Source organism: Roseovarius sp. SK2 (assembly GCF_028807495.1).
In the GTDB taxonomy this organism is placed as follows: Bacteria; Pseudomonadota; Alphaproteobacteria; order Rhodobacterales; family Rhodobacteraceae; genus Roseovarius; species Roseovarius confluentis.
In genome coordinates this window covers 1-55,788 of record NZ_JARAMK010000016.1, presented here as the reverse complement: position 1 = coordinate 55,788, position 55,788 = coordinate 1, and the positions used below count along the sequence as shown (strand labels likewise).

General features: G+C 65.1%; 58 protein-coding genes (1 of these 58 only partly in view). 25 read left to right on the top strand and 33 right to left on the bottom strand.

Annotated features, from left to right (window positions below):
- Positions 1-407: the 3' portion of an acylating sulfoacetaldehyde dehydrogenase gene (gene sauS, locus PVV74_RS21685; RefSeq protein WP_274594626.1), read on the top strand. It extends 997 nt beyond the left edge of the window; only the last 407 of its 1,404 coding nucleotides appear in the window; its start codon lies beyond the left edge, outside the window; it ends in the stop codon at positions 405-407.
- Positions 404-1,903: an AMP-binding protein gene (locus tag PVV74_RS21680; RefSeq protein WP_274594625.1), complete on the top strand. Its 1,500-nt coding sequence runs from the start codon at positions 404-406 to the stop codon at positions 1,901-1,903. The genes sauS and PVV74_RS21680 overlap by 4 nt, the downstream gene beginning before the upstream one ends.
- 505 nt (positions 1,904-2,408) lie before the next feature.
- Here the strand turns inward: PVV74_RS21680 and PVV74_RS21675 are convergent.
- The 6 genes from PVV74_RS21675 to comD form a co-directional block, all read right to left on the bottom strand.
- The gene (locus PVV74_RS21675) at positions 2,409-3,572 is read right to left on the bottom strand and encodes a mandelate racemase/muconate lactonizing enzyme family protein (protein ID WP_274594624.1); all 1,164 of its coding nucleotides are present in this window, start codon (positions 3,570-3,572) and stop codon (positions 2,409-2,411) included.
- Positions 3,573-3,645: 73 nt separating this feature from the next.
- Positions 3,646-4,101, bottom strand: coding sequence for a tripartite tricarboxylate transporter TctB family protein (locus PVV74_RS21670; RefSeq protein WP_274594623.1), 456 nt, complete (start codon positions 4,099-4,101; stop codon positions 3,646-3,648).
- Positions 4,101-5,603: a tripartite tricarboxylate transporter permease gene (locus PVV74_RS21665; protein WP_103764981.1), complete on the bottom strand. Its 1,503-nt coding sequence runs from the start codon at positions 5,601-5,603 to the stop codon at positions 4,101-4,103. The genes PVV74_RS21670 and PVV74_RS21665 overlap by 1 nt, the downstream gene beginning before the upstream one ends.
- Positions 5,604-5,629: 26 nt before the next feature.
- Positions 5,630-6,586 carry a tripartite tricarboxylate transporter substrate binding protein gene (locus PVV74_RS21660; RefSeq protein WP_274594622.1) on the bottom strand — a complete coding sequence of 319 codons (957 nt, stop codon included), beginning with the start codon at positions 6,584-6,586 and terminating at the stop codon, positions 5,630-5,632.
- 46 nt (positions 6,587-6,632) lie between these two features.
- The gene (gene comE, locus PVV74_RS21655; protein WP_274594621.1) at positions 6,633-7,196 is read right to left on the bottom strand and encodes a sulfopyruvate decarboxylase subunit beta; all 564 of its coding nucleotides are present in this window, start codon (positions 7,194-7,196) and stop codon (positions 6,633-6,635) included.
- Between the two features lies 1 nt (position 7,197).
- Positions 7,198-7,695, bottom strand: coding sequence for a sulfopyruvate decarboxylase subunit alpha (comD, locus tag PVV74_RS21650; protein WP_103764984.1), 498 nt, complete (start codon positions 7,693-7,695; stop codon positions 7,198-7,200).
- Between the two features lie 142 nt (positions 7,696-7,837).
- Here comD and PVV74_RS21645 point away from each other — a divergent pair, with 142 nt between their 5' ends.
- Both PVV74_RS21645 and PVV74_RS21640 read left to right on the top strand, forming a co-directional pair.
- Positions 7,838-8,743 (top strand): LysR family transcriptional regulator, encoded by a 906-nt coding sequence (locus tag PVV74_RS21645; protein WP_274594620.1) that lies wholly within the window; start codon positions 7,838-7,840, stop codon positions 8,741-8,743.
- Between the two features lie 91 nt (positions 8,744-8,834).
- Complete coding sequence (locus tag PVV74_RS21640) at positions 8,835-10,280, top strand: FAD-binding oxidoreductase (RefSeq protein ID WP_274594619.1); 1,446 nt, start codon at positions 8,835-8,837, stop codon at positions 10,278-10,280.
- Between the two features lie 191 nt (positions 10,281-10,471).
- Here the strand turns inward: PVV74_RS21640 and PVV74_RS21635 are convergent, their stop codons facing one another.
- Positions 10,472-12,517 (bottom strand): TonB-dependent receptor domain-containing protein, encoded by a 2,046-nt coding sequence (locus PVV74_RS21635; protein ID WP_274594618.1) that lies wholly within the window; start codon positions 12,515-12,517, stop codon positions 10,472-10,474.
- Between the two features lie 202 nt (positions 12,518-12,719).
- Here PVV74_RS21635 and PVV74_RS21630 point away from each other — a divergent pair, with 202 nt between their 5' ends.
- The 11 genes from PVV74_RS21630 to PVV74_RS21580 all read left to right on the top strand — a co-directional run bounded on the left by PVV74_RS21630 (position 12,720) and on the right by PVV74_RS21580 (position 19,704).
- Positions 12,720-13,772 (top strand): hemin-degrading factor, encoded by a 1,053-nt coding sequence (locus PVV74_RS21630; protein ID WP_274594617.1) that lies wholly within the window; start codon positions 12,720-12,722, stop codon positions 13,770-13,772.
- Positions 13,772-14,665: a heme/hemin ABC transporter substrate-binding protein gene (locus PVV74_RS21625; protein ID WP_425061947.1), complete on the top strand. Its 894-nt coding sequence runs from the start codon at positions 13,772-13,774 to the stop codon at positions 14,663-14,665. The genes PVV74_RS21630 and PVV74_RS21625 overlap by 1 nt, the downstream gene beginning before the upstream one ends.
- Before the next feature lie 3 nt (positions 14,666-14,668).
- Positions 14,669-15,736 carry a FecCD family ABC transporter permease gene (locus PVV74_RS21620; protein WP_274594615.1) on the top strand — a complete coding sequence of 356 codons (1,068 nt, stop codon included), beginning with the start codon at positions 14,669-14,671 and terminating at the stop codon, positions 15,734-15,736.
- Positions 15,733-16,515: a heme ABC transporter ATP-binding protein gene (locus PVV74_RS21615; RefSeq protein ID WP_274594614.1), complete on the top strand. Its 783-nt coding sequence runs from the start codon at positions 15,733-15,735 to the stop codon at positions 16,513-16,515. Before PVV74_RS21620 ends, PVV74_RS21615 begins: the two co-directional genes overlap by 4 nt.
- An 11-nt stretch (positions 16,516-16,526) precedes the next feature.
- Positions 16,527-17,276 carry a ChaN family lipoprotein gene (locus PVV74_RS21610; protein WP_274594613.1) on the top strand — a complete coding sequence of 250 codons (750 nt, stop codon included), beginning with the start codon at positions 16,527-16,529 and terminating at the stop codon, positions 17,274-17,276.
- Positions 17,277-17,286: 10 nt separating this feature from the next.
- Positions 17,287-17,613, top strand: a complete 327-nt coding sequence (locus tag PVV74_RS21605; protein WP_103764990.1) for an antibiotic biosynthesis monooxygenase family protein — start codon at positions 17,287-17,289, stop codon at positions 17,611-17,613.
- Entirely contained in the window at positions 17,610-17,978 is a 369-nt protein-coding gene (locus PVV74_RS21600) for a glyoxalase superfamily protein (RefSeq protein WP_274594612.1), read from the top strand. Before PVV74_RS21605 ends, PVV74_RS21600 begins: the two co-directional genes overlap by 4 nt.
- 168 nt (positions 17,979-18,146) lie before the next feature.
- Positions 18,147-18,314, top strand: coding sequence for a hemin uptake protein HemP (hemP, locus tag PVV74_RS21595; protein WP_103764992.1), 168 nt, complete (start codon positions 18,147-18,149; stop codon positions 18,312-18,314).
- 49 nt (positions 18,315-18,363) lie between these two features.
- Positions 18,364-18,624 (top strand): DUF1289 domain-containing protein, encoded by a 261-nt coding sequence (locus PVV74_RS21590; protein WP_274594611.1) that lies wholly within the window; start codon positions 18,364-18,366, stop codon positions 18,622-18,624.
- A 67-nt stretch (positions 18,625-18,691) separates the two neighbouring features.
- Positions 18,692-19,114 carry a hypothetical protein gene (locus PVV74_RS21585; RefSeq protein WP_274594610.1) on the top strand — a complete coding sequence of 141 codons (423 nt, stop codon included), beginning with the start codon at positions 18,692-18,694 and terminating at the stop codon, positions 19,112-19,114.
- A gap of 119 nt (positions 19,115-19,233) precedes the next feature.
- Complete coding sequence (locus PVV74_RS21580) at positions 19,234-19,704, top strand: Dps family protein (protein WP_103764995.1); 471 nt, start codon at positions 19,234-19,236, stop codon at positions 19,702-19,704.
- Between the two features lie 219 nt (positions 19,705-19,923).
- Here PVV74_RS21580 and PVV74_RS21575 read toward each other — a convergent pair whose 3' ends face one another.
- From PVV74_RS21575 to hutI, 7 genes are all read right to left on the bottom strand, one after another.
- Entirely contained in the window at positions 19,924-21,474 is a 1,551-nt protein-coding gene (locus tag PVV74_RS21575; protein WP_274594609.1) for a TRAP transporter large permease, read from the bottom strand.
- A complete protein-coding gene (locus PVV74_RS21570; protein ID WP_103764996.1) occupies positions 21,471-21,968 on the bottom strand; it encodes a TRAP transporter small permease subunit in 498 nt (165 codons plus the stop codon). The genes PVV74_RS21575 and PVV74_RS21570 overlap by 4 nt, the downstream gene beginning before the upstream one ends.
- 62 nt (positions 21,969-22,030) lie before the next feature.
- Positions 22,031-23,116 (bottom strand): TRAP transporter substrate-binding protein, encoded by a 1,086-nt coding sequence (locus PVV74_RS21565; protein ID WP_103765028.1) that lies wholly within the window; start codon positions 23,114-23,116, stop codon positions 22,031-22,033.
- Positions 23,117-23,349: 233 nt separating this feature from the next.
- The gene (gene hutU, locus PVV74_RS21560) at positions 23,350-25,023 is read right to left on the bottom strand and encodes a urocanate hydratase (RefSeq protein ID WP_274594608.1); all 1,674 of its coding nucleotides are present in this window, start codon (positions 25,021-25,023) and stop codon (positions 23,350-23,352) included.
- A complete protein-coding gene (gene hutG / locus PVV74_RS21555; RefSeq protein WP_274594607.1) occupies positions 25,020-25,808 on the bottom strand; it encodes an N-formylglutamate deformylase in 789 nt (262 codons plus the stop codon). Before hutG ends, hutU begins: the two co-directional genes overlap by 4 nt.
- Positions 25,805-27,325 (bottom strand): histidine ammonia-lyase, encoded by a 1,521-nt coding sequence (hutH, locus tag PVV74_RS21550; RefSeq protein WP_274594606.1) that lies wholly within the window; start codon positions 27,323-27,325, stop codon positions 25,805-25,807. Before hutH ends, hutG begins: the two co-directional genes overlap by 4 nt.
- A complete protein-coding gene (gene hutI, locus PVV74_RS21545; protein ID WP_425061827.1) occupies positions 27,322-28,524 on the bottom strand; it encodes an imidazolonepropionase in 1,203 nt (400 codons plus the stop codon). Before hutI ends, hutH begins: the two co-directional genes overlap by 4 nt.
- Before the next feature lie 72 nt (positions 28,525-28,596).
- Between hutI and PVV74_RS21540 the strand changes: the two genes are divergently transcribed.
- Both PVV74_RS21540 and PVV74_RS21535 read left to right on the top strand, forming a co-directional pair.
- Positions 28,597-29,961, top strand: a complete 1,365-nt coding sequence (locus PVV74_RS21540; protein WP_274594605.1) for a formimidoylglutamate deiminase — start codon at positions 28,597-28,599, stop codon at positions 29,959-29,961.
- Complete coding sequence (locus tag PVV74_RS21535) at positions 29,958-30,659, top strand: GntR family transcriptional regulator (protein ID WP_274594604.1); 702 nt, start codon at positions 29,958-29,960, stop codon at positions 30,657-30,659. The genes PVV74_RS21540 and PVV74_RS21535 overlap by 4 nt, the downstream gene beginning before the upstream one ends.
- A 6-nt stretch (positions 30,660-30,665) precedes the next feature.
- Here the strand turns inward: PVV74_RS21535 and PVV74_RS21530 are convergent, their stop codons facing one another.
- Positions 30,666-31,745 (bottom strand): zinc ABC transporter substrate-binding protein, encoded by a 1,080-nt coding sequence (locus tag PVV74_RS21530; RefSeq protein WP_274594603.1) that lies wholly within the window; start codon positions 31,743-31,745, stop codon positions 30,666-30,668.
- Positions 31,746-31,801: 56 nt separating this feature from the next.
- On the opposite strand from PVV74_RS21530, the gene PVV74_RS21525 reads away from it, so the two are divergent.
- From PVV74_RS21525 to PVV74_RS21515, 3 genes are read left to right on the top strand one after another with little or no spacing between them, the layout of a single operon-like run.
- Entirely contained in the window at positions 31,802-32,320 is a 519-nt protein-coding gene (locus tag PVV74_RS21525) for a transcriptional repressor (protein WP_274594602.1), read from the top strand.
- Positions 32,317-33,093 (top strand): ATP-binding cassette domain-containing protein, encoded by a 777-nt coding sequence (locus tag PVV74_RS21520; RefSeq protein WP_103765005.1) that lies wholly within the window; start codon positions 32,317-32,319, stop codon positions 33,091-33,093. The genes PVV74_RS21525 and PVV74_RS21520 overlap by 4 nt, the downstream gene beginning before the upstream one ends.
- On the top strand, positions 33,093-33,881 hold the full coding sequence (locus tag PVV74_RS21515) for a metal ABC transporter permease (RefSeq protein WP_103765029.1): 789 nt from the start codon (positions 33,093-33,095) through the stop codon (positions 33,879-33,881). The genes PVV74_RS21520 and PVV74_RS21515 overlap by 1 nt, the downstream gene beginning before the upstream one ends.
- 9 nt (positions 33,882-33,890) lie before the next feature.
- On the opposite strand, the gene PVV74_RS21510 is transcribed toward PVV74_RS21515, so the two are convergent.
- The 10 genes from PVV74_RS21510 to PVV74_RS21465 form a co-directional block, all read right to left on the bottom strand.
- A complete protein-coding gene (locus tag PVV74_RS21510; RefSeq protein WP_274594601.1) occupies positions 33,891-34,856 on the bottom strand; it encodes a zinc-dependent alcohol dehydrogenase in 966 nt (321 codons plus the stop codon).
- A gap of 8 nt (positions 34,857-34,864) precedes the next feature.
- The gene (locus PVV74_RS21505; RefSeq protein WP_274594600.1) at positions 34,865-35,980 is read right to left on the bottom strand and encodes a GTP cyclohydrolase II; all 1,116 of its coding nucleotides are present in this window, start codon (positions 35,978-35,980) and stop codon (positions 34,865-34,867) included.
- Between the two features lie 53 nt (positions 35,981-36,033).
- Entirely contained in the window at positions 36,034-36,858 is an 825-nt protein-coding gene (locus tag PVV74_RS21500) for a RibD family protein (protein WP_103765008.1), read from the bottom strand.
- Positions 36,859-36,870: 12 nt separating this feature from the next.
- The gene (locus tag PVV74_RS21495) at positions 36,871-37,671 is read right to left on the bottom strand and encodes a methyltransferase domain-containing protein (RefSeq protein WP_103765009.1); all 801 of its coding nucleotides are present in this window, start codon (positions 37,669-37,671) and stop codon (positions 36,871-36,873) included.
- Positions 37,655-38,020 carry a 6-pyruvoyl trahydropterin synthase family protein gene (locus PVV74_RS21490; protein WP_338020439.1) on the bottom strand — a complete coding sequence of 122 codons (366 nt, stop codon included), beginning with the start codon at positions 38,018-38,020 and terminating at the stop codon, positions 37,655-37,657. The genes PVV74_RS21495 and PVV74_RS21490 overlap by 17 nt, the downstream gene beginning before the upstream one ends.
- 93 nt (positions 38,021-38,113) lie before the next feature.
- A complete protein-coding gene (locus PVV74_RS21485) occupies positions 38,114-39,166 on the bottom strand; it encodes a glycosyltransferase family 4 protein (RefSeq protein WP_274594598.1) in 1,053 nt (350 codons plus the stop codon).
- On the bottom strand, positions 39,163-40,062 hold the full coding sequence (locus PVV74_RS21480) for a lysylphosphatidylglycerol synthase transmembrane domain-containing protein (protein WP_274594597.1): 900 nt from the start codon (positions 40,060-40,062) through the stop codon (positions 39,163-39,165). Before PVV74_RS21480 ends, PVV74_RS21485 begins: the two co-directional genes overlap by 4 nt.
- Entirely contained in the window at positions 40,059-41,660 is a 1,602-nt protein-coding gene (locus tag PVV74_RS21475; RefSeq protein WP_274594596.1) for a sulfatase-like hydrolase/transferase, read from the bottom strand. The genes PVV74_RS21480 and PVV74_RS21475 overlap by 4 nt, the downstream gene beginning before the upstream one ends.
- Before the next feature lie 8 nt (positions 41,661-41,668).
- On the bottom strand, positions 41,669-42,394 hold the full coding sequence (locus PVV74_RS21470) for a CDP-alcohol phosphatidyltransferase family protein (RefSeq protein WP_245890586.1): 726 nt from the start codon (positions 42,392-42,394) through the stop codon (positions 41,669-41,671).
- Between the two features lie 79 nt (positions 42,395-42,473).
- Positions 42,474-43,217 (bottom strand): endonuclease/exonuclease/phosphatase family protein, encoded by a 744-nt coding sequence (locus PVV74_RS21465; protein ID WP_274594595.1) that lies wholly within the window; start codon positions 43,215-43,217, stop codon positions 42,474-42,476.
- An 83-nt stretch (positions 43,218-43,300) separates the two neighbouring features.
- Between PVV74_RS21465 and PVV74_RS21460 the strand changes: the two genes are divergently transcribed.
- Entirely contained in the window at positions 43,301-43,897 is a 597-nt protein-coding gene (locus tag PVV74_RS21460) for a YceI family protein (RefSeq protein WP_274594594.1), read from the top strand.
- Between the two features lie 82 nt (positions 43,898-43,979).
- Here PVV74_RS21460 and PVV74_RS21455 read toward each other — a convergent pair whose 3' ends face one another.
- From PVV74_RS21455 to PVV74_RS21430, 6 genes are all read right to left on the bottom strand, one after another.
- The gene (locus tag PVV74_RS21455; protein ID WP_274594593.1) at positions 43,980-44,846 is read right to left on the bottom strand and encodes a sulfotransferase domain-containing protein; all 867 of its coding nucleotides are present in this window, start codon (positions 44,844-44,846) and stop codon (positions 43,980-43,982) included.
- Positions 44,839-45,672: a sulfotransferase domain-containing protein gene (locus PVV74_RS21450; protein ID WP_103765033.1), complete on the bottom strand. Its 834-nt coding sequence runs from the start codon at positions 45,670-45,672 to the stop codon at positions 44,839-44,841. The genes PVV74_RS21455 and PVV74_RS21450 overlap by 8 nt, the downstream gene beginning before the upstream one ends.
- Before the next feature lie 104 nt (positions 45,673-45,776).
- A complete protein-coding gene (locus PVV74_RS21445; protein ID WP_274594592.1) occupies positions 45,777-46,877 on the bottom strand; it encodes a porin in 1,101 nt (366 codons plus the stop codon).
- Between the two features lie 471 nt (positions 46,878-47,348).
- Complete coding sequence (locus PVV74_RS21440; protein ID WP_274594591.1) at positions 47,349-47,735, bottom strand: carboxymuconolactone decarboxylase family protein; 387 nt, start codon at positions 47,733-47,735, stop codon at positions 47,349-47,351.
- 15 nt (positions 47,736-47,750) lie between these two features.
- Positions 47,751-48,596: an ADP-ribosylglycohydrolase family protein gene (locus tag PVV74_RS21435; protein ID WP_274594590.1), complete on the bottom strand. Its 846-nt coding sequence runs from the start codon at positions 48,594-48,596 to the stop codon at positions 47,751-47,753.
- Positions 48,593-49,813 carry a Coenzyme F420 hydrogenase/dehydrogenase, beta subunit C-terminal domain gene (locus PVV74_RS21430; protein WP_274594589.1) on the bottom strand — a complete coding sequence of 407 codons (1,221 nt, stop codon included), beginning with the start codon at positions 49,811-49,813 and terminating at the stop codon, positions 48,593-48,595. Before PVV74_RS21430 ends, PVV74_RS21435 begins: the two co-directional genes overlap by 4 nt.
- A 96-nt stretch (positions 49,814-49,909) precedes the next feature.
- Here PVV74_RS21430 and PVV74_RS21425 point away from each other — a divergent pair, with 96 nt between their 5' ends.
- From PVV74_RS21425 to PVV74_RS21410, 4 genes are all read left to right on the top strand, one after another.
- Complete coding sequence (locus PVV74_RS21425; RefSeq protein ID WP_274594588.1) at positions 49,910-50,194, top strand: cupin domain-containing protein; 285 nt, start codon at positions 49,910-49,912, stop codon at positions 50,192-50,194.
- 358 nt (positions 50,195-50,552) lie between these two features.
- A complete protein-coding gene (locus PVV74_RS21420) occupies positions 50,553-51,989 on the top strand; it encodes an ammonium transporter (RefSeq protein ID WP_274594587.1) in 1,437 nt (478 codons plus the stop codon).
- A 13-nt stretch (positions 51,990-52,002) separates the two neighbouring features.
- Positions 52,003-52,233 carry a hypothetical protein gene (locus PVV74_RS21415; RefSeq protein WP_274594586.1) on the top strand — a complete coding sequence of 77 codons (231 nt, stop codon included), beginning with the start codon at positions 52,003-52,005 and terminating at the stop codon, positions 52,231-52,233.
- A gap of 125 nt (positions 52,234-52,358) precedes the next feature.
- Positions 52,359-53,261, top strand: a complete 903-nt coding sequence (locus PVV74_RS21410; protein ID WP_274594585.1) for a DMT family transporter — start codon at positions 52,359-52,361, stop codon at positions 53,259-53,261.
- Positions 53,262-53,285: 24 nt separating this feature from the next.
- Here the strand turns inward: PVV74_RS21410 and PVV74_RS21405 are convergent, their stop codons facing one another.
- Together PVV74_RS21405 and PVV74_RS21400 are read right to left on the bottom strand one after the other, a co-directional pair.
- Positions 53,286-53,621: a hypothetical protein gene (locus tag PVV74_RS21405; protein WP_274594584.1), complete on the bottom strand. Its 336-nt coding sequence runs from the start codon at positions 53,619-53,621 to the stop codon at positions 53,286-53,288.
- Between the two features lie 131 nt (positions 53,622-53,752).
- On the bottom strand, positions 53,753-55,069 hold the full coding sequence (locus PVV74_RS21400) for an NAD(P)/FAD-dependent oxidoreductase (protein WP_274594583.1): 1,317 nt from the start codon (positions 55,067-55,069) through the stop codon (positions 53,753-53,755).
- Between the last annotated feature and the right edge of the window lie 719 nt (positions 55,070-55,788).

Here is a 55,788-nt window from a genome sequence, read left to right as displayed (position 1 = left end):
ACCCGCTCTCGGGTGAGAAACTCAGCCGCGTGCTTGCGCTCTATTCAGCGAAGGATTTCGGCGACGCCCTCCGCATCACGCGCGACATCCAGCTGTTTCAGGGCGCGGGCCACTCCGTCGGCCTGCACAGCACGGACGACACGCGCCCTATGACGCTGGCCCGCGCCATCCCCACCAGCCGCATCATCGTCAACCAGGCTCATACCTTCGCCACCGGAGGCGCCTTCACCAACGGTATGCCCTTCTCGCTCTCCATGGGCTGTGGCAGCTGGGGCGGCAACTCCATAGACGAGAACGTCCATTGGAAGCATTTCCTGCAATCGACCAAGATCGTGCGCGAAATTCCAGCCAACGAGCCCACGCTCGAGGATATCTTCTCCGACTACTGGAAAGCCACCGGCCAATGAAGCTGCGCTGCGACACACCGCCCGAAGGCACCGTTCGTGACTGGCTTGCCGCCCGCGCGGATCGGGGCGGCACCGCAATCGTCTTCCCCGAGGACGGAACCCGCCTCGACTGGCCTGCCCTGCGGGACGCCGCCCTCGCCTTCGCCCGGGCACTGACAGCCCGTGGCGCGGCCCGCGGCGAAAGCGTCGCCATCGTCGCCCCCAACAGCCGCGACGGGCTCACCGCCCTTTACGGCGCGCTTGCGGGGGGCTTCCGCGCCACCATGATCAACCTCGCGGCAGGCCGCGATGCCATAGCCTACGCGCTCGAGCATTCCGAGGCCCGCTTCGGCTTCGTTCACGACGCCTGTGCCGATCAATTCGGCGCCGCCAACGCCACCAGCGTCATTCCCGTCGCCCTTTCCGAACGGGCCGACGCCGACCTGCACGATGTCGCTCCCCACGACCACGGTCTCCTGATGTACACCTCGGGCACCACGGGCCGCCCCAAGGGTGTGCTGCACACCCATGCCAGCCTTCTGGCCGGGGGCTGGACCACCGCCATCGCCCACGACCTCTCCCAGGCGGACCGCGGATTCTGCATTCTGCCTATCTACCACATCAACGGCCTCTGCGTGACCGTCATGGGCAGCCTTGTCTCAGGCGGCTCCCTCGCCGTCACGTCGAAGTTCTCCGCCTCCCGCTTCTGGCATCAGGCGGCACAAGCCGAGGTCACGTGGTTCTCCGCCGTACCAACCATCATCTCGCACCTGCTGCACGGCACTGACGAGCCCAGCCCGGAGGTCCGCAACCGCCTCCGCTTCGGTCGCTCCGCCTCCTCGGCGCTGGCGGTCGAGACGCAATCCGCCTTCGAGAGCCGCTTTTCCGTGCCTCTCATTGAAACCATGGGCCTCACCGAAACCGCCGCCCAGATCCTCTCCAACCCACTGCCCCCCGCCACACGCAAGATCGGCTCCTCGGGCATCGCCTATGGCTGCGACATCCAGATCCAGGACACGTCCGGCGCCCCCGTACCCGCGGATACGGAGGGCGAAATCACCGTGCGCGGCGCCAACGTGATGCAGGGCTATCTCAAGAACGCGCAAGCCACCCGCGACACGTTCCGCAACGGCTGGCTGCGCACCGGCGACCTCGGCCGCATGGACGCCGAAGGCTACGTCTTCGTCACCGGCCGCCTCAAGGAACTAATCATCAAGGGCGGCGAAAACATCGCCCCCCGCGAAGTGGACGAGGCGCTTTACACCCATCCCGATGTGATCGAGGCCGCCGCCTTCGCCAGGCCCTGCACCACCTACGGCGAAACCGTCGAGGCGGCGGTGCGCGTTCGCGACGGCTCCACCCTCAAGAGCGCCGACCTGATCGATATCTGCCGCAACCGTCTCGGCGCGTTCAAATCCCCCGACGAGATCCACTTCCTCGACGAACTGCCCAAAGGCCCCTCGGGAAAGATCCAGCGACTGAAACTCGCGGAAATCCTCGAACCCGCCGACCGCTGACGGCACATCCCCGTCTCGCCCCGCTCTGGCAGCACCGCGCGATCGGCCGCCTGCGCCAGTTCCCGCACGGTCTTTTCGATCACCAAGAGCGCCATCTCGGTTGCGTCCCGCAACTGCCCCAGCGCCGCCCAGATCTCCGCCCAGGTTAGCGGCGCCGACCCCCTTAGCCTCTTTGAGGATCATCAGCTTGACGTTGCTCACAAGCGCCCGCCGATCGCCGGCATCTGCGGCTCAGCCCCGGACGGGGACGCCGCTACCTTTCACGCACGCTCTTCCAGCCGGCAGAGCATTTCCGCCGCGTGCGCCCGGTTGTGAACAGACGTGCCATTTTGACCCCGTAGCGGGGTGAGCGGCGTCCAAGAATCCCCCTTACACTGATGTGGATGATGGCCCCGAGGTCATCGGGGAGCACAGTGTGAGTTGTTGGCGTGGAGGCGATAGCGAAGATCCGGCGGGCGTATTTTCAGGACAAGAAGTCGAGAAACCGATACCGGAATGAATGAAGTCATTCTGCCAGCGCGCGCATCACTTCGATCAGGTCGGATTTGCCTTCAAAGCCGATACCGGGCAGTTCGGGCATGAGGATGTGCCCCTTTTCGACCTGCACCCCGTCTGGGAAGCCGCCGTAGGGCTGGAAGAGATCCGGGTAGCTTTCGTTGCCGCCCAGACCGAGTCCTGCCGCGATGTTCAGTGACATCTGGTGGCCGCCGTGCGGGATGCAGCGCGACGGCGACCATCCGAGTTCGTTTAGAACATCGAGTGTACGCAGGTATTCGACAAGCCCGTAGGACAGCGCACAGTCGAATTGCAGCCAGTCCCGGTCGGGCCGCATCCCGCCATGGCGTAACAGGTTGCGCGCATCCTGATGCGAGAACAGGTTCTCACCGGTCGCCATGGGACCGGGATAGAATTCAGCCATCGCGGCCTGAAGCTGATAGTCCAGCGGATCACCGATTTCCTCGAACCAGAAGAGCGGGTATTGCCGCAGCATTTTGGAATAGGCGATCGCGGTCTCGAGATCGAAGCGTCCGTTGGCATCCACGGCCAGTTGCGCCTCGGTTCCGATTTCTGTCAGCACCGCTTCGATCCGGCGCTGGTCTTCCTCGATGGACGCGCCCCCGATTTTCATCTTCACGACGTTGTAGCCGCGGTTGACGTAGCCGCGCATCTCATTGCAAAGCGCGGTGTCGTCCTTGCCCGGATAGTAGTAACCACCGGCGGCATAGACGAAGACGCGCGGGTCCGCCTCGCGCCCCTTGCGGTCGGCCAGCAGCCGGAACAGGGGCTTTTCCTCGATCTTGGCAATTGCGTCCCAGACGGCCATGTCGATGGTGCCGACCGCGACCGAGCGTTCACCGTGGCCGCCCGGCTTTTCGTTCTGCATCATGGCCGCCCAGACCTTGTGCGCGTCCAGATTGCTGCCCTCGTCGTTCAGGAGCGATGCGGGTTCTGTCTCGAGGATGCGGTCGCGAAAGCGCTCGCGGATGAGACCGCCCTGGCCGTAACGGCCATTGGAGTTGAAGCCATAGCCGACCACCCGGCGTCCGTCCCTGACCACGTCCGTCACGACGGCCACCAGGCTTGCCGTCATCTTGCTGAAGTCGATATAGGCATTGCGGATGGGTGACGAGATCGGCTTGGTCACCTCACGGATATCAACGATTTTCATGGGCGTGTTCCTTGTTCGGGCTTGCTGTCGACTTGGTTTCTGGCACGTACGCTTGGTAAGCGGAGGCCTAATCTCACGGCAGCGGAACGTGCAGAACGTAGCGGAAAAGAGCGAAAAACGCGATCATGACCGCCGCGCCACTGCCAGCGTAGAGCATTGCAGTCATCGGCGTCCATTTGTCATGCATCGCCGCGACGAGGCCGCCCGCGAAGGCGATGGCGCCACTGGCCAGAAAGCCGACATGAGGGATGGCGAGGCATCCCGCGAACATGGCCACCATCAACAAGACCCTGCGCCACCAGGTGCCGGTTCCGAAGCCGCCGCTATCGCTCGGATGCAGGAAGCGCGTGACCAGCGACAGCCCGGCCGTCAGGATCATCAGGATCGCGACGGTGCGGGGAAACACCTGGCTGTCACGGTCGGAATACCCCGTGGTGTCGTAGAGCGCGACGATCCCCATGATCACGAAAAGCGCGGAAATCACCAGCGATCCGATATGGCCTTCCCGGTGGCGTTGCTGGTCTGGCATCAGGTCTGCTCCCGTGCTTTCTTGCGGCGCCGCCTGGCCGTGTAGAGCGGCAGAAACAGGGTGATCAGCGTGAATGCGATAATCCCCTGCGAGATGGGACGCCCGAAAAACATGCCGAAGAGGTTGCCCGTGGCCGAACCGATGGTCCAGCCCTGTACGAAACCCTGTTCTGCAATGGGGCCCAGGATCAAGCCCAGCACGATGGGCGAGGCGGCGAAGCCGAAGCGTCCCACGACCCAGCCAAAGACGCCGAGGCCCAGCATCAGGATCACGTCAGTGACGCTGTTGCGGATCGAGAAGGTGCCGATGATGGTCATGAAACCCACCGTCGGCACGAGCACGGCCTTGGGGATATTCACGATCGACTTGTAAGCGTAGCGCCCGATCAGAAGCCCCGCGGGCAGCATCAGGACGGTGGCGATCAGCAGGCCGTAGATGAAGGTAAAGACGATAGAGCCGCTCTGGGTGAACATCGTGGGGCCGGTACGTACACCCTGCACCAGCAGGGCACCAAGCACGATGGCATCGGGCGGCGTGCCGGGAATGCCCAGAACCAGCGTCGGGATAAAGCCGCCGCCCACGGTGGCGTTGTTGGCGGATTCGGTCGCGAGGATGCCGTCGGGCTCGCCCTCGCCGAATTTCTGGTCGGGCTTGCCGGTGCGCTTGGCCTCGGAATAGGCGACGAGCCCAGCGACCGAGCCGCCCGCGCCGGGCAGGATGCCGATCAGGGTCCCGATGACCGACGACCGGATCAGGTTGAACTTGGAGCGCGTCGCGATGCGGAACGCCTCGCCGATGCGGACCGAGCGCACGTCCTCTTCCATCTTGAGGTGGCGGTCGGGCGTCGCAACAAGGTCGATCAGCACCGGGATACAGTAAAGCCCGATCAGCGCGCCGATAACGCCGAAGCCGCCGACCAGCATCTGGCTGCCGAAGGTAAGCCGGATATCGGCCGAAACCTCGGCCACGCCGACGGTGGAAAGCAGCATGCCGAAGGCGCCACCCGCCAGCCCCTTCATCAGGTTCCCGGTGGACAGCGACGCGATCAGTGAGAGGCCGAAGATCGACAGCCAGAAATACTCGATCGGCCCGAAGGCCAGCGCCACCTTCGACAGGGGCGGCGCCAGCAGCAGGAGCGAGAACGCCCCAACAAGCCCACCGACAACCGAGGCGAAGCAGGCGAGTGCCACCGCGAGGTCGCCGTCCCCGCGCTTCGCCATGGGGTAGCCGTCAAACGTGGTGGCGATTGCCGAGGGCGTGCCGGGCGTGTTCAGCAGGATCGCCGCATAGGCCCCGCCATAGATTGCCCCGGTATAAATCGCCCCCAGCAGGATCAGCGCCGAGGCGGGATCCATGCTGAACGTGATCGGCACCAGCACGGCCAGCGCCATCGTTGCGGTAAGGCCCGGAATCGAGCCGACGATCGTGCCCGCCACGACACCGAACAACGCCAGAACCAGGTTGAAGGGTGTCAGGGCGGACAGGAAGTGACCGAATTCCATGTGTCGGGCCTTTGTGCGCGGTCAGCTTATTCGATCAGTCCCGCCTCACGCGCATCGCTGAGATATTCCTCGCTGCGCGCGGCCATGAAATCGTCCATGCCGTCCGCCTCGACATCCAGCATCGCAAAGCCGTTATACAGCATCTGCTGACGGAACTCGGGGTCGTTGTTGATTTCGGCGATCATGTCAGACCACATTTTGGTGACCTCGTCGCTGGCGGAATTGGGCAAGGCGATCCCGCGATAGGCGCCGCCCACCATGTCATAGCCCAGCTCCTTGAAAGTCGGAACATCCGGGAAAAGCGGATGACGTTCTTCCATCGCGACGGCCAGCATGCGAACTTCTTCGCCCTGCGTCGCGGCGACGGTGGAATAGCCCCACTCCGCCTTGACCTGGTTGCCAAGCAGAGCCGTCACGGCCGCGCCGGTGCCCTTGAAGGGAACGTAGGTGGTCTGGATTTCGGCCATCTTGTCGAACTTGATATGCGCAAGGTGGTTCGCCGTGGCCTTGCCCGAGCCCGACATGGTGACCTGCGCCGGATTCGCCTTGGCGTCCTCGACCAGGTCTTCAAGCGTCTGGTAGGGGCTGTCGGCCCGCACGATGATCGCATCCGGCGTGAAGTGGAACATGTGGAAGACGTTCAGGTCTTCGGTCTTGAACCCCACATCCTTCTGCGCCGGCTTGATGATGATATGGGGCAGGTTGACGCCCATGATTGTCTGACCGTCATCGCTGAGGCCGTTAAGCGTGGCCCAGGCGACCGCGCCACCGCCGCCGGGCTGGTACGAGATCACCATGTCCTGGCCGAACGTGTCCTTGAAGAACGGTTGCTGAAAGCGTGCGGAAATGTCGGACTCTCCCCCGGGTCCGAACGGGATGATATAGTTGACCGGCCCGTTGAGTTCGGCGGCAGCGGCACCAGTTGCCAGCGATGCGGTCACGGCCAGCGCCGCGCTCATCTTCAGAAATGTTCTCTTCAGCATGTATTCCTCCCAGAGTTGCCTATTATCGGCGTTTTCGCCGTCTTGATTATGCGTTGGCCTCCTTCAACGCGTTCATGAACCGGTCGCGGATCACCACCGGATCGGTCGTGATGACCGAAACCGGGATGTTCCCGCTTTCGCATTTGCACACGATTATGGTCATCCTGTCACCGTCCAGCGCGTCTTTCATGACGGCTGCGCAGTCTTCGGCCTGGCACTCGATGACGTTTTCGCACCCGCAGGCCTCCGCCACCCTGGCCAGCGACGTCTTCATGCCGGCATAAGTCGGCTGGTCGCCGGTGGAGCCATAACTGCCATTGTCGATGATCAGCAGGATGAAATTGTCGGCCACGTTGTTGGCGATGGTGGGCAGCGTGCCGAAATTGGTCAGGACCGAGCCGTCACCGTCGATCGAGATCACCTTTTTCGACTGGGCCAGGGCCACGCCCAGCCCGATGGACGAGGCGAGACCCATGGTGCCCAACATGTAGAAATTCGTCGGCTGGTCATCCAGCATGTGCAATTCCTGGCTGGGCAGGCCGATATTGCAGACCACGAAATGATCCGAGATCAGCGGGACCAGCGTGCGCAGGACGTCAGATCGGATCATGTCAGTACCCTTTCCAAAAGGTGGCATCCGTCAGGATCGCGACCGGTTTGTTGCACATGAAGGTGTATTCCAGGATCCGGTCCAGTTCTTCGGCGTCGGATTCATGATGGAAGTGATAGGTCGGGATGTGAAGCTGATTCAGCAGCGCCTTGGTGTGCACCGCCATTTCCACCTGGCAGGCCACCGGCTCGCCCAACTCTCCGCGATAGGAGATCAGCATGGGCAGCGGCATGCGGTAGAACTGTGTCAGCGTCACCAGCGTGTTGATCGTCACCCCCAGGGCGGTGTTCTGCATGATGATCGCGGACCGCTTGCCGCCCATGAAGGCGCCGGCGCAGATGCCGATGCCTTCGTCTTCCTTGTTCGCGGGGATGTGATGGATGTCCTCGCATTGGTCGATTTCGGCAATCACACCGGCAAGCTGTTTGCACGGGACCGTCGTGACCAGTTTGACGTCGTTCTTGACCAGATCCGCGACGATCTTTGCGTCGATGCTCACGCGCAGGCCTCCCCCTCGATGCGTTCATGTTCCACGATCTTGCGCGATAAGAGAAGCTTTAACAAACCAACATTCTTTTCTCATTTGTAAATCTCTGCTTTAGTAAAGCGCGCCTTTGGTCCTGCTATGAAAGCGTTCTGCCATGTCGATCACGCTATTCAAGACCCTTATCGCCGTCGCCGAGGAAGGCAGCTTCAATGCCGCGGCAGACCGCGTCTGCGTCACCCATGCGGCGGTGGGCCAGCAGATGAAGCGACTGGAAGAGACGCTGGGCGTGGCGCTCTTCGACCGCTCGCAGAAGTCCCCGCGCCTGAACCAGCTGGGGCGCGCCATGGTGCCCAAGGCCAAGGAGGTCGTCGCCTCCTACGAGACGATCCTCGACGACCTGACCGGCGATCCGCGCCTGATCGGGGATATCGTGCTGGGGGCGGTGCCGTCGACACTGCGCGGGCTTGTGCCCAAGGCGATGAAGGGGCTGATTGGACAGTATCCGGACCTGCGCATCCGGTTGGTGCCGGGGCTGAGCCCGACCTTGCAGGAGATGGTCGAGACCGGCACCGTCGACGCCGCGCTGGTCAGCGAGCCAAGCCGGACGCCGGCCACGATGACCTGGATGCCGTTCGCGGTGGAAAAGCTTGTGCTGCTTACCTCGGTGGAAGTAACCGAAACCGACCCCGAGCGCATCCTGTCCGCCAAACCCTTCATCCGGCACAGCGCGCTGTCGGCCATCGGGGTGATGGCCGAGGATTGGCTGGCGCGACGCAGGCTGAAGGTGCGCGACATGATGGAGATGAGCTCTCTCGACACGATCGCGAGCATGGTGGCGCATGATCTGGGCGTGTCGATCGGCCCGGATTTCTGCGTGCCGGACCCGATCTTCGGCAGCCTTCGCAAGCTGTCGCTGGGGCCCACGGCGCCGTCTCGGACATTAGGCATTCTGAGCCGGGCGGATTGCTCGAAATACCGGCTGGTCGAGCGGTTCCTCGACGAACTCACCGAGACTGTCGAGGCCCATGGCGGGCGGACGATTTCTAAAGAGATGGCTTAGATAATCGCAAATTATCTTGCCTTGCTAAAGGCCGCTTTTGCCACAGAATGAGCCCGAACGAGGATCAGACGACAGGAGCACCGGGCAGTTGGTGGCGTTCAAGACCGTGGAAGACAGAACACTGAATGATATCAGGGCGATCGTCGGGGAGACCGCCTGCAAGTCCGGTCAGGATGCCGCGCGCTATTACGAAGACCCACGCGGCAGCTTCACCGGCAAGGATTGTGTTGTCGTCCTGCCCGAAACCACCGACCAGGTGTCACAGATCGTCCGGCTGTGCAACGCCGCCGGCATCGCGATCATTCCCTATGGCGGAGGCACAGGCGTGGTCGCAGGACAGCTTTCGCTGGACAGCGACGCGGCCATCATCCTGTCGCTGGAGCGGATGAACCGGGTGCGCAGCGTGTCGCCGGATGATTTCGTGATGGTCGCCGAGGCCGGCTGCGTGCTGGAAAACATCCACGCCGAGGCCGCACGACACGACCTGATGTTCCCGCTCAGTATGGCGTCGAAGGGCAGTTGCACCATCGGCGGAAACCTGGCCACCAACGCGGGCGGCATCCAGGTGCTGCGCCATGGCAATGCCCGCGACCTTTGCCTGGGGATCGAGGCGGTAATGCCGTCGGGCGACGTGTTGGAGGAGTTGAGCCCCCTGCGCAAGAACAACACAGGCTATGACCTGCGGCACCTTTTGATCGGCAGCGAAGGCACCCTTGGCATCATCACCGCCGCCAGCCTGACCTTGAAACCGCTCGACCCGGAGGCCGTGACCGCCTTTTGCGCCATCTCGTCACCGGCGGATGCGTTGCGGACCCTGCGCACCCTGCGCAGGGCCATCGGCAATCGCATGAACGGGATGGAGTTGATGAGCGGTTTCGGCGTGGACCTCGTTTGCGCGCATTTCCCGACGCTGAGGAAACCCTTTGCCGAGGATCATCATTGGTACCTGCTGATCGATGCCGCGGGGAACCCGGGCGTGCGGGATGAGACCGAGGCGGCGCTGGCGGACTGTATCGAGAAGGGGTTCATGCTCGACGTCGTGATGGCCGAATCCGAAGCTCAGCGCAGCGCACTCTGGTCGCTGCGCGAGCATACGCCCGACGCCAACCGCAAGACCGGCGCGTTTTGCAGCAGCGATACCGCGGTGCCGATCGGCCAGATCGAGGCGTTCGTGTCGGGGACGCATGCGGCGATCACCGGCGTTCACGAAGGGCTGCGGACGAACAGCTATGGTCACATCGGCGACGGGAACATTCACCACAACGTCTTTCCGCCGGAGGGCATCGCCAAGGCCGACTTTTTGCAAGCTCACCCCGCCATCGCCAACCGCGTACGGGAGGCGATCAACGAAGCGACTTTGGCACTGGGCGGATCGATCAGTGCCGAACACGGGATCGGTCGCCTGAAACGGAATGATCTGAAGCGGCATGCAAGTGCCAGCAAGATGGTCCTCCTCCGACAGATCAAGCAGGCCATCGACCCGAAAAACATCATGAACCCCGGCGCACTTGTGGATTGGAGCGGCTGCGCGGACTGAGACGTCAGTCCCGGCAAGACGCTCAAAAGAGTTCGGAAGACTTTGCATAGTCCAGCTTGGGCCGTGAGTGACGCTTGGGAAGGACAGCGAACAGTGGCCCCTCTTGCGAATGGTTGTTTGCCACTATGGGCCGATCCTGCGCGAACCGGCCCTTTTCGATAGGTGTCGGAGGCAAAGCACCAAGCGCCGCCTCAGAACGCCTGCGTAAGCGAGACCCTGAACGTCCGCCCCGGCGCCTTGCGCGTGGGTGAGGACAGATGCCCGACATAATTCTTGTCGAACGCATTCTCGATCCCGAACCGCACCTCGGTGTCTTCCAGCCAGTTTGTCTCGGGCTTCCATGTGGCGCGAAGGTTATGCACCGTCGTGTCGCCAAGATCCGCGCCCAGCGCGTCGAAACGGTCGGCGACATGCACCACCTCCCAGCTGAGGTCGAGGTCGTCACCGACCCGCTGGCCGACCGTCAGTTGCAGCCGGTCCGCCGCACTATTGCGCCAGGTATCGGAGGTGCCGTCGGGGTTGTATTCCCGCCCCTCGCCGACATGCCCGGCGAAATCGACATAGAAACCGCCCGCCGTGCCATAGGACGCCTCAAGCTCCAGCCCCTCGGTCGTCACGCCGTCAAGGTCGGTCCCCGTCGCTCCGGCCACCGTATAGGTGGTGATGTCCCACAGCTTCGTCTGGTAAAGGTTGCCGCGCACGGTGAACGAGTCGCCTCCTGCGAACACGTCGGTGCCGGTATAGGCGGCACCGATCTCGAACGTGTGCGACTTTTCCGTCATGGCCAGCCGGCGCTGCGAGGTGGGCGTGGAATCAAGGTCATCGATAAGCGGCAGGCCTTCGGTATAAGCGGCGCTGCCGAACACCGAGATCCCGTTGCCGAAATCATAGGCCAGCGCCAGCCCCCCCATCAGCGCATCGTTGCTGTAGCTGTCGGGCACCCCGGCCAGCGGCGCCGAACTTTCGATCCTTGAGCTTTCATAGCGCAGCGCCGGCGTTACCGTCACCGGGCCGATCGTCATCTCGTTCACCACGAAGGCGGCAAACCGGTCATCCGTGCCGCCCGGTGCCGCGGCCGCGTCAAGGCGCATTTTGTGAATACCTTCGATCCCGGCCAGCATGTCATGCTCGACCTGCCCCGTCGTGAACAGCGCCCGGTTCGAGAGGGTCAGCTTGGTCGTCTCGTAACGGTTGTCGGCACAGATCACGCCAAAGAACGGATTGGCGCAGAACACCGCCACGGGCTGTCCGCCCTGGAAGGGCGAGCTTCCGTCGATATAGGTCGTGTCGATCTTCTGGTCGGCATAGGACAGGTTCGCCCGCAGGTCGATCAGGTCGTTGACCGGGTTGAACCGGTATTCGACGGTCGTCTGTTTCGTGTCGGTGATGCGGTCGACCCGGCCAAAGTCGCCCGATGTCGTCTGGAACTGGTCATAGGGCACGTCCTTGTCGTCGGCCTCGGTCCGTGAATGGCTGAACATCAGCGAATGCGCATCGTCCTGACCAAAGGTGAACCGGGCCTTGGCCAGGAAGGACGGCGTCTCGAACGAACTGTTGCCGATCTTCGTGCCGTCCCCGGCCTCCAGTGTGCCCTGCTCGCGCCAGGTGTAGTTCAACAGGAACTCGGCCCCCTCGGCGGGCATCCACGCAAGGTTCGTCGAACTGGTGAACCCATGTCCGTTCGAGCTGAACTCCAGCGTCTGCGACCCGCCAAACCCGGGCACCCCGCCGGTGAAATCCGACGCGTCCTTTGTCTCCAGCTTCACGACGCCCCCCACGATACCCGAGCCATAGGCGAAACTGCCGATCGTGCCGCGGATCACCTCGACTTCCTTGTAGAGCAGTGGATCGGTGAAAAGCTGCGTGCCCAGCCGATAGATCTCTTCCGACCCGACCGAGGCACCGTCGATCTGCACGGCGATCTTCTGGTCCGAACCGTAAGTGGTGTTGGCCCCGAACCCGCGGATGTTGATCCCCGACCCCTGCGGCGTGGTGCCGTTCACCAACGTCACGCCGGGAACCGAGTCGATCAGCTGCGCGACGGTGCTGGCCTGCCGGTCCTTGATTTCCTCTTCGTCGACAACGGTCCGCGGCAGCGCGGTGCCGAATGTCAGGTCCCGTTTGCCGGGTGTCAGGACCAGGGTCCCCAGAAAGCCGGGCTCGTCCTGCGCCATGGCCGTTCCGGCCAGGGACAGGCAGACGAGCGCGGTCGTCCCACGCATGAATGTGGTAAGCATGAACGCCATCCTTGTTGCACGTTTGTAACCGGTGCTTGCGAAGGGCTGGCGCGGTAGATTGATTGGTTTGCGGTGAAGGTCACCACGATGGGTTGCACCGTTACTCATAACCAAGTAAAACAGTCAAGTAATTTATCGACAGCCACGCTCCAAAGCATCGCGAGCCAAGCCATCGGACCCACCTTCACTCCGAGGATGCCCAATGAGCGAGCGATCTGCCCCCACCCCCGCTTCGATACGCGCCTTCCAGGCCGAGAACCCCAAGATGCGCACCCGCGATCAGGCCGACGCGCTCGGGATTTCCGAGGCCGAGCTTGTCGCCGCCCATGTCGGTCGCGGCACGGTGCGGGTTGCCGCGCATCCCGACCGGATCATCCCCGCCGCCGAGAAGCTGGGCGAGGTCATGGCCCTGACCCGGGTCGAGGCCTGCGTACACGAAAAGGTGGGCGAATACGGCAACTACCATCCCGGCGAACATGCCGCGATGACACTGACCGAGGATATCGACCTGCGGATTTTCCAGTCGCACTGGGTTCACGCCTTCGCCGTGGAAACCCCGTCGGATGAAGGCCCGCGCCGGTCGCTCCAGGTGTTCGACGCCGCCGGCGACGCCGTGCACAAGATCCACCTGCGTGACACCTCGCATCATGATGCCTGGGCAGGCATCACGGGCGGCCTCGCGCACGAGACTCAGGCCGAAGGTCAGACAGTCGCGCAGCGACAACCCGTCGAAGCACCAAAATCGCGGCCCGACAAGCTCGACATCCTGCGCGAGGAATGGGCGCGCCTGACCGACACGCACCAATTCCTGCGCCTGTGCTCGAAGCTGAAGATGAACCGGCTGGGCGCTTATCGCATCGCGGGCGCGCCCTTCGTGCGACAGCTCGATCCCACCGCGGTCGATGCGATGCTGCACGCCGTACGCGATTCCGGGATCGAGATCATGCTTTTCGTCGGCAACCGCGGCTGCATCCAGATCCATTCCGGCCCGATCCGCCACTTGCACCCGATGGGACCGTGGCAGAACGTGATGGATCCCGGTTTCAACCTGCACCTGCGGCGTGACAAGGTGGCCGAGGTCTGGGCGGTCGAAAAACCCACCCAACGCGGCCCCGCCATCTCGGTCGAGGCTTTCGATGCCGAAGGCGGCCTGATCTTCCAGACCTTCGGGCTGGGCAAGGAAGGAGGCGATTCGCGGCCCGAATGGGGCCGGATCGTCGCGGACCTGCCTTCGCTTGAAGAGGTGCCGGCATGATGTGCGGAAAGTCGAAAAGCGTCGCGATCGCCACGCTCTGCACGTCGATGGTCGGTGCCTTCGTTGCGCTGGCCGTCAGCGCGCAGCAGGCCGAGACCCCCGCCAATCCACATGCCGAGATCCTGTCCATCGGCAGCGCGGTGACCGAGATCGTCGCCGCGCTGGGGCAGGACCACCGCCTGAAGGCGCGCGACACCACCTCGACCTACCCGCCCTCGGTGCAGGACCTGCCCGACGTGGGCTACATGCGCGCGCTCTCGCCCGAGGGCGTTCTGTCGGTTGGCCCCTCCCTCATCATCGCAGGTGAAGGCGCCGGCCCGCCCGAGGCGCTGGACGTGATCCGTGCCGCCGATGTCGAGTTCGTCGAGGTGCCCGACGCCCTGACCACCGACGGCATCCTGCGCAAGATCGACATCGTGGGCGACGCGCTTGGCGTGCCCGAGCAGGCCGATGCGCTCGCCACCGAGGTCGAGGCCGAGATGCAGGCGGCCATCGAGGACGCCCGCCGCCCCGAGGCCGACAAGAAGCGCGTGCTTTTCGTGCTGTCGACCCAAAGCGGCCGGATCAACACCTCGGGCACCGGCACCGCCGCCGACGCGATCATCCGCATGGCCGGCGGCGTGAATGCGATCTCTGAATTCGAAGGCTACAAGCAGGTCACCGACGAGGCGATAGGCACGGCCGCACCTGACGTGATCCTGATGATGGACCGCACCGGCGATCATGCAGCCGACGATGATACGCTCTTTGCCATGCCCGCGATCCGCCTGACGCCCGCGGCACAGGACCGTGCAGTGGTGCGCATGGACGGCCTTCTGCTGCTGGGCTTCGGCCCCCGCACCGCGACTGGTATCCGCCAGCTCAACGCCGCGCTTTACGGCACGGACAGCTAGACCATGGCCGCCGTCACCGATATCGACGCCGCCCCACGTGACCGCGCATCTCGCGCGCGCGCCCTGCATTGGGCGCTGGCGGCCGCGCTGATCCTCGTGTCCCTCGCCAGCCTTCAGGTCGGCGCGACCGACGTGAGCCTCTCGAACCTCGCGGCCAAGCTGGCGCAGGGCGAGGCGCTGACCCGGATGGACCGCGTCGTGCTGTGGGATATCCGCCTGCCGCGCCTCGCCATGGGCGGGCTTGTCGGTGCGGCACTTGCGGTGTCGGGGGCCGCGATGCAGGGGCTCTTTCGCAACCCGTTGGCCGATCCCGGTATCGTCGGCGTGGGTGCCGGCGCCGGGCTGGGGGCCATCCTCGCCATCGTGCTGGGCGGACTCCTGCCGCCGTGGGTCAATACCCTCACCGGCAACCAGTTGACGCCCTTCGCCGCGTTTCTCGGGGGGTGGGGCTCGACCCTCCTGCTCTACCGCGTCGCCACGCGCCACGGACACACGTCTGTGGCCACGATGCTGCTGGCGGGCATCGCGCTCGGGGCGCTGGCCGGGGCGGTGTCGGGCATTCTGGTCTATATCGCCGACGACACGCAATTGCGCGACCTGACCTTCTGGGGCTTGGGCTCTCTGGCAGGGGCCAGCTGGGCCAAGGTGCTGACGGCGGGGCCGATGATCCTGCTGGCGCTAGGCGCCGCGCTGACGCTGGGGCGCGGCCTGAACGGGCTGGCCCTGGGCGAGGCGACGGCGGCCCATATCGGCGTCAGCGTCCAGCGCCTGAAATCCATCGCGATCCTCGCTGTCGCGGCGGCCACCGGTGCCGCCGTCGCCGTCTCTGGCGGCATCGGCTTCGTCGGCATCGTCGTACCGCACCTTCTGCGGCTCGCCTCCGGCCCGGACCACCGCACGCTGCTTCTGAACTCAGCGCTGCTTGGCGCCATCCTGCTGATCCTCGCGGATGTCATCGCACGGGTCGTGATCGCCCCTGCCGAACTGCCCATCGGGATCGTCACGGCGGTGCTCGGGGCGCCGGTCTTCCTGTGGATCCTGCTGACACGCCGGGGGCTTGCCGATCTATGAGCTTCATCGCCGAGAATATCCGCGTCTCCTATGGCGCACGCGAGGCCCTGCGCGGCGTTTCCTTCAACGCCGATCCCGGCGCGTTCACTGCCATCGTCGGCCCCAACGGCTCGGGCAAGTCCACGCTGCTGGGGGCGATGACGGCCTCCCTGCCCCATACCGGCGCGGTCCGCTTGAACGGCCGCGACATAGCGGCGATGAAACCGTGGGAACTGGCCTCCGAACGTGCGGTCCTGCCTCAAGCGGCGCGCCTGGCCTTCCCGTTCACGGTAATCGAGGTGGTGCGCCTCGGCCTGCAATCGGGCACCGCCGGCGACCGCCCCGAGGTGCCCATGCAGGCCCTCTCCCGCGTCGGCCTCGCTCATTACGCCAACCGCACCTTTCAAGAGCTGTCCGGCGGCGAGGCGCAGCGCGTCATGCTGGCCCGCGTTCTGGCCCAGGTCTGGAGCCCGGTCGAGCATGGTCGCCCCCGCTGGCTGTTGCTGGACGAACCCGTCAGCAGCCTCGATATCGCGCACCAGTTGCAGGTGATGGAGATCGCCCGTACCTTCGCCCGCGCCGGCGGCGGCGTGATTGCCGTCATGCACGACCTGAACCTGACGGCCCTTTTTGCCGACCGCGTCGCCGTCCTGTCCGAAGGGCAGCGCCTGGCCTTCGGCACGCCCGCCGAGGTGCTGACCGATGAAACCCTCTCGCTGGCGTATGGCTGCGAGCTGCGTGTTTGCTCTCCACCGCCCGCCGGTGTGCCCTATATACTGCCGCACGCGGCCTCTGCCTGAAAGGATACCCGGTGCGCCTTGCCATTCTCTTTCTCTGCTTCGCGGCGCCCGCGCTGGCCCAGCCCGCCGCGGATATCGTCATTCTGGGCGAAGTTCATGACAATCCCGACGCCCATCTGGGCCAGGCCGCGGCGATTTCCGAATTGCAGCCCAGCGCGGTCGTCTTCGAGATGCTGACCGCTGAAGAGGCTGCCCGCGTCAATACCGACCGGTCGTTGGCCGAAGAGGCATGGACAGCCAGCGGCTGGAGCGATTTCGACCTCTACGCCCCCATCTTCGATGCTCTGGAGGGCGTAACGATCATCGGCGCTGCCGCCCCGCGCGACAGCGTGCGCACGGTCTATACCGAGGGTGCCGCCAAGATCTTCGGCACCGACGCCGCGCGTTTTGGCCTGGACACGCCCCTGCCCGAGGATCAGCAGACCATCCGCGAAGAGATGCAGTTCGCTGCCCATTGCGAGGCCATGCCACGCGACATGATGGCCGGGATGGTCGCCGTGCAACGCTACCGCGACGCGGTGTTCGCCCGCGCAGCACTCGACGCGCTCGACACCCACGGCGCGCCTATCGTCGTGATCGCCGGAAACGGCCACGCCCGCACCGACTGGGGCATCCCCGCGATGATCGCCCGGGCCGCACCCGACGTCAGCACGCACTCCATCGGCTTTGTCGAGGCCGGGACCGACACGTCCTTCGATGAAACCCGCACCGTGCCCACGGCCCAGCGGGACGACCCCTGTGCTTCGCTCACCAACCAGTAAGGACCCCAAGATGTATCTTGCCATGAACCGCTTCACCGTGCCCCTTGAGAACGCCGCCGAATTCGAGGATCTGTGGCTCAGCCGCGAAAGCCGCCTCAAGGACATGGCCGGCTTCGTGTCGTTCCACATGCTCAAGGGTCCCGAGGAAGACGGCCGCGTGCTCTATGCCTCGCACACCGTCTGGGAAAGCGAGGCGCATTTCCGCGCCTGGACGACCAGCGAGGAGTTCCGCGCCTCCCACGCCCGTGCCGGCCAAAGCCGCAAACTGCACGAAGGCACGCCGCGTTTCGAAGGGTTTCGCGCGATCCAGAAAATCGACGCCGACGCCCCGGCATGACCCCGCAGGTCACGCGCACCGCACCCGTGTTCCGCAGCTTCGACGAAACCCGCGCGCGTGCGTTCTACGTCGACTGGCTGGGCTTCGACTGGACGGGTCAGGTCCGCGTGTTCGACGGCGCTCCGCTCTATGCGTTCCTGCGATTGGGAGCATTCCACCTTCATCTGACCGAACACCACGGCGACGCCACGCCGGGTTCGACCGCCATGGTCCATATCGACAACCTGCGCGACTGGCACGCCACCCTGCCCGCAAATCCGTACATGTGCCCCGGCCTGGAGCCGCTGCCGTGGGGGCTGCAGATGGAAGTGACCGACCCGTTCGGAAACCGCCTTCGGTTCCTGGATCAAGCGGATGGCACTTAATCGCATCGTGACCGGGCCCACCCTGCCGCGAACATTTCTTGACTGAAACAATCGGAATAAGATATCACAACCTTAATCCCGACTCGAAAAGTCGGGTTTCTTCTGGCCCAACTCTGCGCAGCCGCACACCGCCCGCGGTACTGCCAAGGCCACCGGAAAGGTTGCTGAATGACAACATCTGAACCCGCCTCACGCCCCGCCCCGGACACGGAGGGCATTGCCACCCACGATGCCCGCGATCTGGTTCCGAACGGTGTCACGGCCAACATCGCGCTCGATGGCCAGGTGTACACCTTGCGCATCACCCAAGCCGGCAACCTGATCCTGACCAAGTGACCCCCGATCCAATCCCAAGCCAGTCCCAGCCGCACTCCAGCGAGGCCCCATGCCGAAAGTTCCAAGTCCCTGCATCGACGTCTGCAAGTTCAAGCGCGAGGGTCACTGTATCGGCTGCTCGATGACAAAGGCCCAGAAAAGCCTGTTCAAGCAACTGAAAAAGGACAAGCAGCGCGAAGCCTTCGTCGAACTTCTTGTGGCGCAGCAGGCCATGATGGGCCGCTACAAGCACTGGGACGCCGCCTATGCAAAGAAATGCCGCAAGAAGAAAGTGACGCTCACCGCGATCGAGGGCGGCAAGGCCGCCTGACGCGGGATCCCCCCACGCCCAACACCGCGAAAGACACTGGACCAGATCGTAGGACAACCGACCCCTCATGACCTCAGCACTGCGCCTCCCACACTATGACGGCCTGCATGACAACCGGACCGAGACAGGCCACACGCCCCTGCTCGACCACCTGCGCCACGCCGCGCGTGACGCGCGGTGCAAAAGCTATGTCGACCTCTTCGGCGCCTGCGCCTCGCTGTCTGTAAATCGCGATATCGCCAGGCAAGCGGCCTCGGACGTGCTGATGCGCTGCCTGTCGCAGGCGCTCGGCCGTCGGCCGATCCTGTTCCGCGCCGGCGAACCCGAAATCTCATTCGACGAGGACTGGCTCCTGGCCCTTGCCCGCAGCATACGGAGAGAAGACACGGCCAGTTGCACCTTCCTGCTGCATTCCCGCGTTCCCAAACACGCACACCGCAATCTCGTCTTTCTTCTGGGCAACGTGGCTGACAATTTCCCTCAGATTTAGAAAGATTCTAAATTGTCTTGCCGAACGCTGGTGCAGGCCCTATTTTGAGCCTGCAAGCCAGCCAATCGCCAGCCAGCATAGCTCCGAACAGACATTTCCACACAACCAAGGAGGCGAGTATGACCGAAACGGCACAATCTCTTTCCACCGACGCCAACGCCCAGATTTCCGAGGCTCTCAACCAATGCGTTGCCGAGACCGCCGTGACCACGATGCTGGCGCAGAATTTTCACTGGAACGTCACCGGCATGGCCTTCGGCCCGCTGCACGAGCTGTTCCAGACCATCTACGAAGATCACTTCGTGGCCCAGGATGACTTGGCCGAGCGGATCAAGGCGCTCGACGGACACGCCGAAGGTGTGCTTGCCGGTATGATCAAGCGCTCCAAGGTTCCCGAGGCCGAAGGCACGCCCGCCGCCGAAGAGATGATCCGCCTTCTGAAAGAGGCGCAGGAAACCCTGGCCGAAACCATCGCGGGCGCCGGGGAACTGGCCGCCAAGCATGGTGACACGCTGACCGAGGACCTGTGCATCGCCCGCGGTCAGACCCACGAGAAATTCGCCTGGATGCTGCGCGCTCACTTGAAATAATAGGCTGCGCGCCGTCAAAGCCCGGCGCGCTGGCCGGCCGGTCGGTCGTTAAACTTTGCTTTCAGCCCGGATGGCACATCCCTGCCACCCGGGCTTTTTGCTGCGCGCGGCCTGCAAGTATCGCTTCGTGACCTTCCAACGATGCCTTCTGCAGACCCTGAGGCCACCACCACCGCCAGCCATGGCAGAGATCCGCGCTGCCCCGGGCGGCACCGCGTCTCAGAACATCACGCGCGGCAGCCATGTCGCCAGCGACGGCCAGAACCACACCACGGCCACGCCCACGGCTTGCAAGCCGATAAAGGGCATGACGCCGCGATAGATATGGCCGGTCGTGATCTCCGGCGGCGCAGAGCCCCGCAGGTAGAACAACGAGAACCCGAAGGGCGGCGTCAGGAACGAGGTTTGCAGGTTGATCGCCAGGATGATCCCCAGCCAGATCGGATCATGCCCCAGCAGGATCAGCGACGGCGTCACCAGTGGCAGCACGATCACCGAGATTTCCACGAAATCAAGGAAGAACCCCATGAAGAAGACGATGATCATCGTGACGACCAGCGCCCCGGTCGCCCCGCCCGGCAGGTTCGCCAGCCAATAGGCCACGCGATCTTCTCCACCCAATCCGATGAAGACGAGCGAGAACATACCGGCAGCCAGGATCGTGGCAAAGATCATCGCCGTCATGGTCATGGTGGACGTGACCGCATCATGCGCGACGCGCTCGGCCAGCACGTTGCGCAGCGCGGCCAGAACGCCGATCAGCCCGAGAACCGCCAGCGCGATGTAGATCCCACCGGCAATGTAGGACCCGACGCCAAGATCCCCCCGCTGAAGCCGAACCGGAAAGACCCCCGCCGCGATGGCCAGCACGATCAGCGCGGCGGCGGCGATCAGGATAAGGCCCCGGGACCTGCCCAGCCGCGCACCTGACATCAAAAGCGCCCCCACCGCCCCCACGGCGGCGGCCTCGGTCGGTGTGGCCAACCCACCCAGGATCGAGCCCAGCACCGCGAAAATCAGCAGGACGGGCGGCACGATGGCCCCCAGCACTTCACGCCCGCTCGGGCGGGGCATCGTCGCGTCGGCGGGCGGCATGTCTTGCGGGCGCAACGCGCCGCGCACCAGCACGTAGATCAGGTAGAGCGACACAAGCACCAACCCTGGGATCAATGCAGCGGCAAAGAACTGCCCCACCGAAAGCGCCTCGACCGAGAACTTGCCCTGCTCGTACTGCGCCTGCTGATAGGCATTCGACATCACGTCGGCGAGGATGATCAGCAGGGTCGACGGCGGAATGATCTGCCCCAGCGTGCCCGCCGTGCATACGATCCCGGCCGACACGCTCGGATTGTACCCCGAGCGTAGCATCGTCGGCAGCGCGATCATTCCCATCGCCACCACCGTCGCGCCCACGATCCCGGTCGACGCCGCCAACAGCGCCCCCACCAGGATCACGGAAATGCCAAGCCCGCCGCGCAACGACCCGCAGGCCCGGCCCATCGTGTCCAGCAACTCCTCGGCGATGCGGCTCTTTTCCAGCAATGCGCCCATCAGCACGAAGAGCGGTATCGCGATCAGCACCTGGTTCGAGATCAGCCCGTACACCCGTTGCCCGAACGCCCCCAAAAGCGAGATGTCCATCGCCCCCACGGCCCAGCCCAGGTAGGCGAACAGCACCGCGATCCCGGCGATGCTGAACGCCACAGGAAAGCCCGACAGTATCGCCACCACGAGGGCTGCGAACATCAGAAGGTCAAGATAGTCCGTCACGCCGGCTCCTCACCTGCGAAGAGCCGCAGCAGGATCGCGATGGATTGCAACGCCACCAGCACGCAGAACACCGGGATCAGCGATTTCAGCAGGAAAACCGCCTCGATGCCTCCGACCGAGATCGGCCCTTCAAGAATTTTCCAGGAATTGCGCACCGAGGGCCACGACCACCAGACCAGCGCCACCATCGCGGGCAACAGCAGAAACAGGTGCCCGGCCATGTCGATCCACCGCCGCGTGGCGGGCGCGGCCTTGGCATAGAAAATGTCGACCCGCACATGCTTGTCCACCAGCAGGGTGTAGCCGGCGGCCAGCATGAACAAAGTGGCATGCAGGTACAGCACGCTTTCCTGCACCCAGATCGAATTGACGCCGAACACATAGCGCCCGATCACGATGCCGAACTGAACCAGCACCATCACCAGCGCAAACCAGCGCACGGCCGACGCGATACCGCGATTGATCGCGTCGATGATCCCTGCGAGTGCCAGCATTTTCCGGCCTTCCCTGCCCCTTTGGTCATGGCGCGCGAGGCCACCCCCGCGCGCCCGCTTTCTCAGTAGCCCATCACTGCCGCGCGAGCATTCATCTGCCCGTTGTCGGCATAGGTCATGTAGGCCCCGACGCTGTCGCGATAGGCGACAAAGCTTTCGGTGATCCGCTTGACCAGGTCGTCGCTGTCCTGGCGCAGCTCGTCGATCACTTCCTTGGCCGCCTCGCCCATGGCGTCGATCACCTCCTGCGGGAACTTCTTGACCTGCACGCCGTCTTCCTCGACCAGCTTCTTCAGCGACGCCGCGTGCTTGGTGGTGTATTCCGTCCAGACCGGGTTGTAGAGGCTTTCGCAAGCCACCGAAACGACCTCTTTCAGGTCGTCAGGCAACGCGCCGAAAACCTCGGCATTCACACCGCATTCCTCGGCAGAGGACGGCTCGCCCACGCCGGGCCAGTAATAGTTCTTGGCCACCTGCTGATAGCCCAGCGCGCTGTCGGTCCACGGCCCGATGAACTCGCCCGCGTCCAATGCGCCGGTCTGCAACGCCTGGAACATGTCCGGCCCGCCCATGGCCTCGGCCGCCATGCCCAGCTTGGCGCACATCTCGGACGCAAGGCCCGTGGTGCGGAACTTCAACCCCTTCAGGTCCTCGACCGAGTTGATCTCGTTGCGGAACCAGCCGCCCCATTGCGGGCCCGAGTTGCCGCACAGGAACGGTTTGATGCCGAACTGGCCGTACATCTCGTCATAAAGCGCCTGGCCGCCGCCGTGGTAAAGCCAACCCACCTGCTCGTCCGCGCGCAATCCGAAGGGTTGCGAGCCGAACAGAAGGATACCCTTGGATTTCGAGCCCCAATAGGCCGGCACCGCGTGGTATAGTTCCGCCGTGCCTTCGCTGACGGCATCGAAAACGCCGCGCCCGGGCACCAGTTCGCCGGCGGCGAACAGCTTCACCTCGATCCGCCCGCCCGACAGCGTGGTGATCCGGTCGGCCAGCATTTGTGCGGCCACACCGGGGCCAGGCAGGTTCTTGGGCCATGCGGTGACCATCTTCCACTGCTGCACGTCCTGCGCGATGGCCGGGGTGGCCAGCGGCGCGGCTGCAGTGCCAATGGCGGCGGTCGTCAAAAATTTGCGTCTGTCCATGAGTCTCTCCTTGTTGGTTGCTGGTGTTTCGTATTGTTTCATCGCGGCGCCGCGCACGTTGTCTTAGCAGTCGCGCCGAAGCTGCTGTTTTTCAAGGCTGCAAAGCGGTTTGCAGCAAGCGGCCCCGCTCGGCAGTCCGATCCGGAACCCGTCTGACTAAATTTCAGGCCTCGGCACGCACGTGGCCAAACTTGGCAAGCTGCCTCCACAACGCTGGCGGCCCTGTCCATGACTCAGTTCCCCAGGATGCCGGGCAAGCGCAAGCCATGATCCTTGGCGCAGTCGATCGCGGTCTCGTACCCCGCATCCGCATGCCGCCACACACCCGAGGCCGGGTCATTCCACAGAACCCGCTCCAACCGTTTCGCGGCCTCGTCGGTGCCATCGGCCACGATCACAACGCCCGCATGCTGGCTGAACCCCATACCGACGCCGCCGCCGTGATGCAGGCTGACCCAGGTCGCGCCGCTCGCGGTATTCACCAGCGCGTTCAGCAAGGGCCAGTCGCTCACCGCGTCCGATCCGTCCTTCATCGCTTCCGTCTCGCGGTTCGGGCTGGCGACCGAGCCGCTGTCGAGGTGGTCCCGCCCGATCACCACGGGCGCCTTCAACTCGCCACTGGCCACCATCTCGTTGAACTTCAACCCGGCACGATGCCGGTCGCCCAGCCCGATCCAGCAGATCCGCGCGGGCAACCCCTGAAAGGAAATCCTCTCGCGCGCCATGTCCAGCCACGTGTGCAGCTTCTCGTTCTCGGGAAACAGTTCCTTCATCGCCTGGTCGGTCTTGTAGATATCCTCGGGATCACCCGACAACGCACACCAGCGGAACGGCCCGATCCCCTTGCAGAACAAAGGCCGGATATAGGCCGGCACGAAGCCGGGAAAGGCAAAGGCGTTCTCCAGCCCTTCCTCTTGCGCCACCTGCCGGATGTTGTTTCCGTAATCCAGCGTCGGAACACCATCGTTCCAGAAATCCACCATCGCTTTCACATGCACCTTCATCGACGCGCGCGAGGCCTTTTCGACCGCCTTGGGGTCGCTCTCCCGCTTGTCGCGCCACTCGGCCATGCTCCACCCCTGCGGCAGGTAGCCGTTCACCGGGTCATGCGCGCTGGTCTGGTCGGTCACGATATCGGGCCGCACGCCCCGCTTGTGGATCTCGGGAAAGATGTCCGCCGCATTGCCCAAGAGCGCCACCGACTTCGCCTCGCCCGCCTTGGTCCAGCGCTCGATCATTTCCAGCGCCTCATCAAGGCTGTCGGTCTTCTCGTCCACGTACCGCGTGCGCAGACGGAAATCTATGCTGTCCGGGTTGCACTCCACCGCCAGACAGCACGCCCCCGCCATCACCGCGGCCAAGGGCTGTGCCCCGCCCATGCCGCCCAGGCCTCCCGTCAGGATCCACTTGCCGGTCAAGTCTCCGTCGTAATGCTGACGCCCGGCTTCGGCAAAGGTCTCGTAGGTGCCCTGCACGATGCCCTGCGACCCGATATAGATCCACGACCCGGCCGTCATCTGGCCGTACATCATCAGGCCCTTCTTATCGAGCGCGTTAAAATGGTCCCAGTTGGCCCAATGCGGCACGATATTGGAATTGGCGATCAGAACGCGCGGCGCGTCCGCATGGGTTTTCACGATGGCGACGGGCTTGCCGGACTGCACCACCAGCGTCTCGTCCGCCTCCAGGTCCTTCAGCCCGGCAACGATCCGGTCGAAATCATCCCATGTCCGCGCGGCACGCCCGATGCCGCCATAAACCACCAGTTCATGCGGGTTCTCGGCCACGTCAGGGTGCAGATTGTTCATCAGCATCCGCATCGCCGCCTCGGTCTGCCAGCTTTTCGCGCTGATCTCGGTGCCGGTCGGCGGGTAAATGTCGCGCAGGTTATGGCGGGGATTGGTCATTCGGGCCTCCAACGGATCAGGTCGTCTAGAATGGTTTTCAGGTGAGCGCGCAACAGGTCCGCACGCTCAGGCGCATAATCCCATGGCGGGCTTTCGAGCATGTAGGTGGACTGCGCCAGTTCCATCTGGATCGCGTGCAGTCCCTCGTCCGGCCGGCCGTAGTGCCGCGTTGTCCAGCCCCCCTTGAAACGTCCGTTCAGGATGGCGCTGTACCCCTCGGCGGCCTCGCACGTGCCGTAAACGCTGTCTTTGATCGACGCCGCGCAGGTCCGGCCTTCATCCGTGCCCACGTTGAAGTCAGGTAAGACACCCTCGAACAGGAACGGAATTTCCGAGCGGATCGAGTGGCAGTCATAGAGCACCGCGAACCCGTGAATCCCGCGCACGCGCTCCAGCTCCGCCGAAAGCGCCGCGTGATAAGGCGCATGATACGCCGCTCGCCTCCGCGCGATCTCGGCCGCGTCGGGTTCCGCCCCCTCGCGCCAGATAGGCTGTCCATCAAAGTCGGTCACCGGACACAGCGACGTGGTGTTCTGACCGGGATAGAGACTCGCGCCCTCCGGGTCGCGGTTCACATCGATGACATAGCGGTGGATGGTCGTGCGCACCGTGGTCACGTCGCCCACCAGCCCGGCGTAAAGCTCGTGAATATGCCAATCCGTATCGGCCAGCTCACGCCCGGTCTCGTTAAATCCTTCCGCGATATCACCGGGAACATCCGTGCCCGTATGGGGCAGGCCCAGAACCAGCGGGCTCTGCCCGCGCGTCACCTCGACAAAACTCACAGCCCGACCTCCACGCCCGTCTCGCGTGCCAGCGCGTCCTCGCGCACCAGCGCGGCGGCTTTTTCCATATCCGGCGCCATCATCCGGTCCTCTTCCAGCCGCGGCACCTCCGCCCGGATCGCCGCAATCGCGCGCCGCAACGCGTCCGATGTCACCAGCGGCGCGCGCGCCTCGATCCCTTGCGCGGCGCACAGCGCCTCGACACCAAGGATCATCGACAGGTTCGCGTTCATCCGGCGCAGCCGCCGCGCGCCGTGGGCGGCCATGCTCACATGATCCTCCTGGTTGGCAGAGGTCGGCGTGCTATCGGTCGAACACGGGTTCGCCAGGTGCTTGTTCTCGCTCATCAGTGCCGCCGTCGTCACCTCGGCGATCATGAAGCCCGAGTTCAGACCCGGCACCGGTGTCAGGAAGGGCGGCAGGTCATGGCTCAAGGCCGGGTCCACCATCAGCGCCACGCGCCGCTGCGCGATGGCCCCGATTTCCGACAGCGCCAGCGCGATCTGGTCGGCGGCAAAGGCCACCGGCTCGGCATGGAAATTCCCGCCCGAGACGATCCCGGCCTCGATCACCAGCGGATTATCCGTGACGGCATTCGCCTCGATCTCCAGCGTTTTCGCGGCAAAGCGCAACAGGTCCAGCGCTGCCCCCGCCACCTGCGGCTGGCAGCGGATGCAATACGGATCCTGCACGCGGCTGTCGCCTTCGCGGTGGCTTTCGCGGATCTCGCTGCCCGCCATCAGGGCCGACATGGCCGTGGCCACGTCGATCTGCCCCGCATGGCCGCGCAGGGTGTGGATCTCTGGCTGCAATGGCTGGGTCGAGCCCATGATGGCATCCGTCGAAAGTGCCGAGGTCACGATCGACGCCCTGAGTGCGCGGACGCCGTCGAACAACGCCGCCAATGCGCAGGCTGTCGAAAACTGAGTGCCGTTGATCAGGGCCAGCCCCTCCTTGGCCCCCAGCACCACGGGCTTCAGCCCGGCCGTCTTCAGCGCCTCGCCGGCGGGCATCCGCACACCGTCCAGCAACGCCTCGCCTTCACCGATCATCGTGGCGGCCATATGCGCCAGCGGCGCAAGGTCGCCTGACGCGCCAACCGATCCTTGCGACGGGATCACCGGAACCACGCCGTTCGCCAGCATTCCCTCGATCAGCGCACAGATCTCCCACCGCACGCCCGAGGCGCCACGCCCCAGCGACAAGAGCTTCAGCGCCATCATCAGGCGCGTGGTCTCGGCTTCCATAACCTCGCCTACACCGCAGCAATGGCTGAGGATCAGGTTGCGCTGCAACGTTTCCACGTCCTCGGGCGGAATGCGCACCGAGGCCAGCTTGCCAAAGCCGGTGTTCACCCCGTAAACCGGCACGTCACCCCGCGCCGCCTCGGCGACCTTTTCCGCCGCCGCCTCGATTGCCGCCCGCGCGTCCAGCATCAGCGTCGCCGCCACACCCTCGCGCCACACCCGCTCCAGCGTCTCCAGCCGGGTCTCTCCCGGCACCAGCGTCAGGGTCATGCTCGGCCTCCGAATATTCGTTTGTGCAGTGGATTCACCCCGATGCGATAGCTCAGCTCCGCCGGTTCCTCGACATCCCAGATGGCCAGGTCCGCCCGCATCCCCGGCGCGATCTCGCCCCGGTCATACAGCCCCAGCGCCTGCGCGGCATGGTGCGTCGTGCCCGCCAGCGCCTCGGCCGGGGTCAGGCCGAACAGCGTGCAGGCCATGTTCATCGCCAGCAGGACCGAGCCCATCGGCGACGACCCGGGGTTCCAATCCGTCGCCACCGCCATCGGCACGCCCTGCGCGCGGAACGCCGCAACCGGCGGCTTTTGCGTCTCGTGCAACGTGTAGAATGCCCCGGGCAGCAAGACCGCCACGCTGCCCCCTTCGGCCAACGCCTTGGCGTCGGCCTCGCTCGCATATTCCACATGATCCGCCGACAGCGCGCCGCGCTCCGCCGCCAGCTTCGTCCCGCCGATATTGCTCAACTGCTCGGCATGAAGCTTGACCGGCAGGCCCAGCGCCGCGGCCTTGTCGAACACCCGCGCAATCTGGGCGGTGTCAAAGGCGATCCCCTCGCAAAACCCGTCCACGGCATCGACCAGCCCCTGGGCATGGGCCGCCTCCAGCGCGGGCAGGCAAACCTCGTCGATATAACTGTCCGCATCCGCGCCCTTGGGCACCGCGTGCGCGCCCAGGAACGAGGTCACCACCCGCACCGGACGTGCCTCGCCCACCGCGCGCGCCACGCGCAACATCTTGAGTTCCGTTTCGATATCAAGACCATAGCCCGACTTGATCTCGATCGTCGTCACCCCTTCCGCGATCAGCGCATCCGCGCGGCGCAGCGCCTGCGCAAGCAGCAGGCTTTCGTCCGCCTCCCGCGTCGCCGTCACGGTCGAAACGATCCCGCCCCCGGCGCGCGCCACCTCTTCATAGCTCGCCCCCTCGAGCCGCATCTCGAATTCCCGCGCGCGGTTGCCGCCATGCACGATATGCGTGTGACAGTCGATCAGACCCGGCGTCAGCAACCGACCTTCGGCGTCGATCACCTGTGCATCCTTCGGAAGCTCTTCCAAGTCGGCCATCGGGCCGACCCAGTCGATCCGCTCACCCTGCACCCGCAGCGCCGCATCACGCCGCAGGCCATAGCCGTCCTCCGACGCATCCATGCAGGCAATCGTGGCGTTGGTGATCGTCAGGTGATCGGGCATTGGTACTTTCCTTGCAATGTGGCCGACATAACGTTAATATGTATGCACATATTTTGTCAATGGAGATCGCCCGTGCAGGAAATCCAGTCTCGCCAGACCCTTACTCCGGATGGCTGGGTCAGCGACCTTTGCCTCACCATCGAGCAGGGACGCATCACGCGAATCTCCCGCACGCCTTCGCCGGACGCACAATGCGTCGACCTGCTGCTGCCTGCCCCGGTCAACCTGCACAGCCACGCCTTTCAACGCGCCATGGCCGGACTGACCGAAACTCGCGGCCCCGACCCGCGCGACAGTTTCTGGACATGGCGGAAACTGATGTACCGTTTCCTCGACCGCCTCACGCCCGACCACGTGCAGGCCATCGCGGAACTTGTATTCATGGAAATGCTCGAGGCCGGTTACGGCGCGGTGGCCGAATTCCACTACCTGCACCACGATATCGGCGGCGCCCCCTATACCGACCTGGCCGAAATGGCCGGGCGTATCACCCAGGCGGCGCAGGATACCGGCATCGGCCTCACCCTCCTGCCCGTGCACTACATGCAAGGCGGCTGCGACGGGCGCGCGCTCGAAGGCGGCCAGCGCCGCTTCGGCAGCGACCTCGACCTTTTCGCGCGGCTGCACGCCGACAGTGCCGCATTGGTGGCCAACGGGCCGGACGATTTCGCCATCGGCGTCGCGCCCCATTCCCTGCGCGCCGTCCCGCCCGAGGCGCTGGCCCAGGCGCAGTCCATCTGCCCCGATGGCCCGATCCACATGCATCTTGCCGAACAAGCGGCCGAGGTCGAGGAGGTCGAGGCCCATCACGGCGCCCGCCCGGTCGAATGGCTGCTCGACACAGCCCCGATCGACGACAAATGGTGCCTCATCCACTGCACCCAGATGACCGACGCCGAAACCCGCGCCCTTGCGCAAACCGGCGCCGTGGCCGGGCTCTGCCCCATCACGGAATCCAGTCTCGGCGACGGTATCTTCAACGGCACCGCATATCGCGACGCTGGCGGAAGGTTCGGCATCGGCTCGGATTCCAACATCCACATCGCCCTATGGGAGGAACTGGCGACGCTCGACTATTCCCAACGCCTGCGCGACCGCAGCCGCGCGGCGATGGCCACGGCGGACCACTCCACCGGCCGCGTGCTTTTCGACGCGGCCACCCGCGCCGGGGCACAGGCGGCCGGCCGCGCCTCGGGCCAGGTCGCCGAGGGCCAGCTGGCCGATCTCATCGCGGTCTCCACCGACAACGAGTTCCTCTGCAACCGTACCGGCGACGTGGTTCTCGACAGCCTGATCTTCTCCGGGCGCGGGCGCGCTTGCGTCACAGATGTCTGGAGCGCGGGCCGTCACATGGTCAAGGACGGCCGCCACGCCGACCGCGACCGCATCACGCGGGCTTTCCTCGACGTCGTCACCACGCTGGGACAGGACATATGACCTCCGACTCCCGCCTGTCGTGGAAGGATGTGCGCGACCGTATCCACGAACAGATCCTCACCGGTCGCTACGGCCCCGGAGACCGCCTGCCCCGCGACGCCGACATCGCCGAAGACCTCAGCTGCGCCCGCTCCACGGTCCAGCGTGCCATGCAGGATCTTTCAGACAGCGGCCTCGTGGAGCGCCGCCGCAAGGGCGGTACGCGGGTCAGGGCCGAACCCGTAACCCGCGCCACGCTCGACATTCCCATCACACGGCGCGAGGTGGAACAACGTGGCGCGCGCTATGACTATCAGCTGATCAGCCGCCGCACCGCCCCGGCACCACGCGGCGTTCTCGCCGCCTTCGGGCTCAGCACGTCCCGCCCGATGCTTCGCGTCGAGGCGCTGCACCTTTCCGACGGACGCCCCTACATCTTCGAAGACCGCTGGATCTGCCCCGAAACCTCGCCCGAGGTGCGCGACCTCGATTTCACCGGGCAAAGCGCGAATGAATGGCTCGTTCTGAACAAGCCCTACACCCGCCTCGACCTGCGATTCTACGCCATCTCGGCCAATCCCCGTCAGGCCGACCTGCTGGACACCGAACCCGGCGCGGCGCTCCTGGTCATCGAACGCACCACCTGGGTCGACGAGGCCCCGATCACCACGGTCAAGGCGATCACCACCCCCGGCTACCAGCTTCTGACAGGATCCTGATCCGGGCTAAAGGCATTCCGCCAGGGCCGTCGCAAGGTTGCGCAAAAGCTGCGGATAAAGCCCGGCGCCGGGCTCCAGATCCGACCCCATCGGGTCCATCACGCCGGTTTTGACATCGGCCCCGTCCGTAACGGCGGCCACGATACCCGGATCGAACTGGGGCTCAGACATCACGCAGGTCACCCCTTGCGCGCTCACCCGCTCCTGGATTTCCGCAACGCGTGCCGGGCTGGGATCGGACGCGTCGGAGACCGAGATTGCCCCCGAGGCCGGAAAATCGAACGCCGACTCGAAATACTGGTAGGCATCGTGGAAGACGATAAAGTTGCCTTCCCGCGCCGGCTCCAGAATGCCGTCGATCTCGGCCCTGAGGCTGGCAATCTCCTCGCGTCCCTCCGCGGCATTGGCGAAGTAGGCGCCGGCATTGTCCGGATCGGCCGACGACAGCGCCGCGGCAATCGCGTTCAACCAGGTCTCCGCGTTGTCGGGCGACAGCCACGCGTGCGGGTCCTGATGCCCATGATCGTGCCCGTGGCCGGCGTGGTCCTCTTCGTGCGTTTCGTGACCTTCATGATCCGCGTGGTCATGGTCGGCGTGGTCGTGATCTGCATGTTCATCGTCATCATGGTCACTATGCGCATGGTCGTCATGATCATCCGCATGCTCCTCATGATCCGCGTGATCATCATGACCGTCGTCCCCGTGCCCGCCGTGATCATGCGCCTCGAACAGCGCGTTTTCCCGGATCGGCAACGCGACCGTGCCATCGGCCTCCATCAGCCCCACCACCTGCGCCTCGCCCGACAGCGTGCCCAGCGCATCCTCCAGCCAGGGCGTCAGGTCCGGGCCGATCCAGAACACCAGGTCCGCGTCCTGCATCGCCGCCGCTTCCGAGGGGCGCAGGCTGTACTCATGCGGGCTGGCGCCCGGCGCCACGATCAGCGCGGGCGCGCCCACCCCGTCCATCACACGCGCCACCAGCGAATGCACCGGCGCGATGTCCACCGCCACCTGCGGCACCTCTGCCAAGGCCGGTCCGGCCAGGATGGTGGACGCGAGAAAACACGGAAGAAGGTTTCTGGACACGGGTGGCCTCTTGTGATTATATAACATTCCACAGCGGATACACGAACTGTTATAATATGACAACCACCTCCCGACCAGAAGATGATCATCCGACCGATCCGGTCGGCTTCGAGTCGCATGACCACGCAAGTTGCATCGCCGCCGCCATTTCCGAGGCCGAGGCGCATTGCGCCCGCGAAGGCCTGCGCTTCACGCCCGTCCGGCGCAAGGCGTTGGAAATCCTGCTGCGCGAACATCGCGCCCTGGGCGCCTACGAGATGCTCGACGCCCTGCGCGAGGCCGGGTTCGGCTCGCAGCCGCCCGTCGCCTACCGCGCGCTGGAGTTCCTCGTCGGCAACGGCTTTGCCCACAAGATCGAGCGGCTCAACGCCTTCATCGCCTGCGCCCATCCCGGCGCGCATCACTCGCCCGCCTTCATGATCTGCCGCGCCTGCGATTCGGTCGCCGAGGCACAGGCAACACCCGCCCGAGGCGCCCTTGGCGCGGCCGCCCGCGCCGCCGGTTTCCAGATCGAACGTACCGTCGTCGAGGCCGAGGGCCTCTGCCCCACCTGCTCGGACAAGGCCGACACATGAGCCTTGTCTCGGTCCAGAATATCAGCGTCGGTTACGGCGCCACGCGGGTTTTGCGCGACGTGACCCTCGCGATCGAGGCGGGCGAGATCGTCACCATCGTCGGCCCCAACGGATCGGGCAAGACGACCTTGCTGCGCGCACTTATCGGCGCGGTCACGCCAAGCGTGGGCCGGATCGACCGTGACGCCGGGCTGCGCATCGGCTACGTGCCGCAAAAGCTACATATCGACCCGACCCTGCCGATGACCGTGTCGCGCTTTCTCCGCCTGCCGGGCGGCGCGACCCCGACCCAGATCGCCGCCGCCCTCGACCGCGCCGGCGTACCTGACCTGTCGGACCGGCAGATGTCGGGCCTCTCGGGCGGACAGATGCAACGCATCCTGCTGGCCCGCGCCCTGATCGGCCAACCCAACCTGCTCCTGCTCGACGAGGCGACGCAAGGCCTCGACCAGCCCGGCTCCGCCGCCTTCTACCGCCAGATCGAAGAGGTCCGCGCCGCGACCGGCTGCGGCGTAGTCATGATCAGCCACGAATTGCACGTGGTGATGAGCGCGTCCGATCGGGTGATCTGCCTCAACGGCCATGTCTGCTGCGAAGGCACGCCCGAAATCGTGTCGGCGGCCCCGGAATACCAGGCCCTGTTCGGCACCGGCACCGGGGGCGCGCTGGCGCTCTACCGGCACGACCATGACCACAGCCACGACGCCACCTGCGGGCATGATCACGCGCACGACCATTCCCACGACGACACGACGACGAAGGCCGCCGAATGATGCTGGATGATTTCATGACCCGCGCCACGCTGGCCGGCATCGGCGTGGCCTGCGCCGCCGCCCCCTTGGGCAGCTTCGTCGTCTGGCGGCGCATGGCCTATTTCGGCGACGCCACCGCCCATGCCGCGATCCTTGGCGTGGCGCTGTCGCTGGCCTTGCAGATCTCGATCTTCGCCGGGGCCGTGGCCGTGGCGCTGGCCATGGCCCTGACCGTGACCCTGTTGACCGGACGCGGCTATGCAATGGACACCCTCCTGGGCGTGCTGGCGCATTCCGCGCTGGCCTTCGGGCTGGTGGCGGTGTCGTTCCTCTCGGGCATCCGGATCGACCTGATGGCTTATCTCTTCGGGGATATCCTCGCGGTCTCACGCGGCGATCTCGCGGTGATCTGGGGCGGCGCGGCGCTGGTGGTCGGCCTGATCGGCTGGCGCTGGTCCGCGCTCTTGACCTCGACCCTCAGCCAGGATTTGGCCCATGCCAGCGGCATCGACCCGCGCCGCGAACAGCTGATCCTCACGCTGGCCCTCGCCATCACCGTGGCCGTCGCCATCAAGGTTGTCGGCGTCCTGCTCATCGCCGCAATGCTGATCATTCCGGCCGCCGCCGCCCGCCCTTTGTCGCGCACGCCTGAGCAAATGGCCCTCTTCGCCGCGGCCCTCGGTGCGGTTTCGGCCGTGGCGGGGCTGCAATCGGCCTACGTGCTGGATACGCCCGCCGGGCCGTCCATCGTCTGCGTTGCGGCAATCCTCTTTGCGTTCACCAGCGGTCTGCGCGGCCTGCGCGCCTGATACCGCGTCTCAAGCCCGCACCGACGCGTACCGAACCCTGTGACACAGCGTCGCCGAATCCTCGAGGATCGCGCCATACTTCGTCGCAAGCCCGTCGAATGGCGTCTCGCCCGAAATCAGCACGTCCAGCGCGGGATCGGCCAGCAAATCCAGCGCCTTCTCCAGTCGCCGACGATAACTCCACCGCGCCCGCCGCCCGGGCGGCACCTGTCCCACCTGGCTGCCGACGATCCGCAGGCGGCGCTGATGAAACGCCCCGCCCAGCGGCACCTCCGGACGATGCGTCCCGAACCAGCTGGCCTCGACGATCGTCGCCTCCATACCCGCCAGCCCGATCGCGGTCGCCAGACCGTCCGAACTAGCCGAGGCGTGGATCACCACGTCACGCTCGCCCGCCGCTTGCCGCGGTGCCGCGAACTCGCAGCCCATGGCCTCTGCCAGTGCAGCCTTTTGCTCATCAACATCCACAAGGCACACTTCCGTGCCCGGCATCCGCGCGCACAGGTATCCGGCCAACGCCCCGACGATACCTGCGCCAACCACCGTTATCCTGTCCCCGGCGGAAACGCCCGCGTCCCAGACGATATTCAGGGCGGTTTCCATGTTGGCGGCCAGCACGGCGCGCTTGGGCGGCACAGGCGCCGGGACCGGCACGGCGGCTTCCTGCGGCACGGCGAACCGATCCTGATGCGGGTGCAGGGCAAACACGGTCTCGCCCTCGCGCTCTCCGCCCGCCACGCGGCCCACGGCGGCATAGCCATATTTCACCGGAAAGCTGAACTCCCCCTCTTGGAACGGCGCCTTCATCGTCTCGTGCTCGCTCTCCGGCACACCGCCGCTCCAGACCAGCCGTTCCGTGCCCCGGCTGATCCCCGTGTAGAGCGTCTCAACCTCGACCATACCCGACCCGGCACCGAACGCCGTCTCGCGTATCTCGACCGCACCCGGGCCGGTGATCCACAGGGCCTGCGCCACGCCTTCCCTCACAACGCGTGCCCGGATTTCAGCGCCTTCACCGCCAGGTAGCCGCTGTTGTGAATGTTCTTGCCCACCCGCAGCGGCAATTGCTCGACCACCTCGATCCCCTGCGCCCGGAACGTGTGCACCTTGGCGGGATTGTTGGTCAGCAGCCGCACCGCCCCGAACCCGAGGTTGCGCAGCATCACCGCCGCCACGCGGAAATCCCGCTCGTCATCCTCGAACCCCAGCGCATGGTTCGCGTCCACCGTGTCCAGCCCCCGCGATTGCAGGTCATAGACCCGCATCTTGTTGGCTAGCCCGATCCCGCGCCCTTCCTGGTTGAGGTAAAGCAGCAGGCCCGCGCCCTCCTCGCCCATCCGCAGCATCGCCGCGCGAAGTTGCGGACCGCAATCGCATTTCAGACTGCCCAGCACGTCCCCGGTAAAGCACGCCGAATGCAGCCGCGCCAGCACCGGGCGCGCGGGATCGGGCGTGCCGATCTCGAAGGCGTAATGCTCGGTCCGGCCATCTGGGTCGCGGAATACGTGCAGCTTTCCGGCGTCATGCGCCTCCACCGGCAGGCCGGCCACCGCCACCGGCGACAGCGCCGGTGTCTGCGCGAAGTGCTCCAGCGCGTCGGAATGTTCCACCGCCGCCATGCTCAGCCCCTCCGGCAGTGCCGCATTCCCGGCCAGCCCGAAGATCAGCGCGGCAGGCAGCAATTCAGACGACTTCGTCAGGCTCAGCGCCAGCCCGTGCAGACGCACCTCCCGGTCGCGGATCCGGTGCAGTGGCGCCACCGGACCCGCAGCATCCTGCCCGGCATCGGCGAGCCGCCGGAACCAGTCCATGTCGGCATGCTTCGGCGGACAGATCCGCACCGGCAGCTCCGAAATATCCGCGCTTTGGACCGGCGCCATCGCGGCCCGCGCCCGGTTGCTGGTCAATACCAGCTCCGGCACGCCGAAAAGCTCCCGCAACCCGTCCAGCCGCGCCTGGCTCAGCGTCTCGACCGCCACCGCCACGGCGCGGTCCGGTCCATCCGTCAGAAGGCATGGCAGACCCAGCCGCAGGTCGGACTGCACCCGGCTCAGACGTTCGGCGACATTGGGAAGAAGGCTTTCGGCAACTCGGGACATTGGGGACTCTTTCGGATGAACGGACAGGGTATCTGGCATTGGGCAGGCTTCACTCAGTGCCGCAGTGCGGGGCGTTCCCGCACGCGATGCGGCCACAGCACCTGCGCCGGGGGCTCGGGCGCCAGCGCACAATCGAACAGCACGTCCGACCCCAGGCCATACACCTCGGTCTTGGGTCGCAACGCTTCGGCCAGGCACGGCACCGGCGAAGTTTTCAGCCCCGTCGGCCCGGCCCCGATCAACAGCGGCGCCACGGCCACGTGCAACCGCGTCAGCAACCCCGCCTCCAGGAACTGCGCGATGGTGATCCCGCCGCCCTCGATCAGCACGTGGTCAAGGCCCAGCCCCCGCAGCGCGGCCAGGATCTGCGCCGGCGAAATCCATTCGCCGCGCGGCAGGCGGATCACCTCCACGTCATCGGGCCGGGGCTTGTCCACCGCCTGGATCACGATCCGCCGGGCGCTTGCGTCGCGCAGCAGGCCGGCATCGTTGGGCAAGCGGCCATTCGGATCGATCACCACCCGCGCCGGATTGCGCCCCTTGGCCAGGCGCACCGTCAGGCGCGGGTTGTCGTGCAGCGCCGTCTTCACGCCGATCACCACCGCGTCCGCCAGTGCCCGCAGCCGGTGAAGATGCGCCAGCCCGTCCTTGCCAGAGATTTCCTGCGCATCGCCCGACTCCGTGGCGACACGTCCATCAAGCGACTGCCCGATCTGGGCGATCACGCTTTGCCCCGACACCGTGCGCGTCATGCCGCCATACAGCGTCAGCGCGGCGCGTTCGCCGGAACTCCAGTCGCCGCAGCACAGACAGGCCTCGTCGTTGCGCGCGGCCAGGATACGGGCCCAGGCCCTGGGGGTGACATCAATCAGTTCCATGCTCATCTCCGATCATCCTGCTGTGGCCTCGTGTCCCGCGGGCACCGCCAGCAGGTCCTTGTGCCCCACCCGCAACGCGGTATGCCCCGCCGCCTTGCGTCGGACGCCGGCCCAGCTTTCTGCCTGCGCCTCCCCGGCCTCCGCGGCCGCCCGGGCGACGCCGGCCACGAATTCATCCTGCAAGGCGGCATCGTCCGGTCCCAGCACCCAGTCGCTCCCGGCCAAAGTCACTGCGAACCCGCGCGCCTCGAACCCTTTCGCGGTCAGTGCCGCGGCATCGGGGCCCATCGCGGCCTGACCGCCCTTGTCGCCCCGCTGGTGGCGGTTGAACGCCTCGGTCACGTCCGCATCCGCCGCGATGGGCGGCTCCCACCGCATCCGGCCGTCAAAACTCAGCGCGGCGTAGAACGGGATACCCGCCTGCCCCAGCCGGGCCGCCAGCGCATCGACCCAGGCCGTGCTCATCAGGTCCAAGAGGGCCGAGGCCGTCACCAGCCCCACATGTTCCAATGGCAGGGCCTCCACATCGGTCACGCTGCCCATCACGCAATCGGCCATGGGATGGCGCGCCTTGGCCACCTGCAAATGCGCCTCGTCCGTATCGAGAAACCACCACTGCACCCTGTCATACCCTGCCCCGTTAAAGGCCCGCGCGGTCGATCCGGTGCCGCTGCCAAGGTCCAGCACCCGCATACCCGGCGGCACGCATTGCGCCGCCCGCGCCAGAAGAACGGCATCCCGCGCGGCGTGATCCGCCGCCTCGCGCAGGCTCAGCCAGTCGGCCTGGAACTGGGTGTCAGATATCTGATTCATACCACCCACGCGCCACATGGCTTTCATGAAGCTGGACGCGGATGCGTTTCACGCGCCCGCCATCGCCCAGCCCTTCGGTTTTCGTGTGGTCCCGCAACTGCGCCCAGATGTGATGGCACAGGAACTCGGTCGTGGTGATCTTGCCCGCGAACTCGGGCTTGTCGTCCAGGTTACCGTATTTCAACGGCTCCAGCGCGGCGTTCAAGGCCTCGGTCGCCAGCCCGATATCCACGACCAGACCATTCTCGTCCAGATCTTCGGTGTAAAAGGCGGCATCGACGACAAAGGTCGCGCCGTGCAGGCCCTGTGCCGGTCCGAAGACAGGCGATGGCAGGGAATGTGCGATCATGATGTGATCACGAACTTCAACAGCGAACATAACACTTCCATTTCTTGGGGTGATGCGGGGCAAACCCCGCGTTTATCCGATGGGTCAACCGGCTCATGAGGTGATCCGTTCCAGAACGCCGGCGAAAATGCGGGCGGTATGATCCCAGTCGGTCAGGGCCTTCGCGCGCTGCCGCGCGGCGGCGGCATACCGCTCCGACGAGCCGGGGTCCGTCAGCAGGCGTTCGATTGCCCCGGCCAGCGCGTCGGGATCATCCGGCGCCACCAGCACTGCGGCCTCTCCGACCGTCTCGGGCACCGCGCCCACCCGGCACGACACCACGGGCAAACCGTGCAGCATCGCCTCGCTCAGGACCATGCCATAGCCTTCATACCGCGTGGCCAGCGCAAACAGGCTGGCGCGGGCATAGGCGTCCTTCAAGGCCTCCGCGCCGATCTCTCCGGCAAAACTCACGCGGTCCTGCAACCCCAGCTTGGCGACCTGCACCTCCAGCGCTCCTGCGATGGATGCGTCATGCGCCTTGCCCACGATCTCGGCCTGCCAGTCCAGCCCGGTCAGCCGGCCCAGCGCCTTCAGCAACACGTCATGCCCCTTGCGCCGCGCCAACAGTCCCACCGACAGGATCAGCGGCGGATGCGCCTTCTTTGCGGCGGGCCGCGTCCCGTCCGCGGTCCGCTCGAAGCCCGGATGCGCGACCGTGACCTTGTCACGCGCGACGCCAAGATCCCGCACAACGGTCGCCGCGATATGCTCACTCGGCACGATGACATGCGCCACCCGGCCCAGCACTGCGGCCTCGTTGCGCAACAGCGCCCGCGCGTGCCCGGCCTCCAGCCCGCTTTCCAAACCCAGCGGATGGTGCACCATGCCCACCACCGGCGCCTCGACCCGGTCCATTCGCGCGGGGTCCATCGCCCCCAGCGCCAGCCCGTCCACGATGATCGGCCGCCCGCGCGGCACAGCCGCCAGCGCATCGAACGTGGCCTGCATGTCCGCGTCCGACGGCGCGGGGAAACTGTCCGGCAATGCCAAATGCGCCGTCTCGTGCCCCAGCGCGTTCAGGCGGTCCAGCACCGTCGCGTCATAGACGTACCCGCCGGTGCGCTGGTCCTTGTCTCCGGGAATGGCAAACACCGCGCGGCTCATGACGGGCCCGCTCCTTCCGGCGCCGCGTGCACGGTCCCCGGCACCCACAGGAACGCAAGGCCCGGCAGGGCCGACACCAGCATTATCGCGCCATAGCAAATCCCCATCGCCACGCCCGCATTCGCGTCCAGCCCGATGACCGGAAAAAGCGCCGCCGCGGCCCCCTCGCGCCAGCCCCAGCCAGCGACCGACAGCGGCACCAGCATCGCGCAGAACACCAGCGGCAGCACCGTCAACAGGCCTTCCGGCGGAATGACCGACCCGGTCGCCCGCGCCGCCGCATAAAGCCCGCCGATCAGCAACACTGCCCCCAAAAGCGCGTGCATCAAGATTGGCCCGTGCCCGATCAGCCGCCACACCAGCCCGGGAAAGGACCGCGTCGCCTCGAACCGGCGCGTCACCCACACGACCACCGCACCCAGAACCGGTAGGGCCGCCAGCAGCGCCCACACCCCGCCGGGCCAGGCGATTCCGCCCGGCACCAACACCGCCCCGATCAGCCCCAGCGCCAACAGCGCGAACATCGCCACCTGCCCCATCAGCCGCTCTGCCGCCACCGATTGCCCGGCCCGCGCAAGGTCGGCCTGCCGCCGCACCCGTACCGCGCGGCCCACATCGCCCAGCACGCCACCCGGCAGGACCGAATTGATCAGCTGTGCCAAGTAATATTCCCGCACCGCCGCGCCGAACCCGATCGGTATCTCCAGCGCCTGCGCCGTCAATTGCCAGCGCCGCGCCATCGACAGCGTGGCCAGCGTCAGCGCCACAAGGCTCACCGCCAGCCAAGGCCAGTCGGCCCGCGCCAGCCGGGCGCCCACTTCGGCGGTGTCGGTCCACCACAACATTGCCGCCATCAGCGCCGCCGAGGCCAAAAGCTTGATCGCCCACACCTTCATGGCGCAACCTCCGCCACCTGCTCGACCGACGAGAACGCGCGGATGAACGCGTTGCGGAACCCGTCCATGCGCTGCGCCTCAAGCTCGGGTGCCGGGATCATACCCCCGGTCCAGCCCCAGCCGTCGATCAACGACAGCACGCCGGGCGGCGCGATCATATGCACCGGCACATCGCGGTTGTCGCTGCCCGCTATGAGACCCGCCGCCTGGTGGTCACCCGCCACGATCACCAGCGGCGCATCCTCGCCCAGCCGCGCCACGTGGGAAAAAACTGCGTTCAGGGAATAGTCCACCGACCGGCGATAGGCGTCACGCACCGCATCCCGGTCCTTCCAGAGGTCGCGGGGCGTCGGGCCGCGGGCGGCCATCTCGTTGAATTCCGTCCCGTTTCCGATCTCGTCCCATGGCAGCATCTCGGGCACCGGCGTCCACGGCGCGTGCGACGAGATCAGAGCGACCTGGATGAAATCCGGGCGGGGATCGTCGGGCAAAAGGGCGTCATAGGCGGCCAGCGTGAACTGGTCGGGCATCGTGACCCAGTTGAACGGCTCGCCCGCGTAGGGAATGTCCTTGGCCTCGAACACATGCTCGAATCCCATCGCCGCGCTTTCCGGCCAGGCCATCGTGATCGCCGGCATCACAGCCGCCGTGCGATAGCCCGCCTCGGCGGCCAGGTGGAACAGCCATTTCTGCCCGCTTGCGATCATCGCCCTGTAGCGCGCATTGTCCGCAGTCCAAAGCCCGCTGCCCAGCGCCCCATGCGCCAGCCAGCTTTGCCCGCCCGCCGTGGGCGAGGTCAGCCACCCGCTTTTCATCTCAAGCCCCGCCCCGGCGATCTGCCGTTCGGCGCGGCGCAGAGTGTCCAGATGCGTCGGGGCATATTCCGGGTTGTCGATGCTGGCGCGGCCATAACTTTCGATCCATATGAGAAGGATGTCGCGCCCCTCCAGACGGTCGAACGCGCCGACAATATCGCGCATCGGATCGACCTGCGCCGCCTGCCGGAACCGCTCGAGATCCGCCACCGTCTCGCGGACGTCGCCAATCCGGGCCACGGCCACGCGGGTGGTCCGGGCCGATCCCGGCGGGCTTTTCTCGAACGTCCAATAGCCCAGGTGGTGCCCGGTATCCGCCACCGCCCAGCCGCCCGTGGCCAATGCCGCCGCCAGCGCCACGACCCGCGCCGGTCCGGGCAACGCCACGCGCTCCCACGCCTTCAGCCCGCCGCGCAACAGCATGTACAGGAACCCGGTCGCCACGACGCAGCTCGCTACCACGAAATAAGCGCTCGCCGCTCCCACGCTGTCACTCAGCAGTCCGACCCCCGCCTCGACCAGGAACAGGTCCGACACCGGGTTGAAGGCCCGGTTGTAGGCCGCGAAACTCGCCAGGTCCGCCAGCTTCAGCAGTGTGACCGCCACCAGAACCAGCGCCAGAACCGACGCCACGCCGCGGGTCCGCCCCAGCGCCAGCATCGCGAACAGCAGCACCGACAACTCGATCGGCCAATAGACCAGCCCGTTGTAATTCATCTGCCCCGGATGGTTGGGCAGCGCCAGCACGGCGAGCATCACGCCCGCCGAAGCGAACAGGGTCACGGTTCGGATCATCGACTGTGCCGCACCAGCCATGCCGTGTCGACGCCGAACGACAGCACCAGCAGCGCCGATGCCAGTCCCGCGACCCATGGCGCAAGCGCCACCGGGAAGAGCGGGCAGGCCAATGCGATCAGCGTGCCGATCTGCACGACGCAAATCGTCTTGCGGCGCATCGACTCGGGCAACTCCCGGCGCAGCGCGGGCCACATCAGTCCGGCCAGTACGAACGCATAACGCATGAACCCCAGCACCAGGATCTCCGCCCCCGTCCTGCCCGTCAGCAGCAGCCACATTGCAAGCACCGCGCCCAGCGCCGCGTCCACTTCCATGTCGAACCGCGCCCCGAAGTCGGATTTCAGCTGCGACCGCCGCGCCAGCCAGCCGTCCACCCCGTCCAGCGACAGAATGGTCAATCCGACCCAGAACACCAGCCACGGCGACACGGCCCCGGCATCGAACAACGCCCCGGCCAACAACGACAGCAGCGCGGCACGCCCCAGCGTGACGGTGTTGCACAGGCCGAACACCGCGTGCGGATAGCTGCGCCAAACCCCCGGCACCACCAGCGCCACGGAGAGCCCGAACATCGCCATCGCCCAGCCCGGTGACGGCAGCACCGCTGCGCCGAACGCAGCCAGCGCAAGCGCAAGCACTGCCGCGATTACAACGACCTCCGCCATCGGCGGTCGCGCCGACGGCATCGCGGTTCGTTTCTGCTGGGTTATGTCGACCATTTAGTATCCTTGCGCGTTCCGCACTAGATAGAACGCACGGAACCGGCGACCAGATCACAAATCGTTCAACGCCGGAGGTTTAGCCCTGCCGCGGCAGACGCACGTCACCGCGTACCGGCAGGTGATCGGACGCCGCACGTACCGGGCCCGTGTCGACCACCTCGATATCCGACAGCGCCCCCGCCCTGTCCGTCAGGATCCGGTCCAGCGGCAACAATGGCCGGGTCGAGGGAAAGCTGCGCCGCGCCGGACCATGAAAGCGCCGCCCCAGAAGCCGCGCGTTGAACATCAGCCCGCCCCAGGGCCGCCATTCGTTGAAATCGCCCAGCAGGATCGTCTGCATCTCGGGCCTGCGGCGCAGGTATTGGCCGATTATGCGCATCTGCACCACCCGCAACGGCTGCGACAGCGACAGGTGCATCGACATGATCCGCACCGGCACCGCTTCCGCGCGCGCCTCAACCACCACCGCGCCGCGATGACAATGCCCCGGCAGGTCGATGACGTCGCGAAACCCGACCTCCAGACGGGGGTTCAGGAACAGGATCGTCCCGAGGAACCCGTCGCTCTGCGCGCCCCAGCGCAGTTCGGGCCGCTCATGCTGCCAGATCAGACCGGTATCGGCTGAAATTCCCGCCACATCCAGGATACGCCCGTGCGGGCGGCACTCCGCGTCCGCCTCCTGCAACGCGAGCACATCCAGCCCCCCGGGCGCCAGCGCCGACGCGATGGCCGCACGCACCCGGCCGGGATCGACACGCCCATCGGTGCCCTTCGCACGGTGCACATTCCAGCTGGCACAGCGCAGGCGCGGGCCGCTCATCGGTATTTCCATCTTGCTGGGCTCACCTGTTGCGTTACCTTTGCGTGATAGCCTTTCATATTCTTTCAATGACAGGAGACCTCATGCGACTTCAATTCCCGACTTGCGCTTTGGCCGCGATCACGCTCGCCGCCGTTCCGGTCACCGCCCAAGCGGAAATGGCCCGGTACGAGCTCGATGCCAGCCACACTACCGTCTTTTTCACCGTCGACCATGTCGGCTATGCCAAAACCCTGGGCATCTTTCCCGGCGTCGAGGGCAGCTTCGACTACGACAGCGAAACCCGGGAACTGGGCGAGGTCAGCGTCACCATCGCCTCCACCAGTGTCGACACCTTTCACGAAGGCCGTAATGAGCATGTCCGCAAGGCGGATTTCCTCGACGTCTCCAACCACCCCGAGATCACCTTCACCGCAAATGGCGGCACCGCCACCTCCGACACCGAAGGCACCGTCGAGGGCGAATTGACGATCCTGGGCGAAACCCGCCCGGTGACGTTGAATGTCACGCTCAACAAGGCCGCCGAGTATCCGTTCGGCCACGAGCGTTTCGTATTGGGCCTGTCGATGCAGACCAGCATCCAGCGCAGCGAATTCGGCATGACCTACGGGGTCGAGAACGGGTTGGTGGGCGATACGGTCGACATAATGATCGAGACCGAAGCGATGCGGATGGACTGACCCGGCGGGCGGACCAAAGGCCGCGAGCGCGAAATTTCGTTATCTGACATGGCGTTGCCACCCGCTCCTGATGCGGGCGGCGTCAGGCCGAGGCGGCGAATTGAGCTGTTTCGTCCATCATCTCGGGATACCAGCGTTCCAGCACCGGCGCGAAAGCCTCGCGGATACGGCCCACCTGCGCCGGCGTCAAATCGTCCTTCCACCCGCCGGCCTTGCCCTTGGCGAAGAAGCTTTTCATGCCCTCGGGCCGCTCCGTGAAACCGTGCTTTTCTTCCTGTTTCTTCATCGCCTCGAAACTGGTGGCCTTGATCGCCTTGGCCAACTTCGGCCGGTCCGGCTTGACGCTCAGGAAATCCAGCAGCCGCTCCATGCTCTTGGCAGGCTTGTCCAGCAGGTCTTCGTACCGGATCAAATGCCGCGGCATTCCCGGCACCGTGGCCCACCGGTTTACGTGATCGTCCCAGCGCCCCAGCGCATCCAGAATGCCGCTTTCGGTGCCCATCACGTTGTCCGGGTCGCACATCTTGGCAATCGCCTCGTCCAGCGAAACGGAGGTATGCCGGGCAAAGGACGGCGCCACGTCGAACGGATTGCGCATGATGTAAAGCGCTCCCGCCGTGACCTCTGGCGGAATCAGGTCCACCGGGCCCACCCGGATCGGCGTGCAATGGGTCTTGACGAAATGCTTGCCCGGCTTGGCCCCCGCGATCATGTGCAGCGCCTTGGTGCGCACCTTCAGCCAATCGTCCACGCTCTTGCCTCGGAACGGCGCTCCGTTGGCGGCGTCAAAGAAATCCTGCCGAATATCGGCAGTGGTGAACTGGCGCAAGTTATTGATATCAGGCGCCATTCCCGGCGGCATGAAATAATGCGCCAAAAGGCTGCGCAGCCACGTATTGCCCGATTTCGGAAACGAGGCCAGCCAGATGATCCGTCTCAGGTCAGACACTGTAATACCCGTATTTCTTCATCATCCGCTTATGGTCCCGCCGGACCTTCGCGACCAAAGCGGGATCCAGGTCATCTTTCCACTGCCCTGCCTGACCCTTGGCAAAAAACCGTTCGGAATGAGGCGACTTTTCCTGGAATCCCGATTTGTCTTCCTGCTTTTTCAGCTCATCAAAACTGGCAAAGCGGATCGCCCGGTCCAGCCTCTCGGGCACAATCGGCACCCCCATGAACTCCAGCGTCTTGGCGAAATGCGTCTGCGGGTCGTCCAGCAGGTCCTCGTAGCGCAGTGCCAATACCGGAAAGGCCCCGCCCTGGGTCCAATCCTTGACGTGATCGCTCCAATTGCCCAGGAACTGCCAGGTGGTTGTCGCATCGGCCTGGTTGGCACTGTCCGCTCGACCAATGAACTCAACGGTTTGCTCATGTGTCATGCCGTAATGGCGCGCGTAGGACAAAACCATATCCAAAGGATTGCGCAGAATGTAGATCGCCTGCCTGGTATAGCGCGCCGGGATAAGCTCAACACCAAACGCCTGGTTCCGACAGTTGTGCGTTTTGACGAAATTCACATCCGCATTATTCGCCACGATCCCCTGGAGGACCCGATCACGCACGCGCAGCGTTGCTTCGGGATCGGTAATGTCAATCTTTCGGCCTGCCGCCGCCATGTATCGATTCGGCTTGGAATCCCCAAATCCAAAACGCTGGATCTGGTTGATTTCCAACGGTTTCTTCGCATCGGAAAGATAGTTGGCCAGGAAAATCCGCATCCACGTATTTCCGGATTTCGGGTAAGAGGCCAGCCAGACAATACTTCGTTTCATGTCCATCCTTCGAGGCACATCAAAAAGGGAACGGTTTCCCGTTCCCTAAAAGAAAACGGCGGGAGAGTACACTCCCCCGCCGTTCAAAGTCGTTCAAGCTAAGCTTAGAAGCTCAGGTTGATCGCGGTGCCGATCGCGGTACCGTCGATGTCGCCACCAACTGCGTCTTGGGTTTGACCCTGAAGCAGGTAGGTGGTCCAGCTGACGCCCGGTCCCAGGTCCCGGTTGGCGGCGAGTTTGTAGTACTCGTATTCGCCGTCGGGATTGCCTGCGCCGTTGTCGACTTCACCGATGTAGGCTTCGAGGCCAAAGGTCCAGGGACCAGCGGCATCGTATGCCACACCAACGCTGTAACCTTCTTGGTCACCAACGCCGCCTGCAATACCGTTGTCGTTTTCAGCGTAGGATGCACCGAAGGTGAAGCCGCTGAAGCCGACTTGGAAGCCGACACCCCAGGTTTCGGGATCCGAAACGCCTGCAATGTTGCTGTCGCCGGTACCCCAACGGGCGGCCACAGTGATGTCGGTGGTGCCGAAGGACTGGCTGTAGTTCACACCAAGGTCGAAGATGTCGGTAACGGCAGTACCACCAGCAGCGCGGTTAGCGAGGATGCCCGCAACGTTGCCGGTTGTGCCCGGAGCGTACGAAATACCTGCAGTGAAGCCGCTGAAGCTCGGCGTGTAGTAGGTGATCCGTGCGATGTCGTTGTTGCCTGCAACCTCAGTGTAGGAGGACAGAGCAGCCTGACGGAACGCGCCGGGTGCGCCGGCACCGGTCACGAACGGGATGAAGGCCGAAGCGGACGGCGAGTTGATCGCCATGGAGCCGACTTGCGGTGCGCCAACCATCATCTTGTAACCGGCCGAGTTTTCGTAACCGGCGTCGATGCGGCCAAACGTGTCGCTCGAGATCGACATGTACGATTCGTCGATTTGTGCGTTGCCCGAGTTCAGGGCTTCGAGCTGGACGTTCACGCCGAAGGTCATGCCGTTGTCCAGCGTGATGTTCGGGGTGAAGATGATTTCAGCGTTCGTGAACATCTGAACGCCGTCGAGGTCAATACCAGCACCAAGGCCGCTGACTTCAGTGTAAGCCACGTGCTGTTGGAAGAAACCACCCCAATCCAGGTTCCAGTCCTGGGCCGAGGCAGGGGCAGCAGCGACGCCGAGGGCGATTGCGCTGGTGCAGAGAAGTTGCTTTTTCAAGGTTATCCCTCCTTAAAGCAGGAAAGTTACAAGTTCCACCGCCCCCGATCCAGGACACGGCTTGGGAGGATGAATGCTGTAAATGCCCCCTCACTGTCAACGAACCGCCCCCCTTGCGCCGTGTTGTTGGACGCTCTGTGACGTATTTCACACACAGACCTCCCACGGGCCGGGGCAATCGCGCTGAAAAACGGAAAATCCCCCGGTTTTTAAGGGGTTTCCTACAACCGCAGGCTGCGGTTTGCAGCGGGCGCACGGGCCCTGCCAGCACCTTCAGGCGACTCGCGTCGCGACGCGCAATGCGAGTCGTCGCGGGCCCGCGACATTTCCGTCACACTATTTTCAGGCAACCGGCCGTCCCATCCCCCGGCTGGCCCTGAGGGGGCGCGACGGTGACTAACGCCGCGCCATATCCCGACGGCACGTCCGGCACGACGCGCGGCTCCCGCGTTTGGATCGGCGGCTGCCCCGTCAGAGCCCGCGCTCCTCCAGCACCTTGCGCGCGTGACGGAAGCATTCCAGCCCCTGCGGTACCCCGCAGTAAATCGCCACGACGTGCACGATCGCCCGAATCTCTTCTTTCGTGACGCCGTTGTTCAGCGCGCCGCGGCAATGGATCTCGAACTCGTTCATCTTGCCCAGCGCCCCGATCATGCTCAGGTTCATCATGCTGCGCGTCTTGGCGTCGATCACCTCGTCGCCCCAGCCGAATCCCCAGCACCAGGCCGTCATCGCTTCCTGGAACGGGCGGGTGAACTCATCCGCCGCCGCCAGGTTCTTTTCCACGTATTGGGCCCCCAGCGTGGCCTTGCGCTGCTCCAGCCCTTTCAGGAACAGGTCTTCGTCGAACAGGCTCATGAGTTTTCCTCTCTATTAGATGTCGATCGGGCGCAGGGCATAAAGGTCCTCCGCCGCGGTCCTGATCTTGTCATGGTCGTATAGCCGGGCGCGCCATTCTTCGGGAATGCCGCCATATCCGTAAATACGCCCGGCCAGCTGCCCCACCACGGCGCCCACCGTGTCAGCATCCCCGCCCAGGTTCACCCCGGCCAGAATCACGTCGCGAAACGTGTCGCCCTGCGTCAGCGCCCAGAAGGCCGCGTGCAACGTGTGCACCACGTAACCGCTGGCCTCCTCCGGCGGCGCCTCGGGGCGCGGCAAAAGCCCGACATCCCCGGTCACAAGGAACTCCGCCATATTCGCCGCCGCCCGCTGGCAAAGGGGGCTGGCATGGGTCAGCCGGCTTTGCAGCTGCGCCACCGCCATGGCGCTTTCCTTTGATGCGCCATAGGCGATCACAACCGGCGCCAGCCGCATGAGTCCGCCATTGCCGCTATATTCATCCTCAACCGGCCCGGCATAGGGGTTGCCGGTCTGCTGAAACCGGGTCAGCGCGGCGTCGGTCTGGTTGCCGATATCGAAACACACCCGCGTCGACGACAGGTACCCGTTGTCGCGCCAGTTCACGAAGCGCCTCATCGCATCCTCGGCGTCCCAGCCATTGGCCGAGCGCAACATCTGCGCCAGGCACATCGCCATCGAGGTGTCGTCGGTCCACTTGCCGGGCGCCAGGTTGAACGGCCCGCCGCCCACCATGTCCGAGATCGGCTCGAAACTTCCGCGCGCGCGGAACTCCAGCGTGGTGCCCACCGCGTCGCCCACGGCCAGCCCCACCAGCATCCCGATGGCCTCGTCTTCGCTAAAGGGTTTCTGCATCATATTTCGGGAACCTCGTCATCGAACCGGCCAATCCTGGCGCGGCGCAAGGCACCCGCCTCTTCATCCGGGTCCTTGGAATCCAGCGCATCCAGTCTCAGGCCCGCGTGGGTATAAATGGGCCGTCCCGCCGCCGCCAGGCCCCGCAACCGCGCGGCCATCGCCCGCTTGCGGTGCACCTGGTGCGGCTGAAACCCGTCAAAGTCGCGCGGCGCATGATCCGCGCCGCGCACCAGGTCTCCGGCCGCGACGGCGGCATCGAACAGCGCCTGGCCCTCGGGCGAACGCAGGATCACGCCATTGAATCCGGCGTCTTCTCCCTCGGGCTCGGCACCGGGCCAGATATCGGCGGCCGCCACGTCCGCCGCCTCCCCGATCGCGTCGGGGCACAGCTTGCAGCGGCTCTGGATGCGCCAGCCCGCCTCGTCCGCCCACATCTCATTATAGGTCTTCTCGAAATGCCGTCCGTCCCGCGTCTCGATCCGGGTCGGCCCCGGGTTGCCATGCCCGCGATAGCGAAAAAGCGTCAGGTCATCCTCCGCCACGCCCAACTCGTCCAGCACCGCCTGCGACTTGCCCAGGTCCGACGCCCCGCCGCAGACCATGACAAGGACGGCCACCAGCAAGCTGTCCAGCCGCGCATCCGCCTTGGCCCGGGCCCGCACAGCCCCCGCATCGCAGGGCTTGGCGATAATGGCAAAGGGCTCTCCCCGCGCCAGCGCCGCCTCCAGCCCTGCCAGCGTATCTGTCGGGCCATAGCGCGACCCGGCGCGTGCCGCGACCTGCTCGGGCGTCTCGGACATCACCCAGCGCGACCGCATCGGCCGCTCCGGGTCCGCGGCGCAATGCAGGACAAACGCGGCCTTGCCCGTGCGTAAAAGGTGCACGCCCAGCGCCGTCAGCACCCCGCCAGTCGCCGCGCGAAACCGGATGTCCGGGTCCCCGGCCCATGCCTCGCCCATATGCGTATAGCTGCCCCAGACCGGATCTGCCCGGTCACCTCGCGCCTGCGCCTCGGCAACCACGCCGGGACAGGCGGCCAGGATTTCCGCGTCGGCGTCCGGATCCTCGGCGGACACCGGCGCAGGCCGCAAGCGTCCGTGCCGGTTCATAACCATGACCCATCGCGTCGTGGCGAGCGCTTCACACAGACCGCAGCCGATGCACAGGCCGGACTCCACGACCTCGCTCACGCTCTTTGCCTGTCGTGCATCCGTCATCCCGTCTTCCTTTCGCTCGGGGCGTATCATATTGGTGACGGGGCCTGCCGCCACGCGCAAGCCCCCGTGTCCGGCTTCCAGTACAAGGGACGCTCCATGACCATGACCTGCACGGCAACCGTGCTCATCGACGACGCCCGTACCCGTGTCACCCGGTTCGACTTCGCCCCGGATCAGCAGACCGGCTGGCACATCCATGACCACGACTATGTCATCACCGCGATCACCGACTGCCACATGCGCCTTGAGGAGCCCGATGGACAGACGCGCGAGGTGACCGTGCCCGCCGGGACCGCCTATGCCCGCGCACAGGGCGTGGAACACAACGTCATCAACGCCGGCCCCGCCCTGATGAGCTTTGTCGAGGTGGAGCTCAAATGATTATGCAGCGCGCGGGCGCCCGATTCTACGCAAGGCGATGGAATCCGACAAAACTTGACCCAAACACGACACCCGTCGGAGCGTCCGCCGTGCTCCGCTGTCCAGAGCCTTTGCTGCAACCCCGCGACAATTCGGCAGAATTTATTTCTTAGTGGGAATTTTTTATTCACTGAGTTAATTTATTATTGGCAAACAGCCTAACAATTAAGCATTCTGCCCTTATCCGGGCAGTCTCAAGGAAAGCTCCACCCGGACACCGGCCCCGCGCAAGAGCGGCCGGCAAATGAAAATAGGTGCACCCGGTCGGCGCCATCCTCCTGTCGCCTTACGGGTCGCACCACACTGGGAGGACAGTAAATTGGATACCGATATCGGTGCACTGACGGTGATCTTCACCGAGTTCTATTATTGGGTGACCGTGCCACTCATGTTCCTGATCCACGTGGGCTTCTGCATGTACGAGGTCGGCGCCAGCCGCCACAAGAACCACATGCATACCGTTATGAAGAACACCATGCTCATGCCGCTGGTGACCATCACCTTCTTCTTCTTCGGATGGTGGATCTACTTCGCCTTCCCCAACGGTCCCGGCATCACCGGCGGCATCACGCAATCCGACAATGCCGTGCCATGGTCCGAACTGATGGGCACCCATCTGGGCGGCCCCGGACCGGCGCTCGAAAGCGCGCAGGGCTACGGCGCCGAACTGGGCAACGGCTTCTGGAACCGCCTGAACGGTGTGTTCTGGGCGGCCTTCCTGCTGTTCAGCTGGACCGCGGCCTCGATCGTATCGGGCGCCACAATCGAACGCATCCGGCCCACCGCCTTCTGGATTTTGGCCGTGGTCATCGGCTCGGGCACATGGATCATCGACGCGGCCTGGGGCTGGCACCCCGACGGCTGGATGGTCACCCAGCTGGGCTATCACGATGCCTATGCCTCGGGCGTGATCCACGCCATTGCGGGTGGCTTTGCCCTCGGCGTGATCGTCGTGCTGGGACCGCGGATCGGCAAGTTCTCTCCCGACGGAACACCGCGCAACATCAACCCGCACAACAAGTGGCTGGTGACGATCGGGCTCTTCCTGATCTATTGCGGCTTCTGGGGCTTCTACGTGGCCTGCAACGTGCCGATCATCGACCATGGCACGCTGGGCGGTGCCGAAGGCGTGGTGAACTTCACGGCCACGACGATCTATCTCACCCCCACAACCCTGTCGGCCATCGTGTTCAACTTCCTGATGTCGCTGTCGGGCGGCCTGCTGGCAGGCTACGTGGTGTCCAAGGGCGAGGCGTTCTGGACATACTCGGCGGGCCTTGCCGGCGTTATTACCGCTTCCGCGGGCAACGACCTCTACCACCCGATCCAGGCGATGCTGATCGGCGCCGTGGGGGCGGCCTGCGCGTACAAACTTCACTTCTGGGTCGAGCGCCGCTTCAAGATCGACGATCCGGTGGGCGCGGTGGCCGTGCACGGCTATGCGGGCTTCATCGGCCTGGTGATCTGCGGCTTCATGCTCTGGGGCCATCCGGCGACGGCGGCCTATCATGAAACCGTCGCGGTCATCACGCCCTGGGGTCAGTTCGCAGGTGCGATCATCATGTTCGGCGTGCTGGGCTTTCTGCCCGCTTTCATCGTGTCCAAGATCCTGATGGGCATGGGCATGTTGCGCGTCCCGCCCGCGGTCGAACTCGTCGGGCTCGACATGTCCGAGGAGATCGCCGAGGAAATGGACGCCATAGAGGTGTCCGAAGCCGACATCGCCGAGGCCAAGCGCCTTGGCCTGCTGACTTGAGGAGGGTCACGAAATGTCAACGACAGCTATAGAAACCTGGGCAGGCGCCGACCTGTCCCAGATCGGCCCGATCTATCCCATGGTCGGCACCGAGATGATACTCGTGATCGTCGGCCTCCTGTTCTGGTTGGCGTTCCACGTCCTGCAAGCCAGGATCGAACGCCGTGAACTCGACGCCGACGAGGCGGCGGCCCACAGTCAAGAACGCATAGCGCGGGTATTCGAGGACGAGGCGCGGGAGTAAGACCTCTTCCGCGCGCCTTGAACGCCGGTCTTCGGGCCGGCGTTCTTTGTTTCACGCCTCGGGGAATACCGGCCTTGCATCTGCCGCTATGGACACGCCTGCGGCCCTCTGCCACTGATCGCGCCATGACCGTCCAGACCCCCATGCCCGAAGACGTCCAGAACCGCTCGATCGGGCTTGCCGCGGCCCTGGGCCTGCTGGTGATCTGGTCGGGTTTCATCGTTTTTTCCCGCGCGGGCGTGCAGACGGCGCTAACCCCCGGCGACATCACCGCGCTGCGGTTCATGGTGACAGGGGTCCTGTTGGCGCCCTTCGCCTGGGCGTGGTGGCCCCGGCACCTCGGCCCGGTTCCAATCGTGCTGATCGTGCTCTGCGGGTCGGGGGCCCTTTACGCAATGCTGGTCTACATGGGCCTGCGCTACACGTCGGCGGCCTATGCCGGGGTTTTCACCAATGGGGCGCTGCCCTTCTTCACCGTGTTGCTGGTGACCGCCTTCACCGGCACCCTGCCCAACCGCCTGCAAATCGTCAGCCTGGTGATCGTGACCGTGGGCGCCGTGCTGGTCGCAGTCACAGGCCTGCGGTCCACCGGCGAGGGCGCGGCGCTCGGCATCGTGTTCTTCCTGACCGCCGCGGCGATCCAGTCGATCTATATCTTCGGCGTGCGCCGCTGGCGGCTCACCCCGCGACAGGCACTGGTGACGATCAACATTCCGAACGCCTTGGTCTTCCTGCCACTTTGGTATTTCTTCATGCCCTCGGGTTTGGCGCAGGCCGAGACCGGCACGATCCTCTTCCAGGCCGCCTACCAGGGGCTTGGCCCCGGCCTCCTGGCCATGGTGTGCTTTGCGCTGGCAGCCAATCACCTTGGCCCCACGCACACCGCGGGCTTTTCCGCTGCAGTTCCGGCCTCGGCGGCCCTGCTCGCCATTCCTGTCCTGTCGGAAATCCCCGGCCCGCTGGAATGGACCGGCATCGCGCTGGTGACCATCGGCCTCCTGATGCTGGTGCGCGCCCGCGACACCTGAGTCGCGCAGCGCAGCCCCACCGTGTCAGGGACAGCCGAACGGTACGAAGGTGCTCGCCATTCCCTCGTTCATCGTCATCTTCAGAAGCATCTCGGCCAATCGCCATTCCTCGTCGGTCATCGGACAGATTTCGGCCTTTGCGGTACAGCCTTCGTCGATGAAAACCTGGTTCTCGGTCAGGAACTCCATCCGCAGCCCCTCTGACCCTTGCAAGCTGATCGCATCACGCACCGACACTTCGTAAAGGCTGCACTTCCGGGCCGTCCATCCACCGTCTTCTTGGTCCGTGGCCGCCGCCGCTCCTGTGCCGGCCACACCGATCGCGGCGGCCATTACCGTGACCGCACGACCAAGGGGCATCCCTCTGCTTTTCATCGATATTCTGCCCTGCCCACTTTTGCGGAAAGGCTACGCCTCCGGATCGAGTGAGGCTACTAGCGTATAGCTTGTACGGCGGAATCCCGCCGACGCCCAGGGCAGGTGCCGGGTCCCTACCCACGCCGTGCCTGCCATGCCTCCACCCGGTCGACCCAGTGGCGATAAACCACATCCGCCGCCTTCAGGAAATGCGGCTTGTCGAACAGGTGCAGCATATGCCGCGGCAGGTGCGTTTTCGCATAGGCCGTCTCGGACCGCGCGTCGCCTACCGCCAGCCATCCCGCCTTGGCCCCCAGGTAAGGCGCCATCACCGTGCCCGACCCGCTGAAGCCCATGGCGAAACTGATGCCGTCGCGCGCTCCCACATGCGGCATCTGCGCGAAACTGAACCCGGTATAGCCGCTCCAGACATGGCTCAGTTTGGCCTCGGCCAGTTCCGGCCAGACCTCCACCATCGTCTGCCTCTGCCGCTCCGCCGCGACCGCCAGCGGCACGTCCCGCATCGCGGCTCGTCCGCCGAACAGGATTCGCTTGCCGTCCGGCGAAATGCGGAAGTAACTGTGCCGCGCCCGCGTCTCGACCATCATCCGCCGCCCCGGCGCCAGGTGCCCGATCAGGTTCTCCGGCAATTCCTCGGTGGCGATGATGAAACTGGGCAGCGGGAACACCCGCTTCACGTGCCAGCCGAAAGGCCGCGTGGTATAGCCATTGGTCGCCAACACCACCTTGTCGGCCCGGATGCGCCCCTTGGGCGTGCGCGCCACATGCCGGCTGCCGTCGCGCTCCATCGCCTCGACGCGGGCATGGCTGACCACCGGCACCCCGCGCCGCCGCACCGCCTCCAGCATTCCGCGATGATACTTCGCCGGATGCAGCGCGCCATGCTCGGGAAACAGGATACCGCCGTGATAAATCCCGGTGTCGATTTCGCGCCCCAGCCCCTCGCGCTCCAGTAGCTCGACCTTCACCCGGCTCTTGTCACGCACCTTTTCCGCCAGCCGCTTCTGCCCTTCGAAATGCGACGCCGTGTAGGCCAGCTGTACGCGCCCGGTCTGCTGAAAGTCACAGTCGATCTTCTCATGCTTGATGAACTCCCGCGCCCAGTCCAGCGCAGGGGCCGCCTCGGCCAAAAGCGCGTCCGCCACATCAGCTCCGAATGCTGCCGCCATCTTGTCCCAACTTAGCCGCGGATGCGCGCCCACCATCCCGCCATTGCGGCTCGATGCGCCTTCTCCCGGCACGCCCGCCTCGACCATCGCGACCCTGGCACCGCTGTCATGGGAGGCAATCGCCGCCGACAACCCGGTGTAGCCCGCACCGATCACCAGCACGTCGCAATGCTTCGGCAAAGCGTCCTGCGTGGCTTCCGGCGCCACCGCCTCCCACCACCACGGGCGGCCCGGTTCCGCCTCTCCTGTCCACTGGGTCATGATCACGCTCCTGTTGCCGCACACAGATTGCCCGCACGCGGCCTGCGGTCAAGCCTCGTTGCCGACAGCGCGCACCCCATTGCCGAACGCGCCCGAAACCTCGGCGCACGACCTTCAGAAGCAGCAGCCCCGCCATCGGAACCGTGGGACGCGACGGCCGCCCGGCCGTCAGGAACCCATCCTGGCGCTGGCCGCCACCTGCCTTGGCCTGAAACACGCGGTCTTCCGCCCCGCCGCGCCGCAGGGCGCGTGATTCACCCCTCTGTCCGCACTGTTCCGTAGCAGCCCTGACAACATGTCACAGGCCCCCTTTGCGCCCGTCCCGGCCGCTTTCTGCACACACCGGCATACATTCGCCGAGAGTCGCGGAATACTAGAGCGCGGGAATCACTGGGAAATTTTTGCATTGGTAAATAAATTTACTCATTGCCGGATGCGATGGGGAAAGTATTTACAAATAAAAGTCAATGATCCCAACGGCTAAGTGTAAAATTTTACTAAAGGTTTTATAACGCCGCCAATGCGCGAATTGATATATGCCTCGAAGTCGAGGACCATTCCGTGCGGAGGAGGAGACATATGACAAATCAACCGGAAACAGGTGCGTCCACGTACCCGCCCAGTGCCGATTTCGCGGCGAATGCCCATGTCGACGCGGCGAAGTACGACGAGATGTACGCCGCCTCGATCAAGGACCCCGAGGCCTTCTGGGGCGCGCA

What these genes read in the sequence shown, in the direction of transcription:
- PVV74_RS21680 (WP_274594625.1), top strand. Translation starts at nt 404, where the DNA reads ATGAAGCTGCGCTGCGACACACCGCCCGAAGGCACCGTTCGTGACTGG.
- PVV74_RS21675 (WP_274594624.1), bottom strand. Translation starts at nt 3,572, where the DNA reads ATGAAAATCGTTGATATCCGTGAGGTGACCAAGCCGATCTCGTCACCC.
- PVV74_RS21670 (WP_274594623.1), bottom strand. Translation starts at nt 4,101, where the DNA reads ATGCCAGACCAGCAACGCCACCGGGAAGGCCATATCGGATCGCTGGTG.
- PVV74_RS21665 (WP_103764981.1), bottom strand. Translation starts at nt 5,603, where the DNA reads ATGGAATTCGGTCACTTCCTGTCCGCCCTGACACCCTTCAACCTGGTT.
- PVV74_RS21660 (WP_274594622.1), bottom strand. Translation starts at nt 6,586, where the DNA reads ATGCTGAAGAGAACATTTCTGAAGATGAGCGCGGCGCTGGCCGTGACC.
- comE (WP_274594621.1), bottom strand. Translation starts at nt 7,196, where the DNA reads ATGATCCGATCTGACGTCCTGCGCACGCTGGTCCCGCTGATCTCGGAT.
- PVV74_RS21645 (WP_274594620.1), top strand. Translation starts at nt 7,838, where the DNA reads ATGTCGATCACGCTATTCAAGACCCTTATCGCCGTCGCCGAGGAAGGC.
- PVV74_RS21635 (WP_274594618.1), bottom strand. Translation starts at nt 12,517, where the DNA reads ATGCTTACCACATTCATGCGTGGGACGACCGCGCTCGTCTGCCTGTCC.
- PVV74_RS21630 (WP_274594617.1), top strand. Translation starts at nt 12,720, where the DNA reads ATGAGCGAGCGATCTGCCCCCACCCCCGCTTCGATACGCGCCTTCCAG.
- PVV74_RS21625 (WP_425061947.1), top strand. Translation starts at nt 13,772, where the DNA reads ATGTGCGGAAAGTCGAAAAGCGTCGCGATCGCCACGCTCTGCACGTCG.
- PVV74_RS21620 (WP_274594615.1), top strand. Translation starts at nt 14,669, where the DNA reads ATGGCCGCCGTCACCGATATCGACGCCGCCCCACGTGACCGCGCATCT.
- PVV74_RS21615 (WP_274594614.1), top strand. Translation starts at nt 15,733, where the DNA reads ATGAGCTTCATCGCCGAGAATATCCGCGTCTCCTATGGCGCACGCGAG.
- PVV74_RS21605 (WP_103764990.1), top strand. Translation starts at nt 17,287, where the DNA reads ATGTATCTTGCCATGAACCGCTTCACCGTGCCCCTTGAGAACGCCGCC.
- PVV74_RS21600 (WP_274594612.1), top strand. Translation starts at nt 17,610, where the DNA reads ATGACCCCGCAGGTCACGCGCACCGCACCCGTGTTCCGCAGCTTCGAC.
- hemP (WP_103764992.1), top strand. Translation starts at nt 18,147, where the DNA reads ATGACAACATCTGAACCCGCCTCACGCCCCGCCCCGGACACGGAGGGC.
- PVV74_RS21590 (WP_274594611.1), top strand. Translation starts at nt 18,364, where the DNA reads ATGCCGAAAGTTCCAAGTCCCTGCATCGACGTCTGCAAGTTCAAGCGC.
- PVV74_RS21585 (WP_274594610.1), top strand. Translation starts at nt 18,692, where the DNA reads ATGACCTCAGCACTGCGCCTCCCACACTATGACGGCCTGCATGACAAC.
- PVV74_RS21580 (WP_103764995.1), top strand. Translation starts at nt 19,234, where the DNA reads ATGACCGAAACGGCACAATCTCTTTCCACCGACGCCAACGCCCAGATT.
- PVV74_RS21570 (WP_103764996.1), bottom strand. Translation starts at nt 21,968, where the DNA reads ATGCTGGCACTCGCAGGGATCATCGACGCGATCAATCGCGGTATCGCG.
- PVV74_RS21565 (WP_103765028.1), bottom strand. Translation starts at nt 23,116, where the DNA reads ATGGACAGACGCAAATTTTTGACGACCGCCGCCATTGGCACTGCAGCC.
- hutU (WP_274594608.1), bottom strand. Translation starts at nt 25,023, where the DNA reads ATGACCAATCCCCGCCATAACCTGCGCGACATTTACCCGCCGACCGGC.
- hutH (WP_274594606.1), bottom strand. Translation starts at nt 27,325, where the DNA reads ATGACCCTGACGCTGGTGCCGGGAGAGACCCGGCTGGAGACGCTGGAG.
- hutI (WP_425061827.1), bottom strand. Translation starts at nt 28,524, where the DNA reads ATGCCCGATCACCTGACGATCACCAACGCCACGATTGCCTGCATGGAT.
- PVV74_RS21535 (WP_274594604.1), top strand. Translation starts at nt 29,958, where the DNA reads ATGACCTCCGACTCCCGCCTGTCGTGGAAGGATGTGCGCGACCGTATC.
- PVV74_RS21525 (WP_274594602.1), top strand. Translation starts at nt 31,802, where the DNA reads ATGACAACCACCTCCCGACCAGAAGATGATCATCCGACCGATCCGGTC.
- PVV74_RS21520 (WP_103765005.1), top strand. Translation starts at nt 32,317, where the DNA reads ATGAGCCTTGTCTCGGTCCAGAATATCAGCGTCGGTTACGGCGCCACG.
- PVV74_RS21515 (WP_103765029.1), top strand. Translation starts at nt 33,093, where the DNA reads ATGCTGGATGATTTCATGACCCGCGCCACGCTGGCCGGCATCGGCGTG.
- PVV74_RS21505 (WP_274594600.1), bottom strand. Translation starts at nt 35,980, where the DNA reads ATGTCCCGAGTTGCCGAAAGCCTTCTTCCCAATGTCGCCGAACGTCTG.
- PVV74_RS21500 (WP_103765008.1), bottom strand. Translation starts at nt 36,858, where the DNA reads ATGGAACTGATTGATGTCACCCCCAGGGCCTGGGCCCGTATCCTGGCC.
- PVV74_RS21495 (WP_103765009.1), bottom strand. Translation starts at nt 37,671, where the DNA reads ATGAATCAGATATCTGACACCCAGTTCCAGGCCGACTGGCTGAGCCTG.
- PVV74_RS21490 (WP_338020439.1), bottom strand. Translation starts at nt 38,020, where the DNA reads ATGATCGCACATTCCCTGCCATCGCCTGTCTTCGGACCGGCACAGGGC.
- PVV74_RS21485 (WP_274594598.1), bottom strand. Translation starts at nt 39,166, where the DNA reads ATGAGCCGCGCGGTGTTTGCCATTCCCGGAGACAAGGACCAGCGCACC.
- PVV74_RS21480 (WP_274594597.1), bottom strand. Translation starts at nt 40,062, where the DNA reads ATGAAGGTGTGGGCGATCAAGCTTTTGGCCTCGGCGGCGCTGATGGCG.
- PVV74_RS21470 (WP_245890586.1), bottom strand. Translation starts at nt 42,394, where the DNA reads ATGGTCGACATAACCCAGCAGAAACGAACCGCGATGCCGTCGGCGCGA.
- PVV74_RS21465 (WP_274594595.1), bottom strand. Translation starts at nt 43,217, where the DNA reads ATGAGCGGCCCGCGCCTGCGCTGTGCCAGCTGGAATGTGCACCGTGCG.
- PVV74_RS21460 (WP_274594594.1), top strand. Translation starts at nt 43,301, where the DNA reads ATGCGACTTCAATTCCCGACTTGCGCTTTGGCCGCGATCACGCTCGCC.
- PVV74_RS21450 (WP_103765033.1), bottom strand. Translation starts at nt 45,672, where the DNA reads ATGAAACGAAGTATTGTCTGGCTGGCCTCTTACCCGAAATCCGGAAAT.
- PVV74_RS21440 (WP_274594591.1), bottom strand. Translation starts at nt 47,735, where the DNA reads ATGAGCCTGTTCGACGAAGACCTGTTCCTGAAAGGGCTGGAGCAGCGC.
- PVV74_RS21435 (WP_274594590.1), bottom strand. Translation starts at nt 48,596, where the DNA reads ATGATGCAGAAACCCTTTAGCGAAGACGAGGCCATCGGGATGCTGGTG.
- PVV74_RS21430 (WP_274594589.1), bottom strand. Translation starts at nt 49,813, where the DNA reads ATGACGGATGCACGACAGGCAAAGAGCGTGAGCGAGGTCGTGGAGTCC.
- PVV74_RS21425 (WP_274594588.1), top strand. Translation starts at nt 49,910, where the DNA reads ATGACCATGACCTGCACGGCAACCGTGCTCATCGACGACGCCCGTACC.
- PVV74_RS21415 (WP_274594586.1), top strand. Translation starts at nt 52,003, where the DNA reads ATGTCAACGACAGCTATAGAAACCTGGGCAGGCGCCGACCTGTCCCAG.
- PVV74_RS21410 (WP_274594585.1), top strand. Translation starts at nt 52,359, where the DNA reads ATGACCGTCCAGACCCCCATGCCCGAAGACGTCCAGAACCGCTCGATC.
- PVV74_RS21405 (WP_274594584.1), bottom strand. Translation starts at nt 53,621, where the DNA reads ATGCCCCTTGGTCGTGCGGTCACGGTAATGGCCGCCGCGATCGGTGTG.
- PVV74_RS21400 (WP_274594583.1), bottom strand. Translation starts at nt 55,069, where the DNA reads ATGACCCAGTGGACAGGAGAGGCGGAACCGGGCCGCCCGTGGTGGTGG.